Raw genomic sequence first — 57671 nt, forward strand, 5'->3', positions numbered from 1 at the left:
CCTACTCAACTGTGCGGAGGTGGGACGACGAAATCGAATTCTAACGAATTACCGATTTCTGTCTCACTCTCTTTCAATAACTGTAAATAAGTTTTAACGTTTACTAAATTGTGAGGCTTTACGGGCCTTTTTCAAGTCTGGTTTGGAAAGTATGAGTTTCAGTTGGCCTAAAAATAGCGTAATACCAAGTCTTTTCAGAACGATATCTACTGATTCATTTCATAAAATTTGAATCAATATGTCTTAAATAGGGGAATAGTTTAGTTTTGTTAGTATTAAAATAATACAGCTACGAAGCTTATTATATCAGAGTTCCTAGTTTTGGGTAACAAAAATCAAATATCTATAAAAGCCTATTAAATTAAGCATTCAAACTTCATTTTCGTTGGAAATAAACACTTATAACCTAATCTTACAAACAATGTTTCAATTTTTCTTTTATCAATATTTTCTTTATATTTAACCACATAAGTTGTAAAGTCTTCGTTCAATTCTTTAATAACTTTATCTGGTACAATAAGAGTCCCCGAATCATTTAATCCTACTTGAGAAAAAAGTCAATCTTTCTGTGACGCACTGGAAGTTGCGTCTACCTGATTCTGATCTACTTCTTCTTGTTTGGAAGAATTTCTTTCCGTCTTATCTGAAGTGTCAGGATCTTTCTGTACATGCCCGCAGGCCGTTAGGATAAAGACAGAAATCAGAGCCAGAAACAAGCTCCCAATTTTCTTGAACCTAGACATACGAGTCCTCCATTTATACAAAACTTGATGAGACTAGCACTCCGCCAAAAATGCCTGCACAGTCTTGACATCTTCTGAACTACCGCCTTGGTCAATATCGCAGATATGCTGGAGCCCATATTTTTCGATAATCAAGGCAGTCGCTCCGCAGAAGGTCCGGCCGTGTTTAACAGAGTCACCATTGTTAACAAAACCTTTAATCAGCCCAGGATGTTTCTTGATAAAGCGTTTGGTAGACCACGGAATTTTCCCAGCACCAGCATTTCGAGTAATGAGAATACAGGGCTCTTCCAGTTTCTCCTTGATACTCTGGGTCGGATAGCCTAGTGATTCTGCAAATCGTTTTCCAATACCAGTATTTGAATCATAAACTACAATCATCTTCATCACCTACTTTCTTAAAAAAAGGATAGCAAACCAAGCCGCAAAGCCTAAAACCACAACATCAGAGATGAGCATAAGCATAAACTCTAAATCTGGCATTATGTGAATGTAAATCAGCAATGACAAAGTTGTCAAAGCCAGTGCTGTCAGCTTAGCAACTGCCGGCAAGCCCGGAATCAAAGCTGCTCCGATTAGGACAATGATGAGACCTCCGACTAAAAATGACTGAAAATCCACACTTAAACTAAAACCAACTGTCACACCGCCGTAGCCAATGGTCAAAAGACCAATTGCGACCAGACAGATACCCAAAATAGCTATTCCACTCATAGCAAATCCTCCTTGCTTATTCATTCTTTTCCTCACTTTCTATTTTTGAATGAACGCTTCCAAATATTCATTCAAATCTTTCTAAAAAATAATTCACTTTATACTTATGCAATCACATTTCTTCCCATTCCTATTCGCACTAAATAAGCCATCACCTCCTTTGTTCGTGAATGAATGGTTATATAAATTCATTCATATCTGCTTCTAAGAAAAGGAATTTCCTCTATTTGGAAAAAATTCCCTTAACAAAATATTTCACTAAAGTCTCAAGACTATCGAAGTAGCCTGAAAAATCCTGCTCTGTGACATGCATGTCTATGTAATAAATCAAGTCATAAACCTTCATGATCTCAGCTATTTTCTCCTGCGAAAAGCCCTCTTCCTGCAAGCGCTGGCTGAAGGTCTGAATCAGAAACTGATGAAAAGCATTGGATGCTCGTCCGGAATCCTGATTATAGTAATCGTGCAGAATCTGAGAAATGCCTGGCTTGTTCCACTCAGCCAGAATTTTATTGGGTGAAATCAATTCAAAAGTGACTGCAAAAAGCTGTTCAACGATTGTCTCGGGCTCGCCCTGCCAGTCTACGCGTTGTATGATTCCCTCACGTATACGGCTATTTTCAGCTACATAAACCTCCAAGAAGATAGCTTCCTTGGACTCATAATACTTGTAAAAGGATCCGACAGCCATACGGCTCTTCTTAGCAATATCAGAAATTCCAGCTGCCTTATAGCCTTTTTCTGCAAATACTTCCCTAGCCGCAGCCAACAGCTCATTTTTTTTATCCATTTCTATGCCTCTTTTATGAATGAATAAGTCTGTATATTCATTCATATTCTAACACATTCTTGCTATTTGTCAAGCATTTATGCGATACTATACAAAAAAGATAGTTTGCTAATCAAATTTTTTTTTAGATTATATTTTGGAGGTTGAGCTATGCTCAAGGAAAGACGAAGCCAGGGTACCATCCCCTACTGGTAATTACTTTTATTTTTCTAAGAATTTTTCAACTGTATCGAGGGGTTTGATATAGGTAAGATTTACAATAAACATAAGCGACTCCCTTAAAATTAATGATAAATAGATTATAATACTTTACAAACTACCTGAATAGTAGGCACATTTTTGTAAGGAAAAAAATGCTGACAAATAAAAATTGGAATTGTAGTATGTCCCAAGTTTTGGATGTAGTTGGTGGCAAGACGGGCTGGAACATCATTAAATGCTATTTCAGAAGCACTTACTCATAGTGACATCCAAATAACGAAGACTTATGTCAATACTACGGAAAAAGTAAATCAAACAGCAGGAGAAATAGCCTTTAGAAGTCTCAAAAAGCAATAGGGTGAACTTTGTGGTGAACTTTAGTTTTTTGAACAAAAAACTCTAAGCAGGCTTAGCCTGCTAACTCATGACAGAAAAGAAAGTTCGGCTTATAATGAAGGTGAACAATACAAATCCGTGGTCTTTAATAGGGCTTTTCCTAGTCTGTACAAAAAACTGGATGAACAAGAGTCATGAGATAACTCGAATATGCCTTGAGCATGAAAATAAAATTACTAGTAGCCTCTTGTTCTATTGTTCAAATAGTTAACAGGAGGTTTTTATAATGGAAGTCATGATTGAAACTTGTTGTGGAATTGATGTCCATCAAAAGTCTATCGTTTGTTGTATTCTAGATGGTCCACTAGATACCAATAAGCCAAAGAAAATTCAGAAAAAATTTGGGACAACTACTGTAGCTCTTCAAAATGCCTTAGCTTGGATGGTAGAAAACCATGTAACACATGTCTTTTTTGAAAGTACTGGGCAATATTGGCTCCCGCTCTTTAATATATTTTCAGATTCTGATCTCGTCTTAGTACTTGCCAATCCTCAACATATCAAGAATGTACCTGGTCGTAAGACAGACGTGAAGGACGCTGAATGGATTGCTCAACTCGGCCGTTGTGGACTAATTGAACCTTCCTATATCCCTGCCCCTGAAGTGGTACAGCTTCGTTTATTAACTCGTCGCTTGCGTTCTTATAAACAACGTCAAACTCAAGTCAAAAATGAAATTCACAATCTCTTACAACGAGCCAATATCAAGCTAACCAGTTGTCTTTCTGATATTTTTTCTAAGACGGGGCATGCACTTTTAAAATTATTCATTAACGGAGAAACAATTGATGTAGAATCTGTTATCCTCTGTATACAGAAGCGAGTGAAAGCAAGTCAAGAGAAACTCGTTGAAGCGATGGAAGGTAAGTTGTCACTAGAAGACCGCTTCCTATTAGACCAGAGCTTAGAGGAATATCAGATGTATCAGGAACTCATTGAAAAACTGACCGATGAGATTCAACACTACATCGAAAAGGAGTTCCCCTGAGGAAAATAGGATACTTCAAACCATTCCTGGTGTGAATGAAAACTGTGCTGCCACTATTCTAGCTGAGATTGGACCAACTATTACAGCATTTCCATCCGATGCACATTTAGCATCATGGGCTGGACTCTGCCCAGGGTCTTATGAAAGTGCCGGCATTAAAAAATCCTCACATATCACGCAAGGAAATCGATATATCAAACAGGCTTTGACCATGTCGGGATTAATTGCAGCACATTCTAAGGATCCAGCTTTTTCTTCTTTTTACAATCGAATTTCCCAAAGAGGAAGCAAGATGAAAGCCGTCGTTGCTTGTGCTCATAAGATTCTTAGAATCATTTACAAACTACTCTCCACCAAGCAAACTTATCAAAAAGAAAAGGCGCTAGGACTGGGGAAACAGTTCTAACGCTTAAATTAAAAAATTTTCAATTACAGTATAGCACAGGAAGTGATTTTTTGCGCTTTTTTACTGCTTTTTTTCAAATAAAAAGACATCCAAGAGAAAATTCTTGAATGTCTGTAAACGTTGATATAATCGTGTTGATTAACGTTTTGAGAATTGTGATGCTTTACGAGCTTTCTTAAGACCTGGTTTGGAAAGTATGGATTTCAGTTGGACTAAAAACAGCGTAATATCAAGGATTTTCTGAACAATATCTACTGATTAATTTCATAAAATTTGAATCAATATTTTTTAAATAGGGGAATAGGTTAGGTCTCTAAGCATTAAAATAATACACCTAACTTTGGTCACCGTTTTTTAGTTATTCACTCTTTTTTCGGATAGTGTTTTTAAAGTTATGATGTAAAATGCCGCAATTAAAACACTATACATCATAATCGGAGGATAGACAATTAAAGATAGAATCAATCCCACTCCTTTAATTATTAGGTCAGGTATCAATAACTTCCTATATTGTGCGGTAGCTTCAAGTAATTCTTTCTGATCTATATTGGGTTTATCAATTACTTTATGTAAAAACCAGTTTGCTACCGTTGAAACAATAACAATCAGTCCATAAAAGAGCTGTGCCGTATGATTCATGAAATGACTACTAACTATTCCAGTAGCATAGGGCATAAATGAAACAAAAAATAAAAGATACAAATTCTTTCAAATTCCTCCCTTTTCAACTTGGCTAACTTGACCTGCATTACCTAGGTCGCTTTGCTTTAAATTATACTTTTTTCTTAAACATTTGATACGAGTAGGTATTTCTTATGAGTAATTTTCATCAAAAAATTTCATATATAATCTCCCTATAATCATGGAAAAGTAGTAAAAATAGTTGTTATCCTAGTTGATTAAAAAAATCTCTGATTTCCTCATCTTTTATAAAATAATATATAATTTTCCCCTCTCTTCTAGTGTCCAAGATGTTTTGATTGGCTAGTTTACGAAGATGGTGGGAGGCAGATGCCATACTGAGATTTAGTAAACAGGCTATATCACAGACACAGAGTTCTTCGACGGCAAGGAGATAAAAGATGATATTTATCTGTTTATTATCGGTAAATTTTGATAAAATGCGAAGTGATTTTTGGACTTTTTCCTTTTCAAGGTAGTTCGTTGCGGTTGTAACATTTTGTTGATTTATAACATCCACTTGACAGATACTATCTTTTTTCATATTTTTTTCTCCTAGCCTAACACAGCCCATAGCATGTCAAAGCTGTTGTTTTCAATCAGGATATACATCCCCAATCCTAAATAGACAACGGCAATAAACCATCTGCTATATTTTTCCAAAGTTTCTCCAACAGAAGGGACTTGTGCTAATTTTTGGGCAGAAAAAACCAAGAGATAAATCATGACTAGAAAAGTAAGTAAAGTCACTATCAAATTCGCTAAATTTAAGGTGGTAAAATATGGGACAAAGACACCAATATTGTCAGCGCCACAACTTGCAAAAGTAATCATAGCGACTAGAAAAATCAGGTTTTTATTGTCTTTTCGCAAACCATCTTTTGCAATAGCTTCTCCATCAGAATCTCCTAAAAGCAAAACTTTGAGGCCTAGGAAAATTGGAATCAAACCGAGTAAACCTAAAATCTCTTTACTAGGAATATAATTTAAGACAAATGCAAAAAGCAAACTTAGGAATATTAGACTAACAGAGCCTAGAAATTGTCCTAAATAGATGTTAATGATGTCCTTTCTGCTTTTTCTTTTGGCAAAAAATAACATTAGGATAATAAGTAAGTCTACGGCTGTCCCAGAATACAGGATTATTGAAGTAACAATATTTTGAATCATAAAACACCTCATTCAAATATATTTTTGAATGTATTCTAACATTAACCTTTGTAGATGTCAACTTAAAATCCACCAATTAATAATTGCATGTCAATATTTGTATTGTGAAACTAGTTTCAGAAATATATAGTCTTAAAGTATGTCCACTGCCAATGGTTTTTTCAATATTTAAAAGGAGAGAACCAATTTGGTCCTCTCCAGGGTATAATTTTCCACCAACCCACTACAGTTGACAAAGAACCGTTATTCTCAAATGAGACAACTCCTTTTAGTTTTTATAACCTCAGCTTCTCGGTCTCTTACCTACTTTTAATAGAAAGACTACGAAGGACGATTCTTAAAGTAGTCAGATTGTGCAATATCGAAAGATTAGATGGGCTTAACCAATTTAACAACCCAAATCCAATTAAACTTCCATTTATTACAACTGTTTCTTGAATATTTCTTTGAATTAATTTCTGCAACGATTCAGATAAAGAATTCAATTCCTCGAAGAAATCTAAACGATTATCTAATAATAAAATATCACTCATCTGCTTAGAAATATCAGCACTTTCATTCATCACAACCCCAATATCTGCAAGCGTCAAGGCAGCAGAGTCGTTTAACCCGTCTCCAACCATCAAAATAGTTCGGCCAGCTTTCTGTAATTCCTGAACCAACTGAAACTTACCATCTGGTTTTAAATCAGTATAAACGTTGTCAAATGTCAGATCTTTAACCAACTCTTCTGTTCTAGCCAACGTATCACCAGTTGCCAGAATCAGTTTTTTCCCTTGGCGCTTTAGCTTTTTCAATGCAACTTTCGCCTCGCTTCTCAAGGGAGTGTGGATACAAAACATCCCAATTAATTCTTTCTTATAAGCCAAAAACAATAAATTGTAATGAGTCTTATATTGCTCAATCAAGGCCAGCTGCTCAGAACTAATTCTTACCTGTTCGTCTTGCATTAGTACATAATTTCCAATGACAACCGATTGACCATCAATTTGCGATTTAATCCCTTTGCTTGCAACATACTGAAGCTTGCCATGCATTTCTTCGTGTTCAATGCCTTCAATTTCAGCTTGTTTAACAATTGCATTGGCAATAGGATGATAGATATGTTCCTCCAAACATGCACTTATTCTTAAAATATCTTTCTCAGTATAATCTCCGAAAGGAAGAACCTTTTCAACCAAAGGATAACTCGTCGTGATGGTACCCGTTTTATCAAACAAGAAAGTATCCACTTCCAGATATTTTTCTAATACATCACCATCTTTAATAACCATTTCTCGATTTAGACCTTCCTTTATGGCCGTAAGGTAGGCTACAGGTGTGGATATTTTTAGAGCACATGAAAAATCCACCAATAAAAAGGAAATGGCTTTTGAAAACGAACCTGTTAACAGATAAGTCAAACCAGCACCTAAGAAGTTATATTTTACAACCTTGTCTGCCATCCTAATAAAATGACGTTGTTTTGTCTTCTTACTCTCTTCAGATTTTTTCATCAGATTGATGAGTTGCAAAATACGACTGTTTATCTGATTATCAGTCACACGAATTCTTAACTCTCCTGTTTCCAAAACAGTATTCGCACATACAGAATCTCCCTCTTTCTTTTCAACAGGGAAGCTCTCTCCAGTCAAGGAACTCTCATTGACCATGCCTAATCCTGAAACCACTTGGCCGTCAAACAAGATTTCATTACCTTGGGAGACAACTAATACATCACCTACTTGAACATCAGAACTCTTGATGCTGATGACCATGTCTCCCCGCACTAAGAAAACATCACTTTCTTTAGCAAGAAGGCTTTGTTCCAAATCTGTTGCTGTTTTTTTTAAAGACCACTGATCCAGATGATTACCCAAATCAAGCATAAACATGATGTTGCTAGCTGTCTTGGATTGGTTCATAAACAAGGACAACAAAATGGCCGAACAGTCCAAGACCTCCATGGTTAGTTCCTTGCGCGCTAAAGTTTGATAGGCTTCTTTGACATAACCCAAAGCCTGATAACAAGTCCAAATATAACGAATAGGGTAGGGTACAAAACTTCGAAACAGCAAACGCTTAATCGCTGCACCCGATACAATTGAATAAGCACTCTCTTCTCTACGAATGGGAAGAGTCATCAAGTCCGAAACTTTCCCCTTGTCAATTTTTTTTAAAAAGGCCTCTGCATTTTCTAATACAGAGAAGCCTTCTTTCATACGTAGAGTAAAGTGCTGCTGATCCATATAAAACTGAATAGAGTCGATCCCTTTTTCATCTTTAGCCAAGGAACGAAGATAATCTTGAATATCCAAGGTCAGTGAAAACGAGGACGATAATCGGATATGTTGATATCCTCTGTGTAGCACTTTAAAAGACATATTATTCACCTGTCAGGCTATCTAATTGTTCTTCTTTCTTTTCCTGTTCGTATAAATATTTAGCGTCTTGTAAAACATCATCACCGTGTTGTTTTACAACAGAAACAGATGCATCCAGTCCATCTTTCAATTTGTAAGCTTTAGCCAAGGCCTTAGAATAGCCTTTCTTAGCTTCTTTACTTGCTAAGACTTTCAAGCCAAGCGTCCCAAATGCTACCCCTCCTAAGAAGAGAGATGATTTTTTCGCAACTTTTGCGACGTTTAATACTTCTTTTAACATGTTTATTTCCTCCTTGTAACTATTGTAGCGAAAAATGACAGCAAAAGCAATTGCTGATATCTGATATATAGATAAAATTCTCTATACTGATATTTAATTATATTATGATGAAAACAATATACTTTATTTTTTGATACTGTAAATAATTATGTGTAAACACTTAAGTAGAGTTACGGAGTGTTAATTAAATAAGCTTTCAAGTGTATCAGAACATTGACCAAACCCTTTATGGATTCGTTGACTTTGCTTGAAATTATAATCTTCAAACAACGTAACTAAGTAACGTTCCAGAGCCTCCTCATTAGGAAAAAGAACCTTCTTTTTCGTTTGATGTTTGATTTCTTTGTTAAGAGACTCAATGAGGTTTGTCGAATACATGCTGTGCCAAATCTGGTAGGGAAACTGATAAAAAGTTAAAAGATTATCCGTCTTCTCCAGACTTTCCATGACTTTCCTATACTTTGGTTTCCATTCGGCGAGAAAGTCCTCTAAAGCTTGTCCTGCCATTTCTAAATTTTCAGCACGATAAATCATTATAAATTGCCCCAGAATAACCGCTCTATCTGCTCGTTTCACTTTACTAGCTAGATTTCGACTAATATGAATTAAGCAACATTGTTGTTTAGCTAATGGGTGAGCCTGACTGATAATCTGCTCAAGCCCCTTAAAGCCATCTGTAACTACAAGAGAAATCTGTTGGATTCCTTGGTTTTGAAGCTTGTCTAACAGGGTGGACCAAGAAGCATTGTTTTCTTGAGGCAACTGTGCATAGCATATCTCTATGCGACTAAAGTCGCTAGAGCTATCCTAATTGCGCACCGCCAGTTCTCATAGAAAAAAACACCTTGCAAGATGCAAAGTGTTTTCGTTTGTATTCTGCTGTCCAGTAACGAATTAACGTTTACTAAATTGTGATGCTTTACGGGCCTTTTTCAAGCCTGGTTTGGAAAGTATGAATTTCAGTTGGACTAAAAACAGCGTAATATCAAGACTTTTCTCCGCTTTTATAAAAGCTTTTTTCCAATCAAATTCAACTAATTTTATCCGAATGGTGTGGATTTTACCCCCAAAATTACAGAGAATGGAGCTGATAAACACTAAACGTTCACACCATTAGTTAAATGATTTTTTGTTCATCATTTTTCTTAGATGATAGAACTTCTAATTTATTTCTTATTCAAGCAAAAACAACCTGCTATAAGTAAGAAAGAGGAAGATACAAGAAAAACACGGCGTAAAAACCGATTCAGTTCATTGTCCTCAATCCTTGTCTGCTTCATTTTCTTTTACGAGATCGTTTTGTGAATCTTTTTCAGAGAGTTTTTGATCAATATACTTGTCAATGTTTTCATAAAATTCCTTGGTCGCTTCACTATCTAATGTTGGCGAGTTCTGAACTTGATTCACTTTCAATTGAACAGATTGAATACCGTAAGAGGCTTGTTTTTGGTGGAGTGTTTCTAATTCTTCTTCTGAAATCGGATCTCCAACAACCGTCAAGACCAATTCATTGTTACTTGACTTGTAGACTTGATTAATAACCGTATAATTGGCGAACTCTTTTCCTACAAACTGTTTGATCCCTTCTTTGCGCGCTTGTTCTATTGTCAGAGTAACTGCCGAATAGCTAGCTGGAAGAATCAACAATACAATCAAAGATATCAAGCCAATTCTCATTTTAATGCTCAGCTCTTTAAATGAAGTTAAAGGAGATTTTCTCATCAAAATTCTTGTTCCAACAATGTTGGCTAGCACGATAAAGACACAGTTGATCAAGAAAAGATAGAGAGCCCCCAATAAAAATCGTACATTCCCATTAGCTAAACCATAGCCAGCAGTACAGATAGGCGGCATCAGAGCTGTAGCAATGGCTACTCCTGGCACGATATTGTTTGCTTCTTTTTTCCTTGAACCGATCACACCAGCAATCCCACCAGCAATAGCAATGAGGACATCCCAAATGGTTGGAGAGGTTCGTGCAATCAACTCGCTACTTGCATAAGACAAGGGAGAAATCCAGAAATACAGAGTCGAGACAAGCAAACTGACCAACACTTGAGTCAATAAAACCTCTAGAGATTGCTTGATTAAACGCGTATCAAAAATAGCTAAACCGAATCCCAGTCCAACAATCGGTGTCATGAGAGGTGAAATCAACATGGCTCCTATAATGACAGCTGTTGAATTCATATTTAGTCCGATAGAGGCAATAAAAATTGCACACATCAAAATCGCTGTATCTCTCAATCGAACATGAAGGTCATCGTATAATTTCTCACGGTATTCCCGTGTTGAATAATTGGCAGTCATTTGTCCTCTCCTCTTTCCTTATTTAAATTGGTATAATAATTAAAAATAACAGCTGATAAACAGCAAAAAAATATGAGCCCATAAATCGTCAAGAAGACACTGGTAATCCTTCCAATCAAGGTCACAGCTAGGAGATCCCCGTAGCCGACAGTCGTCGAAGTCACAAAAGCATACCAAAGACCGTCTCCGTAATTTGTGATAGCAGGTTCAACTAGGAAAAGCACGCCTCCTGACCCAAAAACAAAGGTCACAAAACTCAGAGCAAACCGAGTAAAACCCGTAACCTGCATAATATGCCATAACATTTTTAAACGTTTCATTTGTTCTCCTTATTCATACTAGCTCCTGACCGAGCCGTTTTTTTCCAATAATCAAAGTGAAGATAGGACATGATCTCCATCAGAGAAAGATAGACAAACTGATAGATCTGATTTAAGCTGATTATCAACTGATATTGTTTGAAAAATGACTGGAAGAAAGACCAGATATGACTGTCTTGAATCAGTCCCTTCTTAATATCAGACAGGATATTAGCTAAAGCTCCCAAGGACTGAAACGGTAAATCCTTGACATTTATATAGATCCGGTCCACCACATCATTCAGACTGGTATCTTGGATGGCATGAAATTCTCCAAAGAGAACTCCTGCCGCTCCAAGAGTAGAAACAAATTCCACCAAATAATTTCTGAGGAAATTTTCTCAACCTTTTCCCATAATGTGTTTAGTGCCATCCATAACGATCCCAACCAGAAAAAGGAAAGAAAACAAGCAAAGAAATTTTGCCGTAAATCCCAAAAAGCTTCAAGACTTGGTGTTGTTGGTTTTTCTAACTCTAAAACCAAGATGGTCATAATAATTGCTAGAACAGCATCTGTCAATACAATTAATCTGTCTTTCTTCATCGGATTGCATCCCCTTTCTTTTTTGTAACATTCTATCTTATCGCATAATATTGGATATTCTTTCATAATCCGACTACAAACAAAAATAAACCAAAAAGTATGTCCCTATTATACTATATTTAACTCTAGAAGTATTCATCCATCTAATTAATAAATATATCATATTTCACAATAAGTGAATACTATCAAAGATTCATCCCCTTTCACTTCATCATGTAGTGTTGCTTAGATTTATCAAAAACAACCAAATTTGTATTAATTTCAAGTATCACCTAGTTACAAAAATTTGGGGTGAACAGAAAAAGCATCCCGTATTTTTGATACGAAATGCTTTCAATAAGTTTAAATAAGTTTTAACGTTTACTAAATTGTGATGCTTTACGAGCTTTCTTAAGACCTGGTTTCTTACGCTCAACTTTACGTGAGTCACGTGTAAGAAGTCCTGCGCGTTTCAATGAATCGCGGAAGTCTGGGTCTACTTGAAGAAGGGCACGAGCGATACCGTGACGGATAGCTCCTGCTTGACCAGCGTAACCACCACCTACAACGTTAACGAAAACGTCGTATGAACCTGCAGTTGAAGTAACTGCGAATGGTTGGTTGATTACAAGACGAAGGTCAGCGTGTGGGATGTACTCTTCAACATCTTTTTTGTTAACAGTGATTTTACCAGTTCCTGGAACAAGGCGAACGCGTGCAACAGCGTTTTTACGACGTCCAGTACCTGCATATTGTGCTTGTGACATACTTTATTGTTCCTTTCCTTAGATAAGTCCTGAAATATCAAGAACTTCTGGTTGTTGTGCAGCGTGAGTGTGCTCAGCTCCAACGAATACTTTCAATTTCATACCTTGAGCGCGGCCAAGAGTATTGTGTGGAAGCATACCTTTAACTGATTTCTCAATCAAACGAACTGCATTTTTAGAACGAAGTTCACCAGCAGAGATTGATTTCAATCCACCTGGGTGGTTTGAGTGAGTGTAGTAGATCTTATCAGTTGCTTTTTTACCAGTCAATTTAACTTTTTCAGCATTGATAACGATTACGAAGTCACCTGTATCAGTGTGAGGTGTGAATGTTGGTTTGTTTTTTCCGCGAAGCACGCTTGCAACAACTGCTGAAAGGCGTCCAAGAGGTACATCAGTTGCGTCAACAACGTACCATTTGCGTTCTACTTGGCCTGGTTTAGCCATGAATGTAGTTTTGTTCATGATTTCTCCTATTATGAATATCGTTTTTGTTTACAGGGCGGATGTTCCGGTCCGCAAGTTATTTGAAAGGTTCCGGGGCCTTACAAATGGGGTAAACAATACCGCCTACTATTGTATCAAATTTTTAAGATAAAAGTCAACCAATTTAAAAAATTATTTGCGATTTTCTTTTCCTATAACAAAGCCGATGAGAGAATTAGGACCGACGTGAGCAGCAATGACGGGACCTAGTGGCATGATCAAGACTTGGGAGATAGCTGGATTCTCCAACAATTGATCCTTGAGCTCCTCTGCTCCTGCCAAATCATCTGTATAGGAAACCAAGGCTGTGCTGTGACCGATATCTTCCTGGATGAGGGTGAGCATTTCCCGCATAGCTTTTTTACGTCCACGTACCTTAGCGATTGGAGCTAACTTGCCTTCTTCATCAATCCAAAGAAGGGGTTTGATGTTGACCAAGCTTCCGACGATGGCTGAACTCTTAGAAAGGCGTCCCCCGCGCATAAGATGGTAGAGATCATCCACCAAGAAATAGGTCCGCAACTTTGGAGCCACTTCCATCAGTTCTTCCTTAACTTGATCCAAACTCTTGCCGGCATCACGCGCCTCAACTGCTAGCATAGACAAGTAGCCTTCTCCAATCCCTGCAGCTTTTGGATCGATGATTTCGATGACAGCTTCTGGGTAGTCTTCAAGGACCAAGTCTCTTGCCATGACCGCACTCTGGTAGGTCCCTGACAAAACTGAAGAAAAGGCGATATAGAGGAGATTTTCCTTGCGTTGAGCGTAGCCTTTGAAAATCTCTTGGAATTGCCCAACATTGACCTGACTGGTCGTTGGTTTAGCACCTTTTTGCATCTCTGCTAATAATTGGGGGCTGGTGAGTTTGTCTGGACCCACTGTCTCATAATGAGCCCCATCGATTTGGATTGACAAACCGACGATCTCTACATCATGCTCCTGTGCCCATCTTTCATCTAAATCTGCAGTTGAATCTGTTAAAATTTTAAAGGTCATTTACTTGCTCCCATCTCTTTTTGTAGTTGACGTAGGCCCTCTTGGTCAAAAGGCCGTATCGGTGGTTTTTGATCGTTGACGGCTCCTCGCGCCTGGTTCAAGTCGGCCTTGACAACGGCAACTCTCTTCTCCAGCTCCCGCGCCGAAACACGAAGTGCTCCTTGAGCAAAGACCGTCCATTGCTCATTCAAGTCACTCGTCGCGACTGATACTTGATGAAGGGGTGTATTGAGCTCTGCTGCCAGACGTTCAATGTAGTCATCGGCGGTCTCCTCCTCTGCTGTGAAGACCACTTGGACCTGAAATTCTTCATAGATCTGGCGAATCCCTGGCATGTATTGGGCATCAAAGACACAAATCACGCGAATGCCTTCAAAGCTGGCATAGTGGCTAAGCTTCTCTAGGAGGATCGTTCGTGCAGCATCGAGCTCACTTTTCTTAAAGAGCTGGCGGGTTTCCTGCCAGAAGGCAATCATGTTGTAGCCGTCCACTAACAAAATTTTTTCTTTCATGGATTGCCCCCTTCCTTTGATTTCTTCTATTATAATTTATTGCGAAAGACCTCATACATAAGGATCGCTGCTGCGACACTGGCATTCAAACTTTGGACATGCCCCTGCATAGGAATAGTAATCATTTCATCCACTTGCTTTTTAATATTGGCTGAAATGCCCTTGCCTTCGTTGCCAATAATGAGGGCTAGCTTCCCACTGGTATTCCATTTGTGAGAAGGCGTCCCATTCATATCGGTTCCGAAAATCCAGAAGCCTGCTTCTTTGAGCTTATCCAAGGTTTGGCTAAGGTTGGTCACCCGAGCAATAGGGACATGCTCCACTGCCCCAGTTGAGGTCTTAGCGACAACAGGGGTCACTCCAACAGCACGGTGCTTGGGAATGATGACTCCCGCTACTTGGGTCGCATCAGCTGTTCGCAGGATGGATCCCAAGTTATGCGGATCAGTCAAGCCATCCAAAATCAAGAGCAAGGGATTGTCTTGATCAGCTACCTGGGTCAAGATCTCAGTCAAGTCCGTATAGGCAAATTCCGAAACCCGCAAGACAAAACCTTGGTGGACAGCTCCTTCTGTCATTTCTTGCAAGGTTTTCTTAGGGGTCCAAGAAATGGAGACCTTTTTTTCCGCTGCTAGATCTTTGATTTTTTCTACATTTTTCCCACGCAAATCATCCTGAATATACAATTTATTTCCTGTATTTGCGACTAGTGCTTCTGTAACGGCATGAACGCCATAAACAATATCGTTTTTTTCCATGAAACTAGTATAACACAATTGCCATATCTGGTGAAACATTTGAAGTAGGCCACTTTGCTTGTGGTATAATGAAACTAGTTTAGAAAAAGGAAAGAACTAGCATTATGCCACTTATTCACCGAACCATCAAGATGGTTCTCGCCACCTGTTTGGCCATCTTGCTTGCAGAGTTTTTGGGTCTGTCCTACGCCACCTCTGCGGGGATCATTGCCATTCTCAGCATTAGCGATACCCGTCGAAGTACCGCCAAACTAGCCTATAATCGCTTCATGTCCATGCTTCTTGCTCTCCTCCTAGGAAGCTTAGCCTTTCAGATTCTCGGCTTCAATCTCTGGGCCCTTGGTTTTTATCTGGCCACCTATGTCCCCCTTGCTTTCCTACAAGGCTGGGAAATTGGTATCACGCCCAGCTCTGTCCTGGTTACCCATCTCCTGCTAGAAAAATCCACTTCCCTTTCTTTATTGGGAAATGAAGTAGCTATTTTCCTAATCGGAACCAGCTTTGCCCTTCTAGCCAATCTCTATATGCCTTCTCGACAGGAAGAAATTGATCGCTATCATGAAATTGTCGAGGAGCAACTCAAGAAGATTCTCTATCGCTTTGCAGAGTTTCTAGGAAAAGGAGACGGGAGCAACGATGCTAGCTTGATTCGTGAGCTAGATACCATCTTAAAAGAAGCTCTCGATTTAGTCTATTTAGACCACTCCAATCACCTCTTCCATCAGACCAACTACCATATCCACTATTTTGAGATGCGCAAGCGCCAAAATAATATACTGCGGGACATGGCCAACAACGTAAACAACTGTCAATTAGCCGCGAGCGAGAGTCTTATTTTGGCCCAACTCTTTGCTAAAACAGCCAGCCAGCTCAGTCAGGAAAATCCAGCCCAATTCCTACTTGACGAAATCAACCGCTATCTAGCAGTCTTCCGCGAGCGACCTCTCCCTCGATCTCGTCAAGAATTTGAAACCCGAGCGACCCTTCTGCAGCTCCTCCGTGATCTTGAAACCTTCATCTCCATCAAGGTGGAATTCTATCAAACCTACCAGAAGGAACTTCAAGCATAAACCCTTCTTTAGAGACTGGGAAGATTTCCCCAGCTCTTTTTCTTTGCCATCAATCTGTAACGAATTTTAAGAGAAAAACTTCCATATATATTGAAAGCGCTGTCATAAAGTGTTATGATAGAGGTGCATACATGCAAAGAACAAAGGAGGTCTCTTTATGCATTCTTCTTATAAGAAGCGTTTGTACACAAACGCACTCAGTCTTTCTACCGCTGTCCTTTTAGCCTTCCTCGCACAAGGCCAAGTTGCTGCGGACACTGTTGAGACAGCTAGTCCTGCCACACCTGTCGAAAACGTCCTCAAGCCAGAGGAGGCTAGTGCTAGTCCAGTTACTGGATCAGAAGTGGCAAGTCCTAGCTCAGCATCAGAAGTTACACCAAGCCCTGTGGAAGCAAGTCCTAGCTCAGCTAGTCCAGCTAGCGCAGAAGCAAGCTCGTCTACCGCTTCAGACACCGCTAGTCCTACGACCAAAGTAGAAAGCCCTGTAACAGAGCGAGCAGCAAACGCAGATCCTGCTATCAGCCTTAGTGACAGCCCTGTTTACATGTCTGAAAAGGGAACGCTAACAGATACCGTCAAGGATCAAGCTCAGGCTGCTGGCAAGATTAGCTGGACCTTGGACGACAAACCACTGGAAGAATGGAAAACTTGGGATATGGAGACAGGAACTCTTTCCAAAGATCCCTTCATCACAGTTGAAGAGAACAAAAACGGAAACGATTTGGATCTGACCTTTACTGTCAAGGAACTCTTTGGCGAAGATTTAAGCCTTCGGAGCCCTAATAATATCCGTCGGACCTATCGGAACTATATTGGCGAGCATACTTTAGTCGGAACTAGTTCAGATCTTGGGCTGACTATTCGCAAGAATCTAACCTTCCGTCCATATAAAGATTTCCATACCCACGAGGAAATGCTAGCTTCCATTGAGCAGACAAAGGCAGAAGCCAAAACGGACCGTCTAGTTCAGCTTGAAACCCTTGGTAAGAGCGCCCAAGGCCGTGATATGAAGATGGGAATTGTGAGTAAGGACCAAGCAAGTATTGACCACTACCTCTCATCTACCAATCCAACAGCTCTCACAAAACCAAGCGAGATGTTGGCAGCTCTGAAGGACAAGACCTTGGATTACAAACTGCCTGTCCTGGTTCATAATACGCATGCGGATGAACAACCTGGGATTGACATCATCACTGGTCTCTTCCATACCTTCGCCACAGAAAACCAAGTCACTTTTAAAACGACAGATGAAGCTGGTAACGTCAAGAATGTAACTCTGGACATCCCAACCTTGCTCAATAAATTCATCTTCTTGTTTGACTTCACGGAAAACCCTGACGGGGATGCTCTTAACCTACGTGCCTTAGCCAATGGACTGGATCCAAACCGGGATGCTAGTTACCAAACAAACCCAGAAGTGCGTACCGTCATCCAAATGATCAACAAGTGGAATCCGATCGCTCTCTATGATATCCATGGATTTGTCAAAGAATTCTTGATCGAGCCTGCAACGCCTCCACATGATCCAAACTTTGAATACGACCTTATGTCCAACCTCATGCTGGAAAATGCCCATCATATGGGCCGTGCAGGGGTTGCCAACTCCAAATACGACAGCTACATCATTCCAAAACTGGATTGGGGTGATGGCTGGGATGATTCCTTCTCTGGTTATACAGGTGTCTATGCCGTTTACCATGGCATCTTGGGCCACACCATCGAAATTCCAGAATCCAACCAAGAATCCTATTATGCTGGACGCAATGCTGTCCTTGGCGGAATTGATTTCCTCAGCCAAAACCCAGACAAGCTTCTTGAAATGCGCCTCAACTTCTACTTACGTGGCCTCAACAAGATCGAAGATCCAAAAGCAGAGAACGAACTAGTGGGACCAACTGGTGAAGTTGTCGGTCGTGTGAAGAATGGTCGTCCGAAATTCTTCCCTGACTACTATGTTATCCCAATGGGATTGGACAAGGACAATGATGCGCAAGAAGCCTTCAATATGATTGACTACTTCAAACGCAACGGTGTCCTCGTCAAAGAACTCAAAGAAGATACAGGCACCTACAAAAAAGGAGACTTAGTCATTGACATGGCTCAAGCTAAACGGGGCTATGCCAACCATATCCTCTATAAAGGGTCTAATGAATCCGCCTGGGCAGCCATGTATGCGGAACTTCTCGTTAACTTCCCTGATATGAAAGGCTTCAAGGCAGAACCTGTGTTCAATGACGGCCTCTTTGCTGGAAAACTTGGAGAAGTCACCACCACTCGCGCGACTAGAACCTCTGAGATTGATCCGAAAGCGCCTTACTACGTCATTGCCAATACCTCGGCTAGCGCTGTTCAAGCCGTGAACAAGGCGATTTCCCAAGGTAAATCTGTCTACCTAACAGATGATGGCTACATCGTTGATCGCGATACCTTTGCATCACTCCTTCCAAACTACGCTATCTATGGCGAAGCCCTCTACAAGGTACCAAACGGTCCAACCTTGAAACCATTGAAAATCTATTCTCCAAACTATCACTACGATTGGACCGGCGTAGATGCGCCTGCTCATACTAGTTTGGTCCTTGAAAAATTAGGTTTCCAAATCGTCGATACTCCTGACGAAGCAGATGTCATTGTGCTTGAAAACAACCGCTTTGACGCCTCCATCTTCGGCAAGAAACCAACTCTCGTCATCGGAGGGGAAGCCATGCAGAAACTGGAAAAATTGGGAGTTCTTACAGGTTTTGATGCTGAAAAACTTAAAGGTGGCAGTGACTACGAGGGCTTGATGAAGGCCATCATTGATGACCAAGATCCACTGACCAGCGGTTACAAGAAGAACGCCCTCTTCTACTCCAACTCAGGAAACTGGATTGAAAAAGTTCCAAGCAACTTCAAGACCTTGATGAGCATCGCTTCAAGCGACTACTACATTGCTGGCTGGTGGCCAAAAAATGAAGTCCTAGCCAACAAAGTCATGGCCATCTCTGGAGAACTGATGGGACAACCTCTCTTTGTCTATGCAGGAAATCCAACCAACCGTCAACACCCTGTCCACTTCTTCCGCTGGGTAACCAATGCGATCTTTGGCAGCAAGTTAGCAAGCTTGATGGATTACGTACCAGCCAAAGAACCAGATCAGGTGGTGGTTCCAATTCATAACCAAACAACCACTCCACAGCCAATCTTGGCTAAGAAGGACACTCCTAAAGTGCTCCTTCCACAAAAAGAAACCGCAGCTGAAACTGAAGAAAGCGTGCAAACCTTGAGCTACCAAGTGGGACAAAGATTCCTAGAAAATCCAGACAAGGCGCAATTGCCACAAACTGGAGAAGACACAACCGCACACTTCATTCTTTCAAGCTTCTTGCTAGCCGTTAGCGGCGGCTTCCTCCTCTTGAAAAAGAAAGAAGTTGAGTAAGTTCCAGGTTTAGACTTGGATGACATGAAAAGAACCTTCGCGTCTGCGAAGGTTCTTTTCTATTCTGCCAATTCCAACACAACCGTTTGGTAAGGGGCCAATTCGAGCACTTGGTCTCCTTCTTGGAATAATCCTGCAGTGTTATTTAAAATGACGGTTTTAATCGGAGCTGGCAACTCCAAGGTGGCCTGGCGATTTTGGAAATTGCTGATCACCAAGAGGCGCTTGTCCCCACGGCGTTCAAAGGCGATGATGTTTTCACGGTCCCGATAAGCCGGGATCATATCTCCAAACCGAATGGTATTTCCATAGAGGGGATGGCGGTACAAGGCGGTCAGTTGGCGATAATAATTCAAGATAGAATTGGGATCCTTTTCCTGGTCTTCCACATTAATAGAATGGTCTGGTTTGGGACTGATCAACCAGGCTGGTCCATCGCTAAAGCCCAGACCTGGCTCTGCTGACCATTGCATGGGCGTCCGCGCATTGTCCCGGCTGTATTTGGCAATCGCTGCTAATGCTTCTTCCTCGCTCAAACCAGCTTCTTTCGCAACGTGGTAGCCATTGATGGTCGCGATATCATCAAAGTCCTCCACTGATTCAAAGACTTGGTTTTCCATCCCAATTTCTTGGCCTTGGTAGATAAAAGGAATTCCCTTACGCAAAACCTGAATGGTTCCCAGAGCTTTTTTACTGGTATCGTTTACTGGACCTTCTGCGATATAGTGGGACACGCCACGAGGTTCGTCGTGGTTTTCAATGATGGTCGAGAGAACTCCAATACTATCTGCACGCTCATGGGCTTGGAAAATACTTTCCTTGAGTTCATCTGCTGTCGGAAGACTATGATCAAACCAGCCTTTTCCTTCCTGACCCAGCATGGTTTGTTTGAAGTCAAAGATGGAAGAGAAGACACCATCTTTTCCAATAAAGAAGTGCAACTCTTCATCGGTTTCATTGAAAACTTCCCCTACAGTGAAGGCATTGTACTTGGCAAAAGTATGCTCTTTTAACTCTTGCAAGAAAGGTTCAATCGGTTGGGCATTGACCAGAGACTCCGGTACTGGGACCAGACCATTGTCACGATCGGACGGAAGCGAACGCCATTCTAAATCTTTTTTAATGTTGATAATAGCGTCAATCCGGAAGCCCGCGATTCCCTTGTCCAACCACCAGTTGATCATGGTGTAAATTTCTTCGCGCAAGACAGGATTTTGCCAATTGAGGTCTGGCTGATCCTTGTGGAAAGAATGGAGATAGTATTTGTTGGTGCCAGGAACCGGTTCCCAGACACTACCTCCAAAGTAACTTTCCCAGTTGTTGGGTTCCTTGTCGCTTTCGATGAAGTAAAAGTAGTCTGCATAAGGGCCATCTGGATCCGCTAAAGCTTTTTGGAACCACTCATGATGACTGGAGCAATGATTGACCACCAAGTCCATAATGATGGAAATGCCTCGCTTCTTGCCTTCCGCAATCAACTCTTCCATATCTTCCATGGTCCCAAAAAGGGGATCAATGGCATAATAGTCAGAAATATCATAGCCCTGGTCAATAAAAGGACTCTTGTAAACAGGGGAGAGCCAGAGAATATCAATCCCTAAGTCTTGAAGGTAATCGAGTTTCTCCGTGATGCCTTTCAAATCCCCAACACCATCTCCATTGCTGTCTTTGAAGCTTTTTGGGTAGATCTGATAAGCGACCTTCCCCTTCCACCAGTCTTTTTCCATGTTTTGTCTCCTTAAAATGAAAGAGACCGAGACAAATCGTCTCAGTCTCTATAGTGTCAGTATTGATTAGTATACTGTTTTTTCAGTTTCTTTGTCGAAGAAGTGAGCTTTGTTCAAGTCAAATCCAAGTTCGATGGTTTCACCAGTTCCAAGATAGTCACGCGCATCCACTTTTGCGATGAATTCGTTGTCACCAACTTGGCAGTACAAGTGAGATTCTGAACCGAGCAACTCAGATACAGAGATGGTTGCTTTCACGACTGATTCTGGGAAAGTTTCAAGGAAAGCAGCTTCTGTATTCACGTCTTCTGGACGGATACCAAAGATCAATTCTTTACCATCATAGCCTTTTTCTTTCAAGACTTTCAAAGCACCTTCTGGAACTTTCAAATTCAAGCCGTTAGTAACGATGTGGCCACCTTCCAACTTCACGTTAATGAAGTTCATGGCAGGACTTCCGATGAATCCAGCTACGAATTTGTTAACAGGGTTCTTGTACACTTCTTGCGGAGAACCAATTTGTTCCACACGTCCAATTGTACCAGTACCAGCTGGGTTTTTAGTCGCAGACATGATAACGATACGGTCAGCCAATGTCATCGCTTCTGTTTGGTCGTGAGTTACGTAGATGGTTGTAGCTCCGATACGGCGGTGGATTTTCGCGATTTCAGCACGCATGGATACACGAAGTTTCGCATCCAAGTTTGACAATGGTTCGTCCATCAAGAACACTTTTGCATCACGGACAATGGCACGTCCCATAGCCACACGTTGACGTTGACCACCAGAAAGGTCAGCTGGTTTACGATCCAAGAATTCTTTCAAGCCAAGGATTTCAGCTGCTTCTTGTACACGTTTGTCGATATCTTCCTTGCTGTATTTACGCAATTTCAAACCAAATGCCATGTTATCGTACACAGTCATGTGTGGGTAAAGAGCGTAGTTTTGGAATACCATGGCGATGTCACGGTCTTTAGGTGCTACGTTATTTACAACAGTACCATCGATGGAACATTCACCTTCTGTGATATCTTCAAGACCAGCGATCATACGAAGAGTTGTTGATTTACCACATCCTGAAGGACCTACGAAAACGATAAACTCTTTGTCTTTGATGTCCAAGTTGAAATCTTCAACTGAATAGTGTTCGCTGTTTGGATATTTTTTGTAAATATTTTTAAGATTTAATTCTACCATGATGGTACTCCTTTGATTTTTATAGTTCTATTGTAAATGAAAACGCTTTACAAAGCTATGGCAACTCTCACAAAAAAGAAAAAGAGTTTTGTGCAAGTTGCACAAAACTCTGGATTCATTTCATTTAAATAACATCCTGTAGAACCAAATGGTAACAAAGGGCTAGATCAGTCAGATTTTTTAACTGGAGACCCGTTAGCTCTTCCCATTTGTCAATCTTGTATTGAAGGGAATTGCGATGGAGATAAAGTTGCTGGGCCGCCTTGGTTACAACTGCCCCGTTGTCCCAGAGGGCAACAATGATATCCTGCAACTGGTCTTGACTCCCAATCAACTGATGCAAGCGTTCTTTGATAGGATGGAGATCCAAATCTGCCTGCTCGATTCCCCACAGGTAGAGTTGAGAAAAGCGGTAAACACCTTGATGGCCTTCTCGGATCCAAGATCGAAAGGCTGCCCGTTCTGCTCGGATGACCGGAGATACTTTCCCAGCTTTTGACTCGGTCCATACCTGCCCGACCATGATGGATAAGCGAATATTAAAATCATACTCCATGGCAGAGACGGTATCTTTTAAGATATCAGCCACAGTCAGCGACTGCTCTTGATCTAGAATGAGTACATAGTCCTGTCCACTCAGTTGCAAGACTGCCCGAAAGTTGGGCAAAAGCGTCTGCATCATCTCTAACCAGGAAGCTGTCCCTTCCGCTGTCGAGTGCGAGAGGTGGCAATAGACGAGTTGCATTTTTTTGATGACTTGAGGGGCTTCTCCCTTTCCATCGATCAGGTATTGGTACCAAGGGTTGGGGGCAAAATCTTCCTCACTGCCCAACCAGGAAATCAATTGTTTCTCTCTCTCGGTCAGCTCTTCTTCCTTCAGTAGCAACCATTGCTGGGCCTGCAGGGGAATGGCTACATAACCAACTGGTGGATTGGGGTGATCCGTCACCTCGGCCTGAGGGAACCACTCTCTGATATTTTTCACTATTTTGTTCCTTCTTCCACTTTTTGGATACACCAAGCTACCAATTCCTCTAAGCGACTGATTTCATCTGTCAGATGCAGGTAACCCATGACCGCTTCAAAACCTGTCGACATGCGATAGGTCACAACATCCGCATTTTTGGCCTTGGTATGGCTATTGGTATTGCGACCACGCTTATAGATCTCGACTTCTTTCTCTGTCAAAAGCTCTTCTTCCAACATCATCGCAATCAGACTAGCCTGGGCCTTGGCAGAGACGTAGCGGGTTGCAGCTTGGTGAAGTTTATTGGGCTTGGTCATCCCTTGAAAAATCAGGTGCTTGCGAATATACATGGAATAGACCGCATCTCCCTCAAAGGCCAGGGCGATCCCATTGATTAGATTGACATCAATCACGTGTCCACCTTACACCTTCTTTTGTATCCAAGAGCTTGATTCCTTGCGCAGCCAATTCATCGCGAATCGCATCTGCTCGCGCAAAATCTTTATTAGACCGCGCTTCTTGACGCTCCGCGATCAAGGCTTCAATATCTGCATCCAAGACTTCCTCGACAAAGACCACTCCAAAGACTTCTAGCATCTTGGTCAAGGCATCCTTAACGTCTTGGTTGTAGTGACCTGAATTGATCCATTTGGCCAATTCAAAGACGACGGTGATTCCGTTTGCCGCATTGATATCTTCATCCATCACCGCGATAAACTTGTCCACAAAGCCTTGCAAGTCTGCTGGATCCACTTCTCCTGTGAACGGTTGCTCATAGGTATTTTTCAAATACTTGAGGTTGGTCTCCGCATCGCGCACCGCTTTTTCTGTGAAGTTAATGGGCTTGCGGTAGTGCTGGGTCGCAAAGAAGAAGCGAAGGACTTGGCCGTCGATGGTCTTCAATGCATCATGCACAGTAATGAAGTTACCTAAGGACTTGGACATCTTGACATTGTCGATATTGACAAAGCCATTGTGCATCCAGTAGTTGGCAAAAGTTTTGCCTGTTTTGGCTTCAGACTGGGCAATTTCATTGGTATGGTGTGGAAACTCAAGATCGGCTCCACCACCGTGGATATCAATAGTATCCCCTAAAATTCCCGTTGACATGACCGAACACTCGATGTGCCAACCCGGACGACCAGGACCCCAAGGACTGTCCCAAGAAACTTCACCCGGCTTCGCAGCTTTCCAAAGGGCAAAGTCGACTGGATTTTCCTTGCGAGCCGTTTCTTCATCTGTCCGACCAGAAGCGCCTAGCTCCAAGTCTTCCAGGGTTTTATTAGCTAACTTAGCATAGTTGTGGGATTTTTCCACACGGAAATAGACATCGCCTTGGCTCTCGTAGGCATAGCCTTTTTCGATCAAATCAGCGACAAAACGGATGATGTCATCCATAAACTCGACCACACGAGGGTGGCGGGTTGCAGGTTTGACCCCGAGAGCCGTCACATCCTCACGAAAGGCCGTAATGTACTTGTCTGCCACTTCCTGTGGCGTAATGCCTTCCTCTTTGGCACGGTTGATAATCTTATCATCCACATCTGTAAAGTTGGAAATATAGTTAACCTCGTAGCCACGATACTCAAAATAGCGACGAATCGTGTCAAAGGCTACCGTTGAACGAGCATTCCCTACGTGGATATAGTTGTAAACTGTTGGCCCACAAACATACATGCGGACCTTTCCTTCTTCGATTGGGACAAATTCTCGCAAATCACGAGACATGGTGTCATAAATTTTAATCATGCGGTCCACTCCCTTCTCTATTTCTGACTTTTTCGGCTGAAAACCAGCTCTGCAAAAGGGCCAAATTGTCTGAGGCTATCCAGTTGGTAAAAGCGCTGCCCTTCCTCTTGGGTAAAGAGGGGAACCCCCTTTCCTAGGATAAGGGGCGCTATCTGAATAATGAGGTGGTCGAAAAGATCCGCATCCAAGAGCGGTCCTACCAAGGAATTACCACCTATCACAAAGACATTTTTGCCTTTGTCAATCTGGCGAACAAAGTCCACCACATCCCCAGCTACTGGCTGGTAATTGCTGACAGGCAGGTGCCTATCATGCGTAAAGACATAGTTTTCCGTAGCTTGATAAAAACTTTCTACATCTTGCAAATCTTGGATTTCCTCAAAGGTGCGCTTGCCCATGATGGTGATATCCATTTGCCTGTAAAAGTCATCATAGCCTGTATCCTCTACAGAACCAAGCTGATGCAGCCAGTCTATCCTGTGCTGGCTGTCTGCCAAGTAGCCATCCATGGTGATACAGCCGTAAAAATATACTGCCATTCTTGTAGTTACCTTTCTAGTTCCTTCGCTATTGTCAAAGCGATAGTGAAAAAAGTCATGGCATCAGCTGTCCGCTCTTCATGGCGGGTATCCCAGGTTCGGTTATGATGATCTACATAGTCAGCTGTGTAGAAGAACTGATAGACTTTACTCTTGCGAAATTGACTCCAAGCCTTCTTTCAGTTCAAGGACTGCCTGGTTCAAAATAGCATCTGATAAATCTGACAGGTCGGTTCCTCCTGTCATATTTCACTTCGATAACTTTGCCAACCTTTTCTAAAGACTTGATGAATGGTGACTGGCTTCCTTGGCGTGTTCCATCTTATTCACGTAGTATTCACGCTTTTCTTCCTCCTGGTGAATGATTGGCTCATCCTTCTTACCGTGAACACGAACAATCTTGGCAGGGACTCCGACAACAGTCACATCACTCGGTACATCGGAGACGACGACGGCTCCTGCCCCGACTTTGGCCTTGGTCCCAATCTCAATCGGGCCGATGACCTGAGCATGAGCGGAGACCAAAGCTCCCTCACGAACCGTTGGATGGCGCTTCCCTGTATCCTTTCCAGTTCCACCGAGCGTCACCCCGTGGTAAAGCATAACGCCTTTTTCAACAATAGCTGTTTCCCCAATAACGAGGCCTGCTCCATGGTCGATAAAGACACCCGAAGCAATGGTCGCACCTGGATGGATTTCGATCTGGGTCCAAAAACGCCAGAACTGACTATGCATCCGAGCTAGAAGCTTAAAGCCATGATTCCACAAAAAGTGAGAAACACGGTGAGCAGCTAACGCTTTGACGCCTGGATAGGTCAAGAGGACCTCTAGCGAGGTACGTGCTGCTGGGTCATTTTCTTTTACAATATCAATGGTTTCACGCCACCATCCCATACCGTGCTCCTTTCTTTTAAATGCTTATTCTTTCGTTGCTTCACCTGGATCTTTGGTAAAGTCTTTTCTAGGTTTATAATCTTTGTTGTGGTGACGAGGACGATCGCCATGACGATGACCCTTATCCCCTTTGTCTTCTGCATGTTCTGGTTTTGGAGGACGAGGAAGAAGTGCTTTCATAGAAGCATCGACACGACCTTTTTCATCGATCTTGATAATCTTGACATCCACTTCATCACCGATGGCTACCAAGTCTTCGACACGGTTGGTACGAGTCCAAGCCATTTCAGAGATGTGTACGAGGGCATCTGTCTTGTCAAAGAGGTTGACAAAGGCACCGAATTTCTCGATACGCACAACTTTAGCATGGTAGACTTCGTCCACTTTCGCTTCACGAACCAAACCAGCAATGATTTCTTTAGCGCGGTTAATGGCTGCTTGGTCGCTCGAGTAGATCGATACGTTCCCTTCTTCGTCAATATCAATCTTAACGCCTGTTTCAGCGATGATCTTATCAATCGTTTCTCCACCCTTACCGATGACAATCTTAATCTTGTCCACATCAATCTTGATCGTATCAATTTTCGGAGCAGTTGGAGCCAATTCTGGACGAACTTCTGGAATGGTTGCTTCAATCACATCAAGGATTTCAAAACGAGCTTTCTTGGCTTGAGCAAGAGCCTCAGTCAAGATTTCTGCAGTGATCCCTTGGATCTTGATATCCATCTGAAGGGCTGTAATCCCGTCACGCGTACCTGCAACCTTAAAGTCCATATCTCCAAAGTGGTCTTCCAAACCTTGGATATCTGTCAATACTGTGTAGTTGTTTCCATCTGAGATGAGACCCATGGCAATACCTGCTACTGGCGCCTTGATTGGCACACCACCAGCCATAAGGGCAAGTGTTCCCGCACAGATAGATGCTTGAGAAGATGAACCATTTGATTCCAAGACTTCTGCTACCAAACGAATCGCATATGGGAATTCTTCTAAGCTTGGCAATACTTGAGCAAGAGCACGCTCACCGAGAGCACCGTGACCAATTTCACGACGACCAGGCGCACCGTAACGACCTGTTTCCCCTACAGAATATTGTGGGAAGTTGTAGTGGTGCATAAAGCGTTTCTTGTACTCTGGATCCAAACCATCGATGATTTGCGTTTCACCCATTGGTGCCAAGGTCAAGACAGAAAGGGCTTGCGTTTGTCCACGAGTGAAGAGACCTGAACCGTGTACGCGAGGAAGGTAGTCCACTTGCGCATCCAAAGGACGGATTTCATCGACCTTACGACCGTCAGGACGAACCTTGTCTTCTGTGATCAAACGGCGCACTTCTGCGTGTTCCATTTGTTCCAAGATTTCAGCCACATCCCGCATGATCCGGTCGAATTCTTCGTGGTCTGCATATTTTTCTTCGTAAACTGCTGTGACTTGGTCTTTCACTGCTTGAGTTGCAGCTTCACGCGCCAATTTTTCTTCAACTTGGACAGCTTTTTGAAGGTCGCTGTTGTAGGCTGCGATGATTTCAGCTTGCAATTCAGCATCTACATGAAGCAATTCTACTTCTGCTTTTTCCTTACCAACTGCCGCTACGATTTCTTCTTGGAAGGCAATCAATTCTTTAACGGCTTCGTGTCCTTTAAGAAGGGCTTCCAACATGATTTCTTCTGACAATTCTTTGGCACCAGACTCTACCATGTTGATAGCGTGCTTCGTACCAGCTACTGTCAATTCAAGAAGAGAGCGCTCAGCTTGTTCTTGAGTAGGGTTGATGATGATTTGACCATCAACATAACCTACTTGTACCCCAGCGATTGGTCCGTCAAATGGAATATCTGAGATAGAAAGTGCCAAGGATGAACCAAACATGGCTGCCATTGGTGCAGATGCATTTTCATCGTAAGAAAGGACTGTGTTGATGACTTGCACTTCATTACGGAAACCTTCCGCAAACATTGGACGGATTGGACGGTCAATCAAACGCGCTGTCAAAGTCGCATCTGTTGAAGGACGTCCTTCCCGTTTCATAAAGCCACCAGGAAACTTCCCAGCTGCATACATTTTTTCTTCGTAGTTGACTTGAAGTGGGAAGAAATCCCCAGTTGCCATCTTCTTAGACATGACAGCTGCCGTCAAGACAGTTGACTCACCATAACGCACGACAACAGAGCCATTTGCTTGCTTGGCAACCTGACCAGTCTCTACAATCAATTCACGACCCGCAAAAGTCGTTTGAAACACTTGTTTTGTCATTTTAATCCCCTTTGGATTGATAAAATTATACGACTTGCCTACAAAGATCAAGATACTAAGGACGTCAAAAGCAAAGTAAAATAGGAAACTGACGAAGTCTTCGATGAAGACAAGACAGTTTATCTTTTTTACACAGCTTTTCGGCCGTGTTCAATTAATCAAGATATTTTGGACGGTTCGGCTTGCCGAACATTTCTGTAGAAAAATAGAAAGGTGACGTCGCACTCGATGAGTGCTAGGAAGCTTATCTTTTTTCCTAAGAAATGAGGCCAAAATTCAGTTCATCAGGATACCGAGGCCACACAACTCAACGAGATAGAGATTTCAACAACCTATCTGTATGTTATATCCTCATCTTTGTATCCAAGCACGTATAACCTTTATTTTACCATATTCAAGCCCAAAAGAAAAAGGCTTTAAAAGCCTTTTTCGAGGAATATTTGATTTCCACTTATTTTAAAATTCTAGAGCTAGATATAGCTACCGTCTATTTTCCATTCCACACATTTTCTTTACTAACGACATAGAATCGCGTTTTGTGTTCTCCACCTGAATAGTCTTTCTTGCTCCGCTTCAACACATAGCGCTCAAAAGGTTGAGAAGAGGTCTTAACTCTAGTTGTCACTGTAACTGTATCATTCTCAACGACCCACTCATCTGCTGAAGGAATAACAACCTCTGGGCCAGCACCTCCACGTCCACCTGGAACGAATTCAAAAAACTTCTTATCTTTCGAAGAGTATATCCATCCTTGTTTTCTTTCTTTCGCAAGTTGAATTAATTGATCTGTAGTCATAGATTGAATGGATTCTGATGTTTCTTGAGCTTCCAATTTTTTAATGACATCTGCAAGTTGATAGGTACCTGGAGTATAAGTATTGAAATAATCTAAAAACATGCCTTCTGTATAAGAATAGATACCGCTATGATCATTTGATAAATCTAATATAAAGGTTGGTTTGACCAATCTAGAATACATTAAAGAATAGCCATTCTCTACTACCGAGTGGATATCCTCTTGATCTTCCGCACTCAATCCTTTAACAGTAGATGCATTTCCCCCTTCCACTCTCGTCGTAAATTCAAGCGCGATCCAGCCTTGGCCAGATTGGAGCTTGCCCCAGGTATAACCGTCAGCTGACACCCTCTCAGTTATCGTGTAAACACCTTGCGGGATCATTCCAACTTCTTCCCCCTTGATCGATGCTTCTTTACGAATTCGAAGATCTGAAACTGCTACACGGACTTGGAAACTACTTGTTTGCTGCTCTGAGGTACTTGCTTGGCTGGTCGCCTTCTTTCCGGTCTCTAGTTCTTTCCATCCAAATTTTGCTTGATCCAATTCTTTTGCTGTAATCCCTAAGGCTTTTTCTGGCTTCTGACCGTCCCCATTTTTAATTTGGATCTTATTGACAGTCTCCAGCTTTCCTTTTTGGAACTTGTAATGGATCAAATCTACATCTGGTTGAAGAGACGAAAAGCTAGCATAGATGACCGAGCCATCCTCAAAAATTTGAAGACTTGAACGAGAGCCACCAGAGGAAGCCACAAAAGCTGTATGCAACAATTCTGGTTGCTGGCCTTTCAGATAGTAGATTGCTGAGACTGTTTGGCCATTCCCAATCAAGAGTTCGTCCCGCCCATCCTTATCCAAATCTGTATAAAAATAGGAAAGGTTAGGTTTACTACCCAGAGTTTGAAGATACATGGCATAGACATACTCATCCGATTGAGGATCTATTTCTTTTAGTTTAGTCTCTAGACCAGCACTATCACCTGCTTCGATAGCCCTAGAGTAAGCCTGATAACGTTCAAGCACTGTTTGATAGTACTCATGCCCAGACGATGCTTTCTTGGAACTTTTTCCATCTGTTACTTCACTCTGAGCTGTAGAAGGTTGCGTCCGAGGACGTCGCTTAGGTCCACATGCCACCAAGGTTAGCAAGGTCATCGCCACCAAGCTAACTTTATAGATTTTCTTCATCGTATACTCCCTGAAACTTTCTCCACTTTATTATACCAAAAGAAGGTAAAAAAGCTAGAAAATCCTTGGCTTCTGATTGGATCCAGCTAGCTTTGATAAGTTCTCCTTTCGCCTATCATTCTCCCCTATTTTCTGCTATACTGAATATAGTTATTTGATCAAAAGGAGAACACTATGGAATTAAAAAAACGTTCTGAATTTCCTGAGAACGAACTCTGGGACCTCACAGCCCTCTACCAAGACCAGGAAGACTTCTTGCGTGCCATTGAAAAAACACGCGAAGAAATCAATGAATTTGTCCGCAACTACAAGGGCAAGCTCCACACTTTTGAAGACTTCGAAGCCGCCTTTGCGGTCTTTGAACAAATTCAGATCCAACTCAGTCACATTGGCAACTACAGCTTTATGCCCCAAACAACTGACTTTGGCGATGAAGCTTTTGCGGAAATTGCCCAAGCGGGGATGGATTTCGAAACTTGGGCGAGCGTCGAACTCTCTTTCTTTGATGACGCTTTGGTCGAAGCAGATGAAGAAGTCCTCGAACGCCTGGGACAACTCCCTCACCTCACTTATGCCATTCGTCAAGCTAAAATCAAAAAAGCCCACTACTTGGGAGCTGATGTCGAAAAAACTTTGACCAACCTTGGTGAAGTCTTCTACGGACCACAAGACATCTATACCAAGATGCGGGCGGGTGACTTTGAAATGGCTGATTTTGAAGTGGATGGAAAAGTCTACAAAAATAGCTTTGTCACCTATGAAAACTTCTACCAAAACCATGAGAATGCCGAAGTCCGTGAAAAAGCTTTTCATTCCTTCTCAGAAGGTCTCCGCAAGCACCAAAATACAGCTGCTGCTACCTATCTAGCCCAAGTTAAGTCTGAAAAGCTGATTGCAGATATGCGAGGCTACGACTCTGTCTTTGACTATCTCCTAGCTGAGCAGGAAGTGGATCGTGCCATGTTTGACCGTCAAATTGACCTGATCATGAAGGACTTTGCTCCGGTCGCTCAAAAATTCCTCAAACACGTGGCCAAGGTCAACGGTCTTGAGAAAATGACCTTCGCTGATTGGAAGTTGGATTTGGACAGTGCGCTCAACCCAGATGTGACCATTGATGACGCTTATGACTTGGTCATGAAATCTGTGGCACCTCTTGGAGAAGAATATTCCCGCGAAATCGCCCGCTACCAAACCGAACGCTGGGTTGACTTTGCAGCCAATGAAGGCAAGGATTCCGGTGGTTATGCTGCTGACCCATACCGTGTCCACCCTTATGTCCTCATGAGTTGGACAGGACGCATGAGCGATGTCTACACCCTGATCCACGAGATCGGACACTCTGGTCAATTCATCTTCTCAGACAACAACCAAAGCTACTTCAACGCCCACATGTCGACCTACTATGTGGAAGCTCCTTCTACCTTTAACGAGCTCCTCCTCAGCGACTATTTGGAACACCAGTTTGACGATCCTCGTCAAAAACGCTTTGCCTTGGCTCACCGTTTGACAGACACCTACTTCCACAACTTCATCACCCACTTGTTGGAAGCAGCCTTCCAACGCAAGGTTTACACCTTAATCGAAGAAGGTGGCACATTCGGAGCTAGCAAACTCAATAGCATCATGAAGGAAGTCCTAACCGAATTCTGGGGCGACGCTGTTGAAATCGATGATGACGCAGCTTTGACCTGGATGCGCCAAAGCCACTACTACATGGGGCTTTACAGCTATACCTACTCAGCTGGCTTGGTTATCTCAACAGCGGGATACCTGCATTTGAAGAACTCCGAAAATGGAGCCAAAGATTGGCTGGACCTCCTCAAATCAGGCGGTAGCAAGACCCCACTTGAATCAGCTATGATTATCGGAGCAGATATCTCGACTGACAAACCACTCCGCGATACCATCCAATTCTTGTCTGATACGGTTGATCAGATTATTGCTTACAGTGAAGAATTGGGAGAATAAGACTCAAAAAAAGCTAAGGAATCATTTTCTTTAGCTTTTTTCCTTATTAACTCAACTCAGCCACAATAGCCTTGATTTGTTCTGCAGTGTGAACACCAGCAACTTGTTTAACCACTTGTCCATCTTTTTTGAAAAGAAGAGTAGGGATAGACATAATGCCGAAAGCACGCGCTGTATTTGGATTTTCGTCCACATCCATTTTAACAATTTTTAAGACATCTTCTGAAAGTTCTTCCGATAATTTTTCTAGGATAGGAGCTTGCATGCGACATGGACCACACCAGGTCGCCCAGAAGTCTACCAAGACCAAACCTTCTTTCGTTTCTGCTTCAAATGTTGCGTCTGTAATTGCTTTTGCCATTGTTTTTCTCCTTTAGTTTTTGTATTGATCTAGGTCTTGCTTCATCAAATAGAAGAAGACATCTCCGTAAGTTCCATGGTAATCGAGTTCGTGCCCATTATAGGTCAATTTTTGTACGGGATAGTAATCCGCTACACCAATCAAGCAAGTCTGTTGGGAGCGTTCAAACTCTTCATAGGAATCAAAATGCATGACTCTTTCTTGTTTTGCACCATCTAGATATGTAATATCAATCATATCGATAACCTCTATTTCTTAAGATGTGTCTATTGTAACTCTGTCAATTACATCTGTCAAACAAAACGTCTTACTCAGAATAATGAATCTTGTCCGAAAAAATTAACAAAAAAGCCCTCTGAATTCAGAGGGCTCCATTCTTGCTGAATAAAACGTTTCTAGACAAGGCGACGAACCGAAGATTGTACTAGATTTCTTCTGAAAACAAAAAATCTCCCCGAAGGGAGATAGATCTGGTCTATTTTACCTTACGATGCTAGGAACCGCAGCCGAAGATTATACTCGAGTATATCGAGGCAAGGTGACAACGCAGCGTAAGTGGAAAATAGAGCAGATTAACGACGAAGTCCAAGAGAGTTGATCAACTCACGGTAACGGTTAACGTCGTTCTTACGAAGGTAAGCCAACAAGTTACGACGGCGACCGATTTTCTTCATCAAACCACGGTAAGTAGCGTGGTCTTTTTTGTGTTGTTTGATGTGGTCGTTCAAGTGGTTGATTTCCCAAGTAAGGACAGCAACTTGTACTTCTACTGAACCAGTGTCACCTTCGTGACGTGCGTATTGTGCAATGATTTCATTTTTTTTCTCTTTTGAGATTGCCATGATAAGCTCCTTTTCTTTATGCTCTATCCGAGTGGCAGGTTTGGCATAGCCTGCTACCAAGAAAGAGTTAGTTGTCTATTCGACCTATTCATTCTACCAAGATTTCATCTTTCTGTCAAACACTTATGCTCCCTTAAAAAGACATTAATATGAATCTTTTGAATCATGTATTCTAGAAGTCCTTTAACAGAAAAAGACAATTACCTTTTTAGATAATTGTCCTATTTATTTCCATTGTAGCTGTTAGTCAGCTTTCCGTTTACTACTCAACAGCATCGCTGCACCAACAAGAGCTAACAGAGCACTTGCTCCGAACAAGCCATAAGAAGTAGCTTCACCAGTTGATGGAAGAATTTTTCTCTTTCCTTCTGTTGGTGTGGTTGGAGTTTCTGGTTTCTCCGATGTGCTTGGTGTGGTTGTCGATGGAGTCGTAGATGGTGTTGTTGATGGTGGTGGCGGTGTAGTCGTAGACGGTGGAGTTGGAGGCGTACCTGGTGGGGTTGTCGGTGGTGTAAGACGGTTGGTTACCGTGAAACCATCGATAGTAGCGGTATACCCCGCTACTGGATCCTCTGTAATCGTGTAGGTAATCTTCTTGCCTTCCTTGTATACTGGTAGTTCCGTAAAGCTTGCCTGCCAATTGTCAGTAGCAGTGATTTCTTTTACGGCTACTTCTTGACCATCTGCAAGCAAACGGACTGTTACCTTCTCTGGACGAAGGCCATCTTTATTTTCCTTATCATCCCAGACTTTCTTGACAGCTACTTCTGTCACTTCTGGTGTACGGCTATTAATAATATTCGTTCCTTCAACAGTCGCTTCATATCCTGCAACTGCTTCTTCTGAAACAGTGTAGGCAATGAGATTACCAGCATCGTCAACAACATCAAGATTGTCAAACTGATAGAGCCAATTTCCTTCTGCATCTGGCTTCACTTCTTTAGAAGCCACTTTGACACCATTTGCTAAGAGATTAACGGTGATGGCTGATGGGCGTTTTCCATCTTTGTTGTCCTCGTCATTCCAGGTTTTTTGACCAGAAACGCTGGTTTTTTCTTTTTGGTTAACGACATCACGGGAAATTGCAATCTCATTTCCAAAATCTTCCAGACTGAGTTTGATAGGCTCTTGAGAAATCACATACCCTTTTGGAGCTTGAGTCTCTTGAATAGTATAAGCACGCTTGGTCAAACCAGTAATGGTTCCTGTACCGTTCTCATCTGTGGTGAACGATCCGACTTGCTCACCAGTTTCATCTGCTGTCACAGTAAAGACAGCACCTGCAAGAGCTTGACCATTTTCTCCTTTTTTATGAATGGTGAATGAATACTTCTCACCATTGAAGTCTCCTTCAAGGAATTGATATAGAATATCTGCTACTGTATGTTGCTCTTTGACTTCTGTGGCAGTCATCGTTGCATTGTTTTTATATTCTGTGTTGATGGCTGGAACCTTGTCCAAATACACATCATAACGAATGGTCATCCCTTGCTCAGGAGCTAGATCCCCGATATGAACGGTTAGTGAACGACCGTCCTCACTGACAACCGGAGAATAATTCTTGGTCACATTTGTGGTATCCCGCAAATGATAGGCACCATCTTCGTCACTGATTTTCCAAGTTCCTGTATGAATGTTAACAGAATCTACCTTGATTTTTCCATCTGTAAAGGCCAATTGGTCCTTAATATCAATATTATGGAGGGCAGTGTGACCTTGGTTGATGTTCAAGGTATAAGTCAATTTCAATTTATCGTCTGAGTTGGTCCAGCCCCATTTGCTAAAGACCTCTGGAGTTGGAGGATATTCACCTGGATTGACTCCTTTGTATTCAACCTTTCCACCTGAAATGACTGTTTTATCAACTGAAAGTGTAAAATCAAGTGTTTTATTTCCCTTAATCACGGAGTGGTCCACACGAGCAAAGAAACGCAATTTCCCTGTTACATTGGCCATTTTTTCAGGATAGTCTGTATAGGTCACCGTGATGATTTTTCGTTGATCATCTACTGTCGCAGTTGCAACTTTTTGACCACTTGGATCCAATAGGTCTATGGTATCTGTTTCAAAAACCTTAAAACCATCTCCAAGTTGGATAACTGTCTGATCGCCTGCTTTTACACGACCGTTCGGTAAAACAAAGTTTGCTTCAACATTAAAACTTTCCCAAACACCGAGTGGTTCTGTTAAGTCACCGCCAGTCGATTTAGAGATGTTCACTGAGCTTACAACATCATTGATCGTATCAGCATGTACTTTAGTAAGCCCATTGGGTTTAGCAAATCCTAAAGCTGCTAATAAAAACAAGGCAACTGTTGTCACAACAGCATAGAGCCACTTTTTCATAAACGATTTTTCTCCTTTTTTACGTTTACTAGATAAATCCAAGCAGGAATGAAGACCATTACCTATTACAGATTTTTACAAAACCTATCTTTTCTCATTATAATTGATTTGATTTGATAGTACAAGCAATTTTATATATTTTTTGTCTGTAACGTTCATTTTTTTGACACAAACAAAAAACTAGCTCCCCGTTTCCTCGGTTTGCTAGCTTTCCCTTTGTTTATAATGGAATTCCAAAGATCTCTAAAGATGCCAATTCAGAAGGATGGAGCCTACGCCACTCCCCTAATTCGAGACTAGGATCCAAGCTCAATGGCCCCATGGAAATCCGCTCGAGATCGGTGACTTCCTTGCCACAAGCTGCGACCATGCGCTTGACCTGGTGGAATTTTCCTTCAGCGATGCGGATCTGAACCAAGCAACTATTAGCTTCTTGATCGACCTCCAATATTTCCAACTCCGCTGGCAATGTGGTGAAATCCTTCAATTCTATTCCTTCTTTGAAGCGGTCGATATCTTCCTGAGTCATGATGCCAGCTACTTGGGCACGGTAGACCTTGTCCACATGTTTCTTAGGCGATAGCATGGCATGAGCCAACTTACCATTATTGGTCAAGAGGAGTAAGCCATGGGTATCGATATCCAAACGTCCAACTGGAAAGACTTCCTTGTGTCTGGCCGTGTCATCTAGCAAATCTAAGACTGTTTGATGGCGGTCATCTTCCGTTGCTGAAATGACCCCTTTGGGTTTATTGAGCAGATAGTAAACAAACTCTTCATGGAATAAACTTTCTCCCAGATAGGTCACTTTATCCTTATCTGGATCAATATGGACCTTGGCAGAGGTTTCTACCTTTCCATTGACCTGAATCTTTTTTTGCTTGAGGACTTGCTTGACTTCTGTCCGACTTCCCACTCCACAGTCCACTAAATATTTATCTAGACGCATGCTTGCCTCCTTCATTCTTCCTATCATTATACCATGAACCTGACTAGGATTCTTTCCTTTTCTAGTTTACAGTCCGTCTGGTCCATTAGCACCCCCACAATCAATTGGCAAACTTTCATTCTAAAAGGATTTATGATATGATGGTTTCTAGAAAAAAGGAGTGAATGAGAACATGTCTGCAATCGAAACCATTACAAAAGCTGCCCATCTAATTGATATGAATGATATTATCCGCGAAGGCCACCCAACTTTACGTGCTATCGCTGAAGAGGTCACTTTCCCACTGTCAGATCAAGACATCATCCTAGGGGAAAAAATGATGCAGTTCTTGCACCATTCGCAGGATCCTGTCATGGCGGAAAAATTGGGTCTCCGAGGTGGAGTTGGACTCGCTGCCCCTCAGTTGGACATTTCTAAGCGCATCATTGCCGTTCTCGTCCCAAATCCAGAGGACGAAGAAGGAAATCCTCCAAAAGAAGCCTACTCCATCCAAGAAGTCATGTACAATCCTAAAATTGTCTCCCACTCAGTCCAAGATGCGGCTCTAGGAGATGGGGAAGGGTGTCTCTCTGTAGACCGCAATGTTCCTGGTTATGTGGTTCGCCACGCGCGTGTAACGGTAGACTACTATGACAAGACCGGAGAAAAACACCGTATCAAACTCAAAGGTTACAACTCCATCGTTGTCCAGCACGAAATCGATCACATCAATGGCGTTATGTTCTACGATCGTATCAATCCGAAGGATCCTTTCGCTGTTAAAGATGGTATGCTTATTTTAGAATAAGAAAAAAGTATTTTTAAAAACTTTCCTTAGGTGAGTGCGGACGCCAGCGAACTTCTACGAAGTTCCATGACTAATTATTGAGCCTAAGGTCTCAATAATTCCGAGTGCTTGAAATCACTGTATTTCAAGCACTTTTTTCACGGCGGAAAGTTTCATATCTACTTAAAAGATTCAAAGTAATAGAAATTATTTTTTAAACATTATCTAGCTATTTTAAGTAGAAAAGTTTGTCTACATTCTAAAAAAAGACCGATGGGTCTTTTTTCTTATGGTGTGACAGAGAAAGTGGTTAGAATCTCGATGCCATTTTGTAAGAGGGCATCATGATAGAGTTTGTAATAAAGATGGTAAATGGCCACTTGGCTTCCCGACTGGACCATCATGGCGACGCGGAAGGAATAACGGCCTGTCCCCTTTTCGATTTGAGGGCCTAAAATCGTCGGACCATCTAAGATTTCTGGATGCTTTTGGGCTTGTTCATCGTTGACTTGCTGGAAGATTTGATAAATCTTGTCTAGGTCAGTTTGAGCTGAAATTGGCATATCGATGAGGACGCGCTGGTTCCCCCGAGAGAGATTGCTGACAACCATAATATTGCGATTGGGTACATAATGCAAGGTCCCATCTGCGTCTCGCACCTGAGTCGTCCGAATGCCCACACTAGAGACGGTTCCAGCGATGGTAATCGGACCATTGGTCAAACGAACGGTATCTCCGACGTCTATCTGACGTTCCAGAAGAATAAAGAACCCATTGACCAAGTCTGATAGGAAGCCCTGTGCTCCTAACCCGATGGCAACTCCGGCAATTCCAGCACCCGCTAAGAGACTAGAGACTGGCAAGCCCAAGATAGAAAGAATCCAGTAGATCAGGATAAAATAAAGACAGTAATTTAACAGACTCTCTACCAAGCGCAGGATGGTATTCTTACGCGCTTCGTCTTGGCCTACATAATTCAGAGAAGGCTTCAAGATGCGTTTCACCAAACTATGGATTAGTTTTTTTGCAAGAAAAAATAAAACAAATAAAATAGCTAACGAAATCAATTTTGAAACCAATTCATCCATGATCTTGGTCCAATCAAACTGACTGACATAGCGGGAAAAAATATTCTTCATACCTTCTATCAATCTCCTTCTCTTTTTCTAATGGTTTGATTATATCAGATTTTAGGCTATAGAACCACTAACCTCCTCTTATACTCACCTTGATTTTAAGATTTAACTATCGTATAATGGACGGTAAACTTTCAATAAAGGAGGTCCTTATGGTTAAACGACTCATTCAAACTTGGAACAAAACCAACCTGATGAAGCGGATTGCAATCGGAATCTTCGTTGGAGCCCTTTTAGCTCTGCTACTTCCTAAAGCATCTGCAATTGGTCTATTAGGGGAAATCTTTGTAGGGGGCTTGCGGGCTATTGCTCCTCTTCTAGTCTTCGCCCTTGTCGCTAACGCCCTCTCCCAACACCAAAAGGGAACTCAAACCAATATGAAATCAGTCATTGTCCTCTACCTCCTGGGAACTTTTGCGGCAGCCTTGGTAGCGGTCCTGGTGAACTATCTCTTTCCTATTACCATTTCTTTAACAGGAACTAGTGCTGAAGGAACTTCTCCCGATGGACTAGGGGAAGTCATCAGCAACCTTCTCTTAAAAATCGTGGACAACCCGCTCAATGCCCTTATTCAGGCTAATTATATCGGGATTCTATCCTGGGCCGTCGTCTTTGGTGTTGCTATGAGAGAAGCGAGTGAGCACAGCAAGGACCTCCTTCAAACCCTGGCAGATATCACTTCCAAGATTGTCGAATGGATCATTAACCTTGCGCCATTTGGAATTCTAGGCTTGGTCTATACAACGATTGCAGGACAAGGCTTTGATGGACTTAAGAGCTATGGCCTCCTCTTACTTCTCTTGGTTGGCACCATGTTCTTCGTCGCTCTAGTTATCAACCCGATTTTTGTCTACATCATGATTCGCAAAAATCCTTATCCGCTCGTCTTCAAATGTCTACGAGTCAGTGGACTGACTGCTTTCTTTACTAGAAGCTCTGCTGCTAACATCCCTGTCAATATGAAGCTCTGTAAGGAACTAGGTCTTAACCCTGATACTTACTCGGTCTCTATCCCTCTGGGATCTACTATTAACATGGCCGGAGCTGCCGTTACCATTAATACCCTGACCCTAGCTGCTGTCAACACCTTAGGCATTCAGGTCGATTTTGGGACTGCCCTGGTCCTCAGTATCGTTGCAGCTGTTTCAGCTTGTGGGGCTTCTGGAGTAGCCGGTGGCTCCCTCCTCTTGATTCCTGTCGCCTGCAGCCTCTTTGGTATCGACAATGATATCGCTATGCAAGTGGTTAGTGTAGGCTTCATTATCGGTGTTATCCAAGATTCTTGTGAAACAGCCCTTAACTCATCGACAGACGTCCTCTTTACAGCCATTTCTGAAATGAAAGATTGGCCCAAAGAAAAACGCTATTAAGACAGAAAGACCAGATCACACGATCTGGTCTATTTCTTTTTCTTAAAATATCGTTTGCTTTCCTTTATAACAATAGGCGATAAGGCTAACAAGGCGATGAGATTCGGCAAGGCCATCAGTCCATTCACAATATCAGCAATGATCCAGACCAACTCCAACTGAAGAAAGCCTCCTACTCCCACCATCAGGATAAACAGAAGACGGTAATAGGGAATGAGTTTGACACCCGCCAAAAATTCGACACAGCGTTCACCATAATAAGACCAACCCAAAATGGTCGTCGTCGCAAACAAGACCAAACAAAGGGTCAGAATGATCCCACCGATGTGGCCAAAGGTCGAGATAAAGACCTGTTGGGTCAAATCACTTCCAACTTGCTCCACTGTTGTCCACTGGCCAGATACTAAAATAGCTAGACCAGTTAAGCTACAAATAATTATGGTATCGATGAAGGTCCCGGTCATAGAAATCAAACCTTGCTCCACTGGCTCTTCCGTCTTCGCTGCAGCTGCTGCAATCGGCGCCGATCCCAGTCCTGACTCATTAGAGAACACTCCACGCGCCACCCCTTTTTGAATCGCCTCTTTCACCAAGGCTCCTGAAAAACCACCGATAGCCGCGGTTCCTGTAAAAGCACCTTGGAAAACTTGAGATAGAACGGTCGGCACTTGGTCCATATTCAAGACAATAATATAAACTGTCGCAAAGATATAGGCTGCAGCCATAAAAGGAACCACCTTTTCGGAAACCTTGGAAATCCAATGAATTCCCCCAAATATGACAGCCGAAACGATTCCTGCAATGACCAGACTAGCGACTTGAGGGGAAAGTTGAAAACTAGTCTTCAAAGCGCCCGTAATGGCATTCACCTGGGTCATGGTTCCAATCCCAAAGAGAGCCACCAAGACACCTGCCAGGGCAAAGAAGATGGCAAGGGGGCGCCACTTCTCCCCCATCCCATGGAGAATGTAGTACATCGGACCACCAGAAATATGACCATTGTCATCCTTGGTCCGGTAGCGAATGGCCAACAAACCTTCTGCATACTTGGTCGCCATCCCAAAGAAAGCCGCCATCCACATCCAAAAGAGGGCACCTGGACCTCCTGTCTGAATAGCTGTCGCTACTCCGACAATATTTCCTGTCCCAACTGTCGCCGCCAAGGCTGTTGCCAAGGCTCCGAAGCTAGAGATATCCCCTTCTCCTTGATCTTCTGTAAAAATGAGCCGAAAGGCTTGGGGTAAACGAAAAACTTGAAGCAAGCCCAAGCGGAAGCTCATATAAATCCCAGTCCCCACCAAGAGGATCAAAAGGGGAGCCCCCCAGACCACATTATCTACTTGTTTAAAAAATGCCAGCCAATTTGTCATCCTTATCTATTTCTCCTTTTATCATTTGTCTAGCTTTAGAAAGGGATAGCCATCCACTTCCTCCACATCATCCAAGCAATCATCCAAAGAGAAAAAGAAAGAGCACATGTCAAAACATGTACTCTGGTGCTCCAAATAAAAACCAAAAAGGCTTCTATCTTTTGCTCTGTCCTTTTACCTGAGAGTTTGAGTAGAATGCTCTACCTTGCCCCTTCGGTGCCTTTACGGTCTCTCCAGAGTTCCGTCCATTTCACAGTCATAGGAAGGCCCTACTTCTGAAAAACTTCATCCGGTATGATGTTCAATTTGTTCTATTTTAGCATAATTTGAAAAGAAAATCAATATTTTCAGAAACTATCATGAAATAGTACAACTTGGTCCAACTAGTCACTCAAAGAGAAATGGTTGGTCATCAGGTTACTAGCATCCAACAAGACCTTATCCAATAAGCAATCCGTCGCTTCTTGAATCTGATCACTCATTTCCTGATTTTCTCTTTCGAAATCAACGGTTTGTCCTGCTGCCAAGGCTTGATCCACTCGTCCAATCCGGGCATGCCCAAGGGCCATAGTGCTTTCTTGGTAATCTTCTAAATCTCCAACATGATGACTATAGTGGGCATCTGCCAGACCAGCAATGATTCGATTGGTCCAATAGAAGGAATCTGTCGTCACTTTTTCTGTCGTATTGGCAAAATAATCCGGTGTCGTATCGACCTGGGTAAAGAAAGGAACGGCCGTATTGAAAGGCATTGACCCATAGCAAAGCCATTGAATCCCGGTTGTCTCTTGAGGACGATTTGGCCGCAACTGGAGAATGGCCGTCTGGCTGGTCCGGTTAATGCCAATGGTACGGAAGGTCCGACGACTATGACTATCCCCTTCTAAAGCGTAAGGATCATAGGCTGAATCCTGGTAGTGACTGCTGAGGACATATTTGACATCTTCAATCGTAATCTTGCGGTAAGGTTTTTGACACCAAGGAAGGAAGAAGGAACGAGGATCTTGCTCCACTTCTGGGTTGAGGAATCGTTGAATATCCCAAGCCCGTGGCGTGTTGTAATGGCGGTCCTTATCTCGTTGGCTCCCAAAAGCATAACGAGGGTTAAAAGACGAACCGTCAAAATCCAAGGCCAGGTGATGGCGTTCCACAAAATCTTTCAAGTCTGGGTCACATAAAAACTCTTCCGGGCGATCAAACTCAAAGCGATCACTTCCCAATTGATTGGGATTGGTCACATAGGCATCGTCTGGCACACGGCGGGCCATCCAGTGATGACCTCCGATGGTTTCCAACCACCAGATCTCATTGACATCGCTGATAGCTACTCCGTTAGACTCATAGGTTCCGTATTCTTCTAGGATTTTCCCCAAGCGAAGCACTCCTTCTCGGGCAGTCTGGACATAAGGAAGGACCAAGGTCAGCATGTCTTCCTCCCCAATTCCACTTTCCACCAGAGGGTCCGCCCCCAAGACTCGGCTATTGGTCGTAATGGTCTCTGTCTCACTCATAGCCACATTGTACCGATTGATCCCCGCTTCTCCCCAGATACCATCTTTTGGAATGGCATCTGGAACAGCTGTGTAACGAACAGGGTTATCTGGCAGGTCTATCTCAAAAGGAGATAGGACCGACCGATAATGACGGGGTTGATCCTCTGGCTGAACAACGATAAATTTCTTAGGAGTAAACACTCCGTTTTGAGAGTCTTCCGTGCGAGCTACAATGGTTGAACCATCATAACTGGCATCTTTTCCGACAAGTATGGTAGTACAAGAATCGGACGAACGATTAGGGGTCATATGCTTTCCTTCTTTCCGTTTAAACTGACTGTATTATAGCAAAAAGCGTGCCTGATTAAAAGGCACGACTGACTCTTTGCTTATTTAAAGGTCACAATTGTCGCTCCGCTTCCTCCTGCATTTTGAGGAGCGTACTCGAAGCTTTTGACATGCTTATTGCGACGGAGGTACTTGGTAACTCCTTCCCGGATGACCCCAGTTCCGATACCGTGGATGATATCGACTTGGGCCATATTATTGAGAAGGGCTTGGTCGATAAAGCTGTCCAATTCTTCCATGGCTTCCTCATACCGTTTGCCACGAAGGTCCAAGCGAGCCCGAGGTCCATTGGCATTGGAACGTTTGACTACGTGGACCTGGCGTTTTTTCGGTTGAGAAGCATCTTTTTCAGCTTTCAACAGATTAAATTCTTTTTCTTCCAAGGTCATCTTGATCAGTCCCACTTGGGCTTCCCAACGACCATCCTTGAGCTGCTTGGTAAGACTTCCTCTTTGTCCATAGCTGATGACCAAGATCTCGTCTCCGACTTTTGGAGCACGGGCTTTCTTAGCCTGTTTCAAGACCTTGTTTTTCGATAGATCGACTGTTTCTGGGGCCAATTTTTTCAACTGAGACTTGGCTTCAATAATTTCATGGGGCTTGAGTTGCGATTTGGCATGAAGACCTTGCAAAATCTGATCGCTTTCTGCTAGAGCAAGATCCACAATTTCTTGCGCTTCTTTACGCGCCTTGTTGAGCTCTGTTTCCCGCTCTCGGGTCAACTCATTGTACAATTTCTTGAGGACGCGGTTGAATTTCAGATTTTCCTGTTCAACATCTCGGATGGACTCGAGTCGTTTGCGACTTTCTAGGGTCTGAGCTTCCAACTTTTCAATGATGCGGTTGACATCCCGATCCTGATTGGTCAACCCCTGCGCTTGACGAACAATCACTTCTGACAAGCCTAGACGACGCGCGATTTCAAAGGCATTGGAACGTCCTGGTACCCCCTGCATAAACCGATAGGTCGGACGCAGGCTGTCCGTATCAAATTCCATGCTGGCATTTTGAACACCAAGTGTCTCAATCCCATAGGCCTTAAGTTCTGGATAGTGGGTGGTCGCCATGGTCTTGATCCCTCGTAAGCGGAGATCTTCTAGGATGGCGATCGCCAGTGAAGCCCCTTCCTGAGGATCCGTTCCAGCTCCCAACTCATCCAGCAAGACCAAGGATTCCTCATCGACCTGCTCCAAAATAGAGACAATATTGGTCATGTGACTGGAGAAGGTAGACAGGCTCTGCTCGATCGACTGCTCATCCCCGATATCAGAGAAGATTTGCGTGAAGACAGCCACCTTACTCCCAGCATCTGCTAGGATTGGCAAGCCCGACTGGGCCATTAATTGGGCTAGTCCCAGGGTCTTGAGCATGATGGTCTTCCCACCCGTATTCGGTCCGGTAATCACAATCTCTGTGAGGTCTTTTCCAAAGTGGATATCATTGGGAACAGCCTGCTCAATCAAGGGATGGCGGACCTGCAAGAGCTGAATCTCCCCTTGATCTGACAAGGTTGGAATAGTTCCTTTTCGGTCCTGTAAAAAGCGATGTTTGGCACGAACGAGGTCAATATGACCGATCAGCCAAGCATTGTTTCGGATTTCCCCCGCATGAGGACGAAGGAGGTTTGAAATTTCTTCCAAGATCCGGAGCATCTCGAAGCGTTCATCTGCACGATGGTTGGCAATCTCTTCATTAAGATTGACGACCGCCCGAGGTTCGATATAGACGGTGTTTCCACTAGCTGAAATATCGTGCACCACACCGGCAATCCGATTGCGGTAGGTGTTTTTGACTGGCAAGACATTCCGTCCATTCCGACTCGCTACGACCTGATCAGCCAGCATTTCGGACTTGGTCTTCAACAATTCTTGCAGAATATCTCGCACTTGGTGTTCATTCTCTTGAATACGCCGACGAATTTTGGCCAAGGTTTCACTGGCAAAGTTTTCAATAAATCCTGCCTCATTAATGGCATGGAGACTTCCCTGTAACTGTGGAAGGTCGACTAGATTTTCAAATATCCGATCCAGTTTTTCCAAGCGGACATTTTCTAATTCATCATAAAAATTTCGCAATTCATGGGTCACGCGCAGGACTTTCTTCACCGCTAACAATTCATCGATATTGAGCGATGTTTCTAGTTCTAAACGCTTGGTCACTGGACGAATTTCTTGGATGGTGGACACGCTAAAGTGCGGATGCTCCACAAAAATCTGAGCTATATCCGCCATTTCAAGAAAGGCGGTTTCAATTGCTTCTTTCTTGGCAAGTGGGGCTAATTCCTGCAACTCCACTTCTCCCTGCTCCGTTTGCAAATAAGGCTCTACTAAGTTTTTGACTTTTTGAAACTCTAAGGTTTCGAGAATTTTTTGATTCATGTTTCTCCACAACAGAAAAGGAGGCTGATTTTGGTCTGAGCCTCCCCTTCCTTTCTATAATAACTCTCATGAACTGTTAGACATGATGAGAAGTGATTACGCACCTAAGATTTTTACAACCCAAAGTTGTTTCAAGAGGCCTGCTGTAAGGGGGCTATGCTGCACCATAAATCGAATGAGGAAACTTCCATGGAGTCGATCTTGAATGGTTGCCATGGGGATGGTTGACAAAATCGTGAATCCCATTTGCAGAACAAAGTAGGTTACTAGGACAGCTAGCACACCACTGGCAATCTGAAACGGATACTCCTCCCATTTTTCAGGCGTTGGAATCAAGGGAATAAAGAGTCCAATCACTCGACCTATCGCATAGACTAAAACAAACAAGATGAAGTAAGCCAAACCAGCGTAAAAAACTTTGTCTAAGTGAAAGAGTTGGTCTGCACCATAAAAATAGCTTTTTGAAGCTTGTGTTGCACTCGAAAATGGAATCCATAGACTAATGGTTTTTGCCAAGGACTGATAGCCTGATCCTGCGACCAACATGGCCACAATCATGGTTAAAAAATAATATCCTTGAAGCAAAATCCCTCGTGAATACCCAATATAAAAACTCCAAGCTAGGATGAATAAAATCAGGATTGAAAACATGCAACTCCCCTTAATTAGATGATCTACCGACTAGGCCATCTAGGGCCTTGCGACGAAAATCTTCCAATTCTTTTTCCTTATCGTCAAACTCAATCTCACGACTCAATTGTGTTGACAAACTATTGATTGCTAGTAAAATGGCCAGGGTCTCATCATCAGCAGCTGGCATTTGTTCTTTAATCGCTTCATATTTTTCTTTCGCGACCCGTTCAACCTCTTCCATAAAGAGATTATCATGATTAGTTGTAAGAGTCAGCGATTTATTACCGAAAGTAAATTTGTATCTATTTAAGCTGGACATAAAAATCACCTCACGATATTATATCAAAATCTAGCCCGCTTGTCAGTAGGAAAATCCCCTTCCCATAGGAAATACCGAAGCACTAGGACCACGGTTTAACTTTTTTCGACTCAAGCGTGATACAATAGAGAAAGTAGGAAAGGACGTGTAAAATGACTATCTATGATTTCACCGTAATGGCCCAAGATGGGAGCCCCTTCTCCCTCGAAGCATATCGAGGCCAAGTACTCCTCATCGTCAATACTGCAACCGGTTGTGGGCTTACGCCTCAATACCAGGGATTACAAGAGCTCTATGAGCGCTACCATGACCAAGGATTTGAAATCCTTGACTTTCCATGTAATCAATTTATGGGCCAAGCACCGGGTAGTGCGGAAGAGATTAATCAATTTTGTAGCCTCCATTACCAAACCAGCTTCCCACGCTTTGCAAAAATTAAAGTCAATGGGAAAGAAGCCAGCCCCCTCTACCAATGGTTAAAAGAACAAGCTAATGGTCCCTTGGGCTCCCGCATTGAATGGAATTTCGCCAAATTCTTGATCAATCGCCAAGGCCAAGTTATCCACCGCTTCTCTTCAAAAACTGATCCTCAAGCAATTGAAGCAAGCCTAAAAGAAGTTCTTTCAGACTAAATTCGGCTGGTCTTTTTCTGGCCTTTCATCTAGCTTTTATGATACAATAAGGGCTATGGAAACAATTACATTGTCCCCTCAAAACGAGGACATCCAAGCATTTGTTCGTCAGCACCAAGACCATCTGCTACCTTCAAAAAATCCATATATCCGTTATTTTTTCAAGGCACCTGGTGCAACCATTTCGATTTACACATCAGGAAAGGTTGTCCTACAAGGTAGTCAGGCGACGCGCTATGCTGCCTTCTTCGGTTACCAACAAGATCCGATAGACCAAGCACTTGCCGGACAAGACTTCCCCTTAATCGGAACGGATGAAGTTGGAAACGGTTCTTACTTTGGAGGGCTTGCCGTCGTAGCTTCACTGGTCAGCCCGGAGCAACATGCCCGCTTAAAAAGTCTAGGAGTTGGGGATTCTAAGACCTTAGATGATCGAAAAATTCGAGCTCTCGCACCGATCCTCAAAAAAGAAATCCCGCATCAGGCCTTACTGCTGACACCTAAAAAATACAATCAGGTCATCGCCTCTGGCTACAATGCGGTATCTGTCAAGGTTGCTCTTCACAATCAAGCCATTTTTTTGCTCTTGCAACAAGGGACAAAAGCTCAAAAGATTGTAGTCGATGCCTTTACGACCAAGAAAAACTATGATCGCTATGTTCAAGCAGAAGCGAATCAGGTCCCACAAGTCGTCACCCTAGAAGAGAAGGCCGAAGGAAAATACTTGGCAGTAGCTGTGAGTTCCATTATTGCCCGTGACCTCTTCCTCCAAAATCTGGAAGATTTGAGTCAAGAACTCGGCTACACCCTTCCTAGTGGGGCTGGTGCGCCCTCAGACAAGGTAGCTGCTCAACTTTTAAAGGCCTATGGCATTCAAGCCCTTGACTACAGTGCCAAACTTCATTTTAAAAATACAGAAAAAGCAAAAAAATTGATAGAAAGATAAAGCATGAAACGTTCAAAAAAATCAACTAATCCAGTCCGTTCTTTCCTGAAAGAATGGGCGCTCTTCGGCCTCATTATTGGAGGCATTATTCTCTCTCGTATTTATCTGTGGACGCCTGTCCGTGTCGATGGCCATTCTATGGATCCGACCTTGGCAGATAGTGAATACCTTCTCGTTATCAATAAACTGCCTATCGACCGTTTTGATATCGTGGTCGCTAGTGAAACAGAAAATGGAAAAACCAAAGAAATCGTTAAACGGGTCATTGGACTCCCTGGTGAAACCATCGAGTACAAAAACGATGTCCTCTATATCAACGGCAAAGAAACTGACGAGCCTTACTTGAAAGACTACATTCAAAAATTTAAAGAAGATAAATTGCAATCAACCTATTCTGGAAAAGGGTTCGAAGAAAATGGAGAGCTCTTCCGCCAAATGGCACAGATTGCCGAAGCTTTCACCGTTGATAAAGATGGAAGTGCGACCTTCACGAAAAAGCTCTTGGATGATGAGTATCTACTCCTTGGTGATGATCGAATCGTTTCAAAAGATAGCCGCCAGGTGGGGGCTTTCAAGAAGGAACAAATCAAAGGGGAAGCCGTCCTTCGCCTCTGGCCACTCCTTCCATTCCAGACGTATTAACCCATGATGAGGTTGGGACTCTTGTTCCAATCTCTTTCAATATCTTCATGAGAGATAAGCTCTCTCAGACCATTACTTAAAAGGAAACTCTGCATGGAATACTATTTCTCAGGAACCATTGAGCGGGTCATTTTTGAAAATCAAAGTAGTTTTTTCCGTATCTTATTGTTGGATATCAATGATACAGATGCAGAGGACTATGATAACTTTGAAATTATCGTCACTGGAACGATGGCAGATATCGTCGAAGGAGAAGATTATACCTTCTGGGGAGAACTGGTCCATCATCCGAAATATGGCCAACAGTTGCAAATGAATCGCTATGAACGAGCCAAACCCACTAGCAAAGGCTTGGTGAAATACTTTTCTAGCGACCATTTTAAAGGGATCGGACTCAAAACGGCCCAAAAGATCGTCGATCTCTATGGTGAGGATACCATTGATAAAATTCTGCAAGCACCTGAAAAGCTAGCCTCCATCTCCGGACTTTCTAAAAAGAATCGCGAGGCCTTTGTCGAAAAACTACAGCTCAACTATGGTACGGAACGGGTCCTCGCCCAACTTGCTAACTATGGCATCCCTAATAAACTAGCCTTCCAAATCCAAGATTTCTACAAGGAAGAAACCTTGCAAATCGTCGAATCGGCTCCTTATCAACTGGTCGAAGATATTCAAGGCATGGGCTTTAAAATCGCCGACCAACTAGCAGAAGAATTAGGGATTGCCAGTGATGCTCCTGAACGCTTTCGAGCTGGACTGGTTCATAGTCTTTTAACCCTCTCCTTAGAAACAGGGGACACCTACGTTGAAGCCAAAGAATTGCTCCAGGCCACCATCCAACTCTTAGAAGCATCTCGTCCAGTCGAGCTCGATCCAGCCAGTGTTGCCCAAGAATTGGCCAGTCTCATCGAAGAAGACAAGGCGCAAAACATTGACACCAAGATTTTCAACAACAGCCTCTTCTTTGCGGAAGAAGGGATCCGAAGCCATATCGGTCGCCTGCTAGAAAAAGGAAGGCAAGAATCTTTCGACCCAGAAAAAATCGAACAAACGATTGATGACATTGAAGATGAACTCCACATTCACTACGATCCCATCCAACGGAAGGCTATCCAAGAAGCCATTCAGCAAAAGGTCTTTGTGCTAACAGGTGGACCAGGAACAGGGAAAACAACCGTTATCAATGGAATTATCGGAACCTATGCCCGCCTGCACCAATTGGACCTTCGCAAGAAATCTCAATTACCAATCCTCTTAGCTGCTCCAACCGGTCGAGCAGCCCGTCGAATGAGTGAACTGACTGGCCTTCCGAGCGCCACCATTCATCGTCACTTAGGAATGACGGGAGACGACGACACGAGTCACTTGGACGATTATCTTGATGCGGATTTTGTCATTGTCGATGAATTCTCTATGGTGGATACTTGGCTGGCCAATCAGCTTCTCAGCAATATCTCCTCCAATACTAAACTCTTAATCGTTGGTGATGCCGATCAGCTTCCTTCTGTGAGTCCTGGACAAGTCTTGTCCGATCTCCTACAGATCCCTAGCATCCCTCAAGTCAAACTGGAACACATCTTCCGTCAAAGTGAAGATTCGACCATCGTCACTTTGGCCAGTCAGATTCGCAAAGGCCAACTGCCTCCTGATTTCACAGAGAAAAAACCTGATCGTTCCTACTTTGAAGCGCCGAGTGAGCTCATCGCTCCCATGATTGAAAAAATCACCAGCGCTGCCCTTCGCAACGGCATTCTGGCCCAAGACATCCAGGTCCTCGCTCCGATGTATCGAGGTTCTGCAGGCATTGACCAGATTAACAATCTCATGCAAGAGCTTCTCAATCCATTGGAAACGGATGCTCTATTCTTTCAAGCACTGGACTGCCAGTATCGAAATGGTGACAAGGTCATCCACCTGGTCAATGATGCCGAAAGCAATGTCTTTAACGGTGATATTGGCTACATCACCGACCTCTTGCCAGCTAAGTATACCGAATCCAAGCAAGATGAACTCACCATCCAATTTGATGGCAATGAATTGGTCTACCCCCGCAATGAATGGTACAAGATTCGCCTAGCTTATGCCATGAGCATCCACAAGTCACAGGGAAGCGAATTTCCTGTGGTCATTCTGCCCTTGACCAATCAGAGTCGGCGCATGCTCCAACGCAATCTAATCTACACGGCCATCACCCGTTCCAAAAGCAAACTCATCCTCCTGGGAGAATACACTGCATTTGACTTTGCGACAAAAAATACCGGAACCGCTCGAAAAACCTATCTGATTGAGCGTTTTTCGGATGGAAGCCCTCAAGGTAGAGACTCTGCCTCACAGAGCCCTGTCCACATGGAAGAGCCCATAAAAAAAACAGAACCCCAAAAGGAGCTCGTCTCTGTTGAAAACTACTCTGACTCATCTGCTTCCCAAGCTTCTCAACAAGGCTATCGATTAACAGAGGACAATTACTTAAGCATTGATCCCATGATTGGCCTCGCCGAGGAAGAGATTCAACAGTTCTTCAAAAACTAGCTAAAAATTCCCCGTAGGTCAAGTATACCTACGGGGTTTCTTCTATTAGAGATCCTTCATGGGTTTCCCGAGACTCGGAAGAAAAATTAGTGAGGGTCACCCCTAAAAGGCGAATACCTGAGGAGTTACTTTCTAGGCTCTGGTAGAGCTCCTGGGCCAGTCTCTGAATGACTTCAGGGTCTCTGGTTGCTTCCTCTAAACTTCGTCTCTTGGTCAAGGTCGTAAAATCGGCATAACGAATCTTGAGCACCAAGGTCTTGCCGGTTTTCTGATGCTTAGCCAAACTGCTCGCCACTTTTTCTGATAGGTTGGCTAGTTCTTTTAGCACATCATCCTCGGCCACCAGCAATTTTCGATAGGTGCGTTCCTTCCCAATGGACTTTCGAATGCGATTGCTCTTAACCGGACTATTATGAATCCCCCGAGCCTTTCGATAAAGATCAAAACCAAAACGACCAAAGTGATCGATGAGAGTCATTTCCGGCACTTCTAAGAGATCTGCACCAGTATAAATTCCCAAATCATGAAGTCGCTCCACTGTCCGTTTTCCCACACCATGAAACTTAGCTACATCCAGCTGACTTAAAAAGTCTTGAGCTTGCTCGGGTAAAATGACGGTCAGTCCCCTAGGCTTCTGGTAATCACTGGCAATTTTTGCTAGAAACTTATTGTAGGAAACTCCGGCAGAAGCAGTCAAATGCAACTCATTCCAAATATCATGCTGAATCAAGCGAGCTACCTTGACAGCAGACTGAAGACCAAGCTTATTGTTGGTCACATCCAGATAGGCTTCATCAATGCTCATGGGCTCAATCAGATCGGTATAGCGTTTAAAAATTTCTCTGACTTGGAGACCGACAGCCTGGTACTTCTCGTAGTCGCCAGAGATGAAAACTGCCTGAGGACAACGTTCATAAGCTTCTTTGGAACTCATAGCAGAATGGACCCCATATTTTCTGGCTTCGTAATTACAGGTTGATACCACTCCTCTTCCACCAGACAAACGGGGATCATGGCCAATGATAACAGGCTTTCCTTTTAATTCGGGATGGTCACGCTCTTCAACGGACGCAAAAAAGGCATCCATATCGATATGAATGATTTTACGGCTTGTATCATTTACTAAAGGAAATATGAGCATGGGCAACCTCCTCTTTCATTATATCCCTATCAACGATTTTTTCCTACTAATTCCTACCTCTTCTGAGACAAAAATATAATACAGTTTATTCGTATTTACCATTCTGTATTATAAAAGAATCCAAAATCTTTTTGCTATTCCCTTTGTGAAACCGATTTCCATATGGTATACTACTATTGTAAGTGCAACAGATTTGTTGCTAGAAAGACAAAAGAGGATTTAAACATGGTTGTTAAAACAGTTGTTGAAGCACAAGACATTTTTGACAAAGCCTGGGAAGGCTTCCAAGGTGAAGACTGGAAAGAAAGAGCCAGTGTCTCACGCTTTGTACAAGCTAACTACACTCCATATGATGGAGACGAAAGCTTCCTAGCTGGCCCAACAGAACGTTCACTTCACATCAAGAAGATTGTTGAAGAGACAAAAGCACACTACGAAGAAACTCGTTTCCCATACGATACTCGTCCAACTTCTATCGCTGATATCGCAGCTGGATACATCGACAAAGAAAACGAAGTCATCTTCGGTATCCAAAACGATGAGTTGTTCAAATTGAACTTCATGCCTCGTGGTGGTATCCGTATGGCAGAAACTACTTTGAAAGAAAATGGATATGAGCCAGATCCAGCTGTGCATGAAATCTTCACTAAATATGTAACAACAGTTAACGACGGTATCTTCCGTGCTTATACTACAAACATTCGTCGTGCACGTCACGCTCACACAGTAACTGGTCTTCCAGATGCATACTCACGTGGACGTATCATCGGGGTTTATGCTCGTTTGGCCCTTTACGGAGCTGACTACTTGATGGCTGAAAAAGCAAACGACTGGAACGCGATTACTGAAATCGATGAAGAATCAATCCGTCTTCGTGAAGAAGTAAACCTTCAATACCAAGCACTTCAAGAAGTTGTTAAATTGGGTGACCTTTATGGTGTAGATGTACGTCGTCCTGCCTTCGATACAAAAGAAGCAATCCAATGGACAAACATCGCCTTCATGGCTGTCTGCCGTGTGATCAACGGTGCTGCTACTTCTCTTGGACGTGTGCCAATCGTTTTGGATATCTACGCTGAACGTGACTTGGCTCGTGGTACTTACACTGAGTCTGAAATCCAAGAATTCGTTGATGATTTCGTTATGAAATTGCGTACTGTTAAATTTGCTCGTACAAAAGCTTACGACCAATTGTACTCAGGTGACCCAACCTTCATCACAACTTCTATGGCTGGTATGGGTAACGATGGACGTCACCGTGTTACTAAGATGGACTTCCGTTTCTTGAACACTTTGGACAACATCGGTAACTCTCCAGAACCAAACTTGACAGTTCTTTGGACTGATAAATTGCCATACAGCTTCCGTCGCTACTGTATGCACATGAGCCACAAACACTCTTCTATCCAATACGAAGGTGTAACAACAATGGCGAAAGACGGATACGGTGAAATGAGCTGTATCTCATGTTGTGTATCTCCACTTGACCCAGAAAACGAAGAACAACGCCACAACATCCAGTACTTCGGTGCTCGTGTAAACGTACTTAAAGCTCTTCTTACTGGTTTGAACGGTGGTTACGACGACGTTCATAAAGACTACAAAGTATTTGACATCGATCCTATCCGTGACGAAGTTCTTGAATTCGAATCTGTTAAAGCAAACTTCGAAAAATCACTTGACTGGTTGACTGACACTTACGTAGATGCTTTGAACATCATCCACTACATGACTGATAAGTACAACTACGAAGCTGTTCAAATGGCCTTCTTGCCAACTCACCAACGCGCTAACATGGGATTCGGTATCTGTGGATTCGCTAACACTGTTGATACTTTGTCAGCAATCAAATACGCTACTGTTAAACCAATCCGTGACGAAGATGGCTACATCTACGATTACGAAACAATTGGTGAATACCCACGTTGGGGTGAAGATGACCCACGTTCTAACGAATTGGCAGAATGGTTGATCGAAGCTTACACTACTCGTCTTCGCAGCCACAAACTTTACAAGAATGCAGAAGCTACAGTTTCACTTTTGACTATCACTTCTAACGTTGCTTACTCTAAACAAACTGGTAACTCACCAGTCCACAAAGGGGTATTCCTCAACGAAGATGGTTCTGTGAACACAAGCAAATTGGAATTCTTCTCACCAGGTGCTAACCCATCTAACAAAGCGAAAGGTGGATGGTTGCAAAACTTGAACTCACTTGCTAGCCTTGACTTTGGTTACGCAGCTGACGGTATCTCATTGACAACTCAAGTATCACCACGTGCTCTTGGTAAAACTCGTGACGAACAAGTAGACAACTTGGTAACTATCCTTGATGGATACTTCGAAAACGGTGGACAACACGTTAACTTGAACGTTATGGACTTGTCAGACGTTTACGAAAAGATCATGAGCGGTGAAGATGTTATCGTACGTATCTCTGGATACTGTGTAAACACTAAATACCTCACTCCAGAACAAAAAACTGAATTGACACAACGTGTCTTCCACGAAGTTCTTTCTATGGACGATGCATTGAGCTAAGATTCAAATAGATTTTTCAAACCAGCCGGAAACGGCTGGTTTTTTCTTGTCCTGTCTTGACTAAATCCGTGGTAACACTAGTACAAATCAGTGAAATTTTGATATAATGGAGACAATCTATTAACAGAACAGGAAGAACAATGGAAGCGTCTAAAGATATGGACCGCGTGATTGACGTCCTCATGTTGGCAGGAACCCTCCTTTTAGAGAGTGGTTCTGAAATCCATCGGGTGGAGGATACCATGATCCGGATTGCTCATTCTCAAGGAATCGATGATTGCAATGCCTTAGCGATGCCAGTCGCTATTTTCTTTTCAATCGAAAATGCCAATATCACGCGGATGAAGCGGATCCTGCGGACCAATTACAATATCGAGAAGGTCTGTGATGTCAATCAGATTTCTCGCCAATTAGTCTCTGGGCACATCAATCTCGAAGAAGCCTACCAAGCCTTGATCCAATTGAAGCAGAAGGCAGTCCCTTATACCAATCTCCAGTTAACCATCGCGGCAACTCTTAGTGCCCCTTTTTTCTCCATTATGTTTGGCGGGAATTTTTATGATGCGATAGGAGCAGGTATTGCGACCGTCTTTGCCTTTGCTTTCTCTCTAGTCGTTGAGAAATACGTGCGCATCCCTTTTGCCACTGCTTTTGCGGCAGCCTTTGTCTTTGGCTTTTTGGCCCATATTTGGTCTCAATATAGTGGTTTTCCTTCCAATACCGATCTCATTATTGCCGGTTGTGTCATGCCTTTCGTTCCTGGGATTGCCATGACCAATGCCGTCAGGGATCTGATGAACAACCACCTCAACTCGGGGATGAGTAAACTCTTTGAGACCCTGCTCATTACTCTTGCCCTTGGTGCCGGAACGACCGTCGCTCTTGTCCTTATGAAATAGAATCATGAACCTAATCGAATTTTTAATCCAAGCGGTGGCAAGTTTGATTGCCATCATTACCTTTTTAATCGTCCTCAACGTGCAACGTTCCATGCTAATCCCTGGAGGAATTTTAGGGATGGCTATTTGGTTGCTCTACTATATCTTGAAAGGACCTACCAATGTTATTATCGCGACGTTTATTGCAGCGATTGTGGGTTCTTGTATCAGTCAAATTTTAAGTATTATCTATAAGACGCCTGTCGTTGTCTTTATGCTGGCTATTCTTGCTCCCTTGGTTCCTGGATATATTTCCTATCGGACCACCTATTTCTTTGTTAGTGGCCAATATCGCCAGGCAGTGACCAGCGTGACTCTGGTTGTTATTCTGGCCTTGGTCATCTCTATCGGGATGGCTAGCGGATCTGTCATCTTGAAACTCTACCATTCCTACCAACGCTACCAAAAAAGAAAAATGACCAATGCCAACTAGCATTGGTTTTTCAAATTTTATAAGTGTAATCGCTTGCATTTTTATTTAAAAGGAATACAATGATAGTGAAAAAACAAATCCTTTAAAGTATGTGAGGTACTGTACGATGGTAAACAAGTATATCAAGTATCTTCCTTGGGTGATTCTAGGAGCCTTCTCCTCCTATCTATCAGCGACTTACTATGCCCGTAATTCATTTGACTTGTTCTACCTGACCTTGATCTTTCTGATTGCGGACATCGCTATACTCGTCTTCTACGAAAATGTTCTAAGAGATAAATGCAAAGAACTCTTCATACGAATCATGAGCAATCCTAAAAAAGATAAGCAAGCATAAGAGTTGAAG

The 57671-nt window shown here is 42.8% G+C and carries 54 protein-coding genes, 5 pseudogenes and 1 riboswitch; of the genes and pseudogenes, 17 read left to right on the forward strand and 42 right to left on the reverse strand.

Annotated features, from left to right (window positions below; genetic code table 11):
- Positions 1 to 557: 557 nt before the first annotated feature.
- The 4 genes from ADH27_RS01400 to ADH27_RS01415 form a co-directional block, all read right to left on the reverse strand.
- On the reverse strand, positions 558 to 743 hold the full coding sequence (locus ADH27_RS01400) for a hypothetical protein (RefSeq protein WP_045773562.1): 186 nt from the start codon (positions 741 to 743) through the stop codon (positions 558 to 560).
- Positions 744 to 776: 33 nt separating this feature from the next.
- The gene (locus tag ADH27_RS01405) at positions 777 to 1133 is read right to left on the reverse strand and encodes a class Ib ribonucleoside-diphosphate reductase assembly flavoprotein NrdI (RefSeq protein WP_182322084.1); all 357 of its coding nucleotides are present in this window, start codon (positions 1131 to 1133) and stop codon (positions 777 to 779) included.
- Entirely contained in the window at positions 1134 to 1481 is a 348-nt protein-coding gene (locus tag ADH27_RS01410) for a hypothetical protein (RefSeq protein ID WP_048715133.1), read from the reverse strand.
- A gap of 199 nt (positions 1482 to 1680) precedes the next feature.
- Positions 1681 to 2292 (reverse strand): TetR/AcrR family transcriptional regulator, encoded by a 612-nt coding sequence (locus ADH27_RS01415; protein ID WP_152904093.1) that lies wholly within the window; start codon positions 2290 to 2292, stop codon positions 1681 to 1683.
- 363 nt (positions 2293 to 2655) lie between these two features.
- Here ADH27_RS01415 and ADH27_RS10520 point away from each other — a divergent pair.
- From ADH27_RS10520 to ADH27_RS01425, 3 genes and pseudogenes are all read left to right on the forward strand, one after another.
- Positions 2656 to 2805, forward strand: a pseudogene (locus tag ADH27_RS10520) (site-specific integrase); the annotation flags it as partial.
- Between the two features lie 265 nt (positions 2806 to 3070).
- Entirely contained in the window at positions 3071 to 3832 is a 762-nt protein-coding gene (locus ADH27_RS01420; RefSeq protein WP_048715134.1) for an IS110 family transposase, read from the forward strand.
- Entirely contained in the window at positions 3795 to 4238 is a 444-nt protein-coding gene (locus ADH27_RS01425) for a transposase (protein WP_082160963.1), read from the forward strand. The genes ADH27_RS01420 and ADH27_RS01425 overlap by 38 nt, the downstream gene beginning before the upstream one ends.
- A gap of 354 nt (positions 4239 to 4592) precedes the next feature.
- Here the strand turns inward: ADH27_RS01425 and ADH27_RS01430 are convergent, their stop codons facing one another.
- The 15 genes and pseudogenes from ADH27_RS01430 to rlmB form a co-directional block, all read right to left on the reverse strand.
- Positions 4593 to 4877 carry a hypothetical protein gene (locus tag ADH27_RS01430; RefSeq protein WP_225915803.1) on the reverse strand — a complete coding sequence of 95 codons (285 nt, stop codon included), beginning with the start codon at positions 4875 to 4877 and terminating at the stop codon, positions 4593 to 4595.
- 247 nt (positions 4878 to 5124) lie between these two features.
- Positions 5125 to 5463, reverse strand: coding sequence for a Cd(II)/Zn(II)-sensing metalloregulatory transcriptional regulator CadX (gene cadX / locus ADH27_RS01435; protein WP_000711078.1), 339 nt, complete (start codon positions 5461 to 5463; stop codon positions 5125 to 5127).
- 11 nt (positions 5464 to 5474) lie between these two features.
- On the reverse strand, positions 5475 to 6089 hold the full coding sequence (locus tag ADH27_RS01440; protein WP_002911684.1) for a CadD family cadmium resistance transporter: 615 nt from the start codon (positions 6087 to 6089) through the stop codon (positions 5475 to 5477).
- Positions 6090 to 6388: 299 nt separating this feature from the next.
- Positions 6389 to 8452 carry a heavy metal translocating P-type ATPase gene (locus ADH27_RS01445; protein ID WP_048715137.1) on the reverse strand — a complete coding sequence of 688 codons (2064 nt, stop codon included), beginning with the start codon at positions 8450 to 8452 and terminating at the stop codon, positions 6389 to 6391.
- 1 nt (position 8453) lies between these two features.
- Entirely contained in the window at positions 8454 to 8732 is a 279-nt protein-coding gene (locus ADH27_RS01450) for a DUF6110 family protein (protein ID WP_002893755.1), read from the reverse strand.
- 180 nt (positions 8733 to 8912) lie between these two features.
- Positions 8913 to 9503, reverse strand: a pseudogene (locus tag ADH27_RS01455) (IS256 family transposase); the annotation flags it as partial.
- Positions 9504 to 9992: 489 nt separating this feature from the next.
- Complete coding sequence (locus ADH27_RS01465; protein ID WP_048715138.1) at positions 9993 to 11042, reverse strand: DUF389 domain-containing protein; 1050 nt, start codon at positions 11040 to 11042, stop codon at positions 9993 to 9995.
- Complete coding sequence (locus tag ADH27_RS01470) at positions 11039 to 11362, reverse strand: potassium channel family protein (protein WP_048715140.1); 324 nt, start codon at positions 11360 to 11362, stop codon at positions 11039 to 11041. Before ADH27_RS01470 ends, ADH27_RS01465 begins: the two co-directional genes overlap by 4 nt.
- Positions 11359 to 11718, reverse strand: a complete 360-nt coding sequence (locus ADH27_RS01475; RefSeq protein ID WP_000397555.1) for a hypothetical protein — start codon at positions 11716 to 11718, stop codon at positions 11359 to 11361. The genes ADH27_RS01470 and ADH27_RS01475 overlap by 4 nt, the downstream gene beginning before the upstream one ends.
- Positions 11643 to 11945 carry a TMEM175 family protein gene (locus tag ADH27_RS09815; RefSeq protein WP_006151097.1) on the reverse strand — a complete coding sequence of 101 codons (303 nt, stop codon included), beginning with the start codon at positions 11943 to 11945 and terminating at the stop codon, positions 11643 to 11645. Before ADH27_RS09815 ends, ADH27_RS01475 begins: the two co-directional genes overlap by 76 nt.
- Before the next feature lie 353 nt (positions 11946 to 12298).
- The gene (gene rpsI / locus ADH27_RS01480; RefSeq protein WP_002893764.1) at positions 12299 to 12691 is read right to left on the reverse strand and encodes a 30S ribosomal protein S9; all 393 of its coding nucleotides are present in this window, start codon (positions 12689 to 12691) and stop codon (positions 12299 to 12301) included.
- A gap of 18 nt (positions 12692 to 12709) precedes the next feature.
- The gene (rplM, locus tag ADH27_RS01485; protein ID WP_002876943.1) at positions 12710 to 13156 is read right to left on the reverse strand and encodes a 50S ribosomal protein L13; all 447 of its coding nucleotides are present in this window, start codon (positions 13154 to 13156) and stop codon (positions 12710 to 12712) included.
- A 153-nt stretch (positions 13157 to 13309) separates the two neighbouring features.
- Positions 13310 to 14173 (reverse strand): DegV family protein, encoded by an 864-nt coding sequence (locus ADH27_RS01490; protein WP_048715142.1) that lies wholly within the window; start codon positions 14171 to 14173, stop codon positions 13310 to 13312.
- Positions 14170 to 14685, reverse strand: coding sequence for an NYN domain-containing protein (locus ADH27_RS01495; protein ID WP_048715144.1), 516 nt, complete (start codon positions 14683 to 14685; stop codon positions 14170 to 14172). The genes ADH27_RS01490 and ADH27_RS01495 overlap by 4 nt, the downstream gene beginning before the upstream one ends.
- 29 nt (positions 14686 to 14714) lie before the next feature.
- Entirely contained in the window at positions 14715 to 15443 is a 729-nt protein-coding gene (rlmB, locus tag ADH27_RS01500) for a 23S rRNA (guanosine(2251)-2'-O)-methyltransferase RlmB (RefSeq protein ID WP_048715200.1), read from the reverse strand.
- Positions 15444 to 15547: 104 nt separating this feature from the next.
- On the opposite strand from rlmB, the gene ADH27_RS01505 reads away from it, so the two are divergent.
- From ADH27_RS01505 to ADH27_RS10540, 3 genes and pseudogenes are all read left to right on the forward strand, one after another.
- A complete protein-coding gene (locus ADH27_RS01505) occupies positions 15548 to 16513 on the forward strand; it encodes an aromatic acid exporter family protein (protein ID WP_048715146.1) in 966 nt (321 codons plus the stop codon).
- A 157-nt stretch (positions 16514 to 16670) separates the two neighbouring features.
- Positions 16671 to 19715, forward strand: a pseudogene (locus ADH27_RS01510) (M14 family zinc carboxypeptidase); the annotation flags it as partial.
- 72 nt (positions 19716 to 19787) lie between these two features.
- Positions 19788 to 19931 carry an LPXTG cell wall anchor domain-containing protein gene (locus tag ADH27_RS10540; protein ID WP_414717666.1) on the forward strand — a complete coding sequence of 48 codons (144 nt, stop codon included), beginning with the start codon at positions 19788 to 19790 and terminating at the stop codon, positions 19929 to 19931.
- A gap of 59 nt (positions 19932 to 19990) precedes the next feature.
- Here the strand turns inward: ADH27_RS10540 and ADH27_RS01515 are convergent, their stop codons facing one another.
- From ADH27_RS01515 to ADH27_RS01560, 11 genes and pseudogenes are all read right to left on the reverse strand, one after another.
- Entirely contained in the window at positions 19991 to 21658 is a 1668-nt protein-coding gene (locus ADH27_RS01515) for an alpha-glucosidase (RefSeq protein WP_048715150.1), read from the reverse strand.
- Positions 21659 to 21724: 66 nt separating this feature from the next.
- Complete coding sequence (locus tag ADH27_RS01520) at positions 21725 to 22855, reverse strand: ABC transporter ATP-binding protein (RefSeq protein ID WP_048715153.1); 1131 nt, start codon at positions 22853 to 22855, stop codon at positions 21725 to 21727.
- A 124-nt stretch (positions 22856 to 22979) separates the two neighbouring features.
- The gene (locus tag ADH27_RS01525; protein ID WP_048715155.1) at positions 22980 to 23840 is read right to left on the reverse strand and encodes a helix-turn-helix domain-containing protein; all 861 of its coding nucleotides are present in this window, start codon (positions 23838 to 23840) and stop codon (positions 22980 to 22982) included.
- Positions 23840 to 24235 carry a Mini-ribonuclease 3 gene (locus ADH27_RS01530; RefSeq protein WP_048715157.1) on the reverse strand — a complete coding sequence of 132 codons (396 nt, stop codon included), beginning with the start codon at positions 24233 to 24235 and terminating at the stop codon, positions 23840 to 23842. Before ADH27_RS01530 ends, ADH27_RS01525 begins: the two co-directional genes overlap by 1 nt.
- Positions 24228 to 25571 (reverse strand): cysteine--tRNA ligase, encoded by a 1344-nt coding sequence (gene cysS / locus ADH27_RS01535; RefSeq protein ID WP_048715159.1) that lies wholly within the window; start codon positions 25569 to 25571, stop codon positions 24228 to 24230. The genes ADH27_RS01530 and cysS overlap by 8 nt, the downstream gene beginning before the upstream one ends.
- 17 nt (positions 25572 to 25588) lie before the next feature.
- Positions 25589 to 26110 carry a dihydrofolate reductase family protein gene (locus ADH27_RS01540; RefSeq protein ID WP_000301981.1) on the reverse strand — a complete coding sequence of 174 codons (522 nt, stop codon included), beginning with the start codon at positions 26108 to 26110 and terminating at the stop codon, positions 25589 to 25591.
- 8 nt (positions 26111 to 26118) lie between these two features.
- Positions 26119 to 26283, reverse strand: a pseudogene (locus ADH27_RS09820) (phosphorylase); the annotation flags it as partial.
- Positions 26261 to 26356 (reverse strand): annotated as a pseudogene (locus ADH27_RS10525) (bacteriocin); the annotation flags it as partial. The pseudogenes ADH27_RS09820 and ADH27_RS10525, both read right to left, overlap by 23 nt.
- A 30-nt stretch (positions 26357 to 26386) precedes the next feature.
- Complete coding sequence (cysE, locus tag ADH27_RS01550) at positions 26387 to 27004, reverse strand: serine O-acetyltransferase (protein ID WP_048715162.1); 618 nt, start codon at positions 27002 to 27004, stop codon at positions 26387 to 26389.
- Between the two features lie 24 nt (positions 27005 to 27028).
- Positions 27029 to 29257, reverse strand: coding sequence for a polyribonucleotide nucleotidyltransferase (gene pnp / locus ADH27_RS01555; RefSeq protein WP_048715163.1), 2229 nt, complete (start codon positions 29255 to 29257; stop codon positions 27029 to 27031).
- 487 nt (positions 29258 to 29744) lie between these two features.
- Positions 29745 to 31241 carry a hypothetical protein gene (locus ADH27_RS01560; RefSeq protein WP_048715165.1) on the reverse strand — a complete coding sequence of 499 codons (1497 nt, stop codon included), beginning with the start codon at positions 31239 to 31241 and terminating at the stop codon, positions 29745 to 29747.
- A 174-nt stretch (positions 31242 to 31415) separates the two neighbouring features.
- Between ADH27_RS01560 and pepF the strand changes: the two genes are divergently transcribed.
- Positions 31416 to 33212 (forward strand): oligoendopeptidase F, encoded by a 1797-nt coding sequence (gene pepF / locus ADH27_RS01565; protein WP_048715167.1) that lies wholly within the window; start codon positions 31416 to 31418, stop codon positions 33210 to 33212.
- 46 nt (positions 33213 to 33258) lie between these two features.
- On the opposite strand, the gene trxA is transcribed toward pepF, so the two are convergent.
- The 5 genes from trxA to ADH27_RS01590 form a co-directional block, all read right to left on the reverse strand.
- Positions 33259 to 33573 carry a thioredoxin gene (gene trxA, locus ADH27_RS01570; RefSeq protein WP_048715169.1) on the reverse strand — a complete coding sequence of 105 codons (315 nt, stop codon included), beginning with the start codon at positions 33571 to 33573 and terminating at the stop codon, positions 33259 to 33261.
- A 12-nt stretch (positions 33574 to 33585) separates the two neighbouring features.
- Positions 33586 to 33810 (reverse strand): DUF4649 family protein, encoded by a 225-nt coding sequence (locus tag ADH27_RS01575; RefSeq protein WP_003010037.1) that lies wholly within the window; start codon positions 33808 to 33810, stop codon positions 33586 to 33588.
- Positions 33811 to 34145: 335 nt separating this feature from the next.
- Positions 34146 to 34415, reverse strand: coding sequence for a 30S ribosomal protein S15 (gene rpsO / locus ADH27_RS01580; protein WP_004193424.1), 270 nt, complete (start codon positions 34413 to 34415; stop codon positions 34146 to 34148).
- 243 nt (positions 34416 to 34658) lie between these two features.
- Positions 34659 to 36761 (reverse strand): Cna B-type domain-containing protein, encoded by a 2103-nt coding sequence (locus tag ADH27_RS01585; protein ID WP_048715171.1) that lies wholly within the window; start codon positions 36759 to 36761, stop codon positions 34659 to 34661.
- 220 nt (positions 36762 to 36981) lie between these two features.
- The gene (locus ADH27_RS01590; RefSeq protein ID WP_048715173.1) at positions 36982 to 37710 is read right to left on the reverse strand and encodes a pseudouridine synthase; all 729 of its coding nucleotides are present in this window, start codon (positions 37708 to 37710) and stop codon (positions 36982 to 36984) included.
- 172 nt (positions 37711 to 37882) lie between these two features.
- Between ADH27_RS01590 and def the strand changes: the two genes are divergently transcribed.
- A complete protein-coding gene (gene def / locus ADH27_RS01595; protein ID WP_048688441.1) occupies positions 37883 to 38497 on the forward strand; it encodes a peptide deformylase in 615 nt (204 codons plus the stop codon).
- Between the two features lie 266 nt (positions 38498 to 38763).
- Here def and ADH27_RS01600 read toward each other — a convergent pair whose 3' ends face one another.
- Positions 38764 to 39615 carry a mechanosensitive ion channel family protein gene (locus ADH27_RS01600; protein ID WP_048715175.1) on the reverse strand — a complete coding sequence of 284 codons (852 nt, stop codon included), beginning with the start codon at positions 39613 to 39615 and terminating at the stop codon, positions 38764 to 38766.
- A 149-nt stretch (positions 39616 to 39764) separates the two neighbouring features.
- On the opposite strand from ADH27_RS01600, the gene sstT reads away from it, so the two are divergent.
- Positions 39765 to 40982, forward strand: coding sequence for a serine/threonine transporter SstT (gene sstT / locus ADH27_RS01605; protein WP_048688436.1), 1218 nt, complete (start codon positions 39765 to 39767; stop codon positions 40980 to 40982).
- Positions 40983 to 41011: 29 nt separating this feature from the next.
- Here the strand turns inward: sstT and ADH27_RS01610 are convergent, their stop codons facing one another.
- The 5 genes from ADH27_RS01610 to zapA form a co-directional block, all read right to left on the reverse strand.
- A complete protein-coding gene (locus ADH27_RS01610; protein ID WP_048715177.1) occupies positions 41012 to 42352 on the reverse strand; it encodes an alanine/glycine:cation symporter family protein in 1341 nt (446 codons plus the stop codon).
- 156 nt (positions 42353 to 42508) lie between these two features.
- Positions 42509 to 42599, reverse strand: a riboswitch (glycine riboswitch).
- Between the two features lie 136 nt (positions 42600 to 42735).
- Positions 42736 to 44154 carry a C69 family dipeptidase gene (locus tag ADH27_RS01615; protein WP_048688430.1) on the reverse strand — a complete coding sequence of 473 codons (1419 nt, stop codon included), beginning with the start codon at positions 44152 to 44154 and terminating at the stop codon, positions 42736 to 42738.
- An 80-nt stretch (positions 44155 to 44234) separates the two neighbouring features.
- Positions 44235 to 46571 carry an endonuclease MutS2 gene (locus ADH27_RS01620; RefSeq protein WP_048715179.1) on the reverse strand — a complete coding sequence of 779 codons (2337 nt, stop codon included), beginning with the start codon at positions 46569 to 46571 and terminating at the stop codon, positions 44235 to 44237.
- Between the two features lie 96 nt (positions 46572 to 46667).
- Positions 46668 to 47222: a CvpA family protein gene (locus tag ADH27_RS01625; RefSeq protein ID WP_048715181.1), complete on the reverse strand. Its 555-nt coding sequence runs from the start codon at positions 47220 to 47222 to the stop codon at positions 46668 to 46670.
- Between the two features lie 10 nt (positions 47223 to 47232).
- Positions 47233 to 47523: a cell division protein ZapA gene (gene zapA, locus ADH27_RS01630; RefSeq protein ID WP_023024429.1), complete on the reverse strand. Its 291-nt coding sequence runs from the start codon at positions 47521 to 47523 to the stop codon at positions 47233 to 47235.
- Between the two features lie 152 nt (positions 47524 to 47675).
- Between zapA and ADH27_RS01635 the strand changes: the two genes are divergently transcribed.
- The 4 genes from ADH27_RS01635 (at position 47676) to ADH27_RS01650 (ending at position 52272) form a co-directional block, all read left to right on the forward strand.
- Complete coding sequence (locus tag ADH27_RS01635; RefSeq protein WP_048715183.1) at positions 47676 to 48155, forward strand: glutathione peroxidase; 480 nt, start codon at positions 47676 to 47678, stop codon at positions 48153 to 48155.
- Positions 48156 to 48210: 55 nt separating this feature from the next.
- Positions 48211 to 49101, forward strand: a complete 891-nt coding sequence (gene rnhC, locus ADH27_RS01640; protein WP_048715185.1) for a ribonuclease HIII — start codon at positions 48211 to 48213, stop codon at positions 49099 to 49101.
- Between the two features lie 3 nt (positions 49102 to 49104).
- Positions 49105 to 49743, forward strand: a complete 639-nt coding sequence (lepB, locus tag ADH27_RS01645; RefSeq protein WP_048715187.1) for a signal peptidase I — start codon at positions 49105 to 49107, stop codon at positions 49741 to 49743.
- A gap of 93 nt (positions 49744 to 49836) precedes the next feature.
- Positions 49837 to 52272, forward strand: coding sequence for an ATP-dependent RecD-like DNA helicase (locus tag ADH27_RS01650; protein WP_048715188.1), 2436 nt, complete (start codon positions 49837 to 49839; stop codon positions 52270 to 52272).
- Positions 52273 to 52300: 28 nt separating this feature from the next.
- Here the strand turns inward: ADH27_RS01650 and dinB are convergent, their stop codons facing one another.
- On the reverse strand, positions 52301 to 53413 hold the full coding sequence (dinB, locus tag ADH27_RS01655; protein WP_048715190.1) for a DNA polymerase IV: 1113 nt from the start codon (positions 53411 to 53413) through the stop codon (positions 52301 to 52303).
- Positions 53414 to 53638: 225 nt separating this feature from the next.
- Here dinB and pflB point away from each other — a divergent pair, with 225 nt between their 5' ends.
- From pflB to ADH27_RS01675, 4 genes are all read left to right on the forward strand, one after another.
- The gene (pflB, locus tag ADH27_RS01660) at positions 53639 to 55954 is read left to right on the forward strand and encodes a formate C-acetyltransferase (RefSeq protein ID WP_023027276.1); all 2316 of its coding nucleotides are present in this window, start codon (positions 53639 to 53641) and stop codon (positions 55952 to 55954) included.
- Between the two features lie 140 nt (positions 55955 to 56094).
- Positions 56095 to 56853 (forward strand): threonine/serine exporter family protein, encoded by a 759-nt coding sequence (locus ADH27_RS01665; protein ID WP_023024440.1) that lies wholly within the window; start codon positions 56095 to 56097, stop codon positions 56851 to 56853.
- A 4-nt stretch (positions 56854 to 56857) separates the two neighbouring features.
- Positions 56858 to 57325, forward strand: coding sequence for a threonine/serine exporter family protein (locus ADH27_RS01670; RefSeq protein ID WP_048715193.1), 468 nt, complete (start codon positions 56858 to 56860; stop codon positions 57323 to 57325).
- A 106-nt stretch (positions 57326 to 57431) separates the two neighbouring features.
- Complete coding sequence (locus ADH27_RS01675) at positions 57432 to 57662, forward strand: hypothetical protein (protein WP_048715195.1); 231 nt, start codon at positions 57432 to 57434, stop codon at positions 57660 to 57662.
- Positions 57663 to 57671 lie beyond the last annotated feature (9 nt).

This window comes from Streptococcus sp. 343_SSPC (assembly GCF_001072385.1).
Classification (GTDB): Bacteria; Bacillota; Bacilli; order Lactobacillales; family Streptococcaceae; genus Streptococcus.

Coding starts and splice junctions, on each gene's coding strand:
- ADH27_RS01635 (WP_048715183.1), top strand. CDS start 47,676: ATGACTATCTATGATTTCACCGTAATGGCCCAAGATGGGAGCCCCTTC.
- ADH27_RS01430 (WP_225915803.1), bottom strand. CDS start 4,877: ATGAATCATACGGCACAGCTCTTTTATGGACTGATTGTTATTGTTTCA.
- pflB (WP_023027276.1), top strand. CDS start 53,639: ATGGTTGTTAAAACAGTTGTTGAAGCACAAGACATTTTTGACAAAGCC.
- ADH27_RS01560 (WP_048715165.1), bottom strand. CDS start 31,241: ATGAAGAAAATCTATAAAGTTAGCTTGGTGGCGATGACCTTGCTAACC.
- ADH27_RS01590 (WP_048715173.1), bottom strand. CDS start 37,710: ATGCGTCTAGATAAATATTTAGTGGACTGTGGAGTGGGAAGTCGGACA.
- ADH27_RS01520 (WP_048715153.1), bottom strand. CDS start 22,855: ATGGTAGAATTAAATCTTAAAAATATTTACAAAAAATATCCAAACAGC.
- ADH27_RS01675 (WP_048715195.1), top strand. CDS start 57,432: ATGGTAAACAAGTATATCAAGTATCTTCCTTGGGTGATTCTAGGAGCC.
- ADH27_RS01490 (WP_048715142.1), bottom strand. CDS start 14,173: ATGACCTTTAAAATTTTAACAGATTCAACTGCAGATTTAGATGAAAGA.
- ADH27_RS01625 (WP_048715181.1), bottom strand. CDS start 47,222: ATGTTTTCAATCCTGATTTTATTCATCCTAGCTTGGAGTTTTTATATT.
- lepB (WP_048715187.1), top strand. CDS start 49,105: ATGAAACGTTCAAAAAAATCAACTAATCCAGTCCGTTCTTTCCTGAAA.
- cysE (WP_048715162.1), bottom strand. CDS start 27,004: ATGGGATGGTGGCGTGAAACCATTGATATTGTAAAAGAAAATGACCCA.
- ADH27_RS01415 (WP_152904093.1), bottom strand. CDS start 2,292: ATGAATGAATATACAGACTTATTCATTCATAAAAGAGGCATAGAAATG.
- ADH27_RS01540 (WP_000301981.1), bottom strand. CDS start 26,110: ATGGCAGTATATTTTTACGGCTGTATCACCATGGATGGCTACTTGGCA.
- cysS (WP_048715159.1), bottom strand. CDS start 25,571: ATGATTAAAATTTATGACACCATGTCTCGTGATTTGCGAGAATTTGTC.
- ADH27_RS01440 (WP_002911684.1), bottom strand. CDS start 6,089: ATGATTCAAAATATTGTTACTTCAATAATCCTGTATTCTGGGACAGCC.
- ADH27_RS01585 (WP_048715171.1), bottom strand. CDS start 36,761: ATGAAAAAGTGGCTCTATGCTGTTGTGACAACAGTTGCCTTGTTTTTA.
- rpsO (WP_004193424.1), bottom strand. CDS start 34,415: ATGGCAATCTCAAAAGAGAAAAAAAATGAAATCATTGCACAATACGCA.
- ADH27_RS01650 (WP_048715188.1), top strand. CDS start 49,837: ATGGAATACTATTTCTCAGGAACCATTGAGCGGGTCATTTTTGAAAAT.
- ADH27_RS01495 (WP_048715144.1), bottom strand. CDS start 14,685: ATGAAAGAAAAAATTTTGTTAGTGGACGGCTACAACATGATTGCCTTC.
- ADH27_RS01410 (WP_048715133.1), bottom strand. CDS start 1,481: ATGAATAAGCAAGGAGGATTTGCTATGAGTGGAATAGCTATTTTGGGT.
- pepF (WP_048715167.1), top strand. CDS start 31,416: ATGGAATTAAAAAAACGTTCTGAATTTCCTGAGAACGAACTCTGGGAC.
- rpsI (WP_002893764.1), bottom strand. CDS start 12,691: ATGTCACAAGCACAATATGCAGGTACTGGACGTCGTAAAAACGCTGTT.
- ADH27_RS01450 (WP_002893755.1), bottom strand. CDS start 8,732: ATGTTAAAAGAAGTATTAAACGTCGCAAAAGTTGCGAAAAAATCATCT.
- ADH27_RS01600 (WP_048715175.1), bottom strand. CDS start 39,615: ATGAAGAATATTTTTTCCCGCTATGTCAGTCAGTTTGATTGGACCAAG.
- rnhC (WP_048715185.1), top strand. CDS start 48,211: ATGGAAACAATTACATTGTCCCCTCAAAACGAGGACATCCAAGCATTT.
- rlmB (WP_048715200.1), bottom strand. CDS start 15,443: ATGGAAAAAAACGATATTGTTTATGGCGTTCATGCCGTTACAGAAGCA.
- sstT (WP_048688436.1), top strand. CDS start 39,765: ATGGTTAAACGACTCATTCAAACTTGGAACAAAACCAACCTGATGAAG.
- ADH27_RS01575 (WP_003010037.1), bottom strand. CDS start 33,810: ATGATTGATATTACATATCTAGATGGTGCAAAACAAGAAAGAGTCATG.
- rplM (WP_002876943.1), bottom strand. CDS start 13,156: ATGAACAAAACTACATTCATGGCTAAACCAGGCCAAGTAGAACGCAAA.
- pnp (WP_048715163.1), bottom strand. CDS start 29,257: ATGACAAAACAAGTGTTTCAAACGACTTTTGCGGGTCGTGAATTGATT.
- trxA (WP_048715169.1), bottom strand. CDS start 33,573: ATGGCAAAAGCAATTACAGACGCAACATTTGAAGCAGAAACGAAAGAA.
- ADH27_RS09815 (WP_006151097.1), bottom strand. CDS start 11,945: ATGAAGAAAGACAGATTAATTGTATTGACAGATGCTGTTCTAGCAATT.
- ADH27_RS01420 (WP_048715134.1), top strand. CDS start 3,071: ATGGAAGTCATGATTGAAACTTGTTGTGGAATTGATGTCCATCAAAAG.
- ADH27_RS01470 (WP_048715140.1), bottom strand. CDS start 11,362: ATGAAACGTTTAAAAATGTTATGGCATATTATGCAGGTTACGGGTTTT.
- dinB (WP_048715190.1), bottom strand. CDS start 53,413: ATGCTCATATTTCCTTTAGTAAATGATACAAGCCGTAAAATCATTCAT.
- ADH27_RS01400 (WP_045773562.1), bottom strand. CDS start 743: ATGTCTAGGTTCAAGAAAATTGGGAGCTTGTTTCTGGCTCTGATTTCT.
- ADH27_RS01445 (WP_048715137.1), bottom strand. CDS start 8,452: ATGTCTTTTAAAGTGCTACACAGAGGATATCAACATATCCGATTATCG.
- ADH27_RS01515 (WP_048715150.1), bottom strand. CDS start 21,658: ATGGAAAAAGACTGGTGGAAGGGGAAGGTCGCTTATCAGATCTACCCA.
- ADH27_RS01465 (WP_048715138.1), bottom strand. CDS start 11,042: ATGACTGCCAATTATTCAACACGGGAATACCGTGAGAAATTATACGAT.
- ADH27_RS01425 (WP_082160963.1), top strand. CDS start 3,795: ATGAGATTCAACACTACATCGAAAAGGAGTTCCCCTGAGGAAAATAGG.
- ADH27_RS01615 (WP_048688430.1), bottom strand. CDS start 44,154: ATGACCCCTAATCGTTCGTCCGATTCTTGTACTACCATACTTGTCGGA.
- ADH27_RS01620 (WP_048715179.1), bottom strand. CDS start 46,571: ATGAATCAAAAAATTCTCGAAACCTTAGAGTTTCAAAAAGTCAAAAAC.
- ADH27_RS01505 (WP_048715146.1), top strand. CDS start 15,548: ATGCCACTTATTCACCGAACCATCAAGATGGTTCTCGCCACCTGTTTG.
- def (WP_048688441.1), top strand. CDS start 37,883: ATGTCTGCAATCGAAACCATTACAAAAGCTGCCCATCTAATTGATATG.
- zapA (WP_023024429.1), bottom strand. CDS start 47,523: ATGTCCAGCTTAAATAGATACAAATTTACTTTCGGTAATAAATCGCTG.
- cadX (WP_000711078.1), bottom strand. CDS start 5,463: ATGAAAAAAGATAGTATCTGTCAAGTGGATGTTATAAATCAACAAAAT.
- ADH27_RS01670 (WP_048715193.1), top strand. CDS start 56,858: ATGAACCTAATCGAATTTTTAATCCAAGCGGTGGCAAGTTTGATTGCC.
- ADH27_RS01665 (WP_023024440.1), top strand. CDS start 56,095: ATGGAAGCGTCTAAAGATATGGACCGCGTGATTGACGTCCTCATGTTG.
- ADH27_RS01610 (WP_048715177.1), bottom strand. CDS start 42,352: ATGACAAATTGGCTGGCATTTTTTAAACAAGTAGATAATGTGGTCTGG.